51 protein-coding genes (2 of these 51 only partly in view) are annotated in these 57,671 nt (G+C 41.8%); 31 read left to right on the top strand and 20 right to left on the bottom strand.

Features of this window, described 5'->3' with window-relative positions; all coding sequences use genetic code 11:
• Together EES38_RS03600 and pepT are read right to left on the bottom strand one after the other, a co-directional pair.
• On the bottom strand, positions 1-381 hold the 5' portion of the coding sequence (locus EES38_RS03600) for a mechanosensitive ion channel family protein (RefSeq protein ID WP_124935788.1). Its footprint begins 459 nt before the window's first position; 381 of the gene's 840 nt are visible here — the first part of the coding sequence; it begins with the start codon at positions 379-381; its stop codon lies off the left edge, out of view.
• A 162-nt stretch (positions 382-543) separates the two neighbouring features.
• The gene (gene pepT / locus EES38_RS03595; protein ID WP_124935787.1) at positions 544-1,773 is read right to left on the bottom strand and encodes a peptidase T; all 1,230 of its coding nucleotides are present in this window, start codon (positions 1,771-1,773) and stop codon (positions 544-546) included.
• A gap of 371 nt (positions 1,774-2,144) precedes the next feature.
• On the opposite strand from pepT, the gene EES38_RS03590 reads away from it, so the two are divergent.
• On the top strand, positions 2,145-2,801 hold the full coding sequence (locus EES38_RS03590; protein WP_124935786.1) for a DsbA family protein: 657 nt from the start codon (positions 2,145-2,147) through the stop codon (positions 2,799-2,801).
• Positions 2,802-2,858: 57 nt separating this feature from the next.
• On the opposite strand, the gene EES38_RS03585 is transcribed toward EES38_RS03590, so the two are convergent.
• A complete protein-coding gene (locus EES38_RS03585) occupies positions 2,859-3,059 on the bottom strand; it encodes a restriction endonuclease subunit S (protein ID WP_124935785.1) in 201 nt (66 codons plus the stop codon).
• A 217-nt stretch (positions 3,060-3,276) separates the two neighbouring features.
• On the opposite strand from EES38_RS03585, the gene EES38_RS03580 reads away from it, so the two are divergent.
• From EES38_RS03580 to EES38_RS03550, 7 genes are all read left to right on the top strand, one after another.
• Positions 3,277-4,233, top strand: a complete 957-nt coding sequence (locus EES38_RS03580) for an AAA family ATPase (RefSeq protein WP_124935784.1) — start codon at positions 3,277-3,279, stop codon at positions 4,231-4,233.
• A 3-nt stretch (positions 4,234-4,236) separates the two neighbouring features.
• Positions 4,237-5,169 carry a DUF58 domain-containing protein gene (locus EES38_RS03575; protein ID WP_124935783.1) on the top strand — a complete coding sequence of 311 codons (933 nt, stop codon included), beginning with the start codon at positions 4,237-4,239 and terminating at the stop codon, positions 5,167-5,169.
• Positions 5,170-5,646, top strand: coding sequence for a DUF4381 domain-containing protein (locus tag EES38_RS03570; RefSeq protein WP_124935782.1), 477 nt, complete (start codon positions 5,170-5,172; stop codon positions 5,644-5,646).
• Between the two features lie 7 nt (positions 5,647-5,653).
• Positions 5,654-6,622, top strand: coding sequence for a vWA domain-containing protein (locus EES38_RS03565; RefSeq protein WP_124935781.1), 969 nt, complete (start codon positions 5,654-5,656; stop codon positions 6,620-6,622).
• Positions 6,615-8,465, top strand: a complete 1,851-nt coding sequence (locus EES38_RS03560) for a VWA domain-containing protein (RefSeq protein WP_124935780.1) — start codon at positions 6,615-6,617, stop codon at positions 8,463-8,465. Before EES38_RS03565 ends, EES38_RS03560 begins: the two co-directional genes overlap by 8 nt.
• A gap of 5 nt (positions 8,466-8,470) precedes the next feature.
• Complete coding sequence (locus EES38_RS03555) at positions 8,471-10,126, top strand: BatD family protein (protein WP_124935779.1); 1,656 nt, start codon at positions 8,471-8,473, stop codon at positions 10,124-10,126.
• Positions 10,127-10,194: 68 nt separating this feature from the next.
• Positions 10,195-10,647 carry a L,D-transpeptidase family protein gene (locus EES38_RS03550; RefSeq protein WP_124935856.1) on the top strand — a complete coding sequence of 151 codons (453 nt, stop codon included), beginning with the start codon at positions 10,195-10,197 and terminating at the stop codon, positions 10,645-10,647.
• Here the strand turns inward: EES38_RS03550 and EES38_RS03545 are convergent, their stop codons facing one another.
• The 3 genes from EES38_RS03545 to EES38_RS03535 form a co-directional block, all read right to left on the bottom strand.
• Positions 10,648-12,015: a diguanylate cyclase gene (locus EES38_RS03545; protein WP_124935778.1), complete on the bottom strand. Its 1,368-nt coding sequence runs from the start codon at positions 12,013-12,015 to the stop codon at positions 10,648-10,650.
• Between the two features lie 153 nt (positions 12,016-12,168).
• A complete protein-coding gene (locus EES38_RS03540; protein WP_124935777.1) occupies positions 12,169-12,387 on the bottom strand; it encodes a DUF3820 family protein in 219 nt (72 codons plus the stop codon).
• A 65-nt stretch (positions 12,388-12,452) separates the two neighbouring features.
• Positions 12,453-12,965, bottom strand: a complete 513-nt coding sequence (locus tag EES38_RS03535) for a DUF3299 domain-containing protein (protein ID WP_439333236.1) — start codon at positions 12,963-12,965, stop codon at positions 12,453-12,455.
• A gap of 211 nt (positions 12,966-13,176) precedes the next feature.
• Between EES38_RS03535 and EES38_RS03530 the strand changes: the two genes are divergently transcribed.
• Positions 13,177-14,661: an alkaline phosphatase family protein gene (locus EES38_RS03530; protein WP_243694140.1), complete on the top strand. Its 1,485-nt coding sequence runs from the start codon at positions 13,177-13,179 to the stop codon at positions 14,659-14,661.
• A 185-nt stretch (positions 14,662-14,846) separates the two neighbouring features.
• Positions 14,847-15,143 (top strand): putative quinol monooxygenase, encoded by a 297-nt coding sequence (locus EES38_RS03525; RefSeq protein WP_124935775.1) that lies wholly within the window; start codon positions 14,847-14,849, stop codon positions 15,141-15,143.
• A gap of 54 nt (positions 15,144-15,197) precedes the next feature.
• On the opposite strand, the gene EES38_RS03520 is transcribed toward EES38_RS03525, so the two are convergent.
• Positions 15,198-16,169 carry a DMT family transporter gene (locus EES38_RS03520; RefSeq protein ID WP_124935774.1) on the bottom strand — a complete coding sequence of 324 codons (972 nt, stop codon included), beginning with the start codon at positions 16,167-16,169 and terminating at the stop codon, positions 15,198-15,200.
• Positions 16,170-16,281: 112 nt separating this feature from the next.
• Here EES38_RS03520 and EES38_RS03515 point away from each other — a divergent pair, with 112 nt between their 5' ends.
• Entirely contained in the window at positions 16,282-17,247 is a 966-nt protein-coding gene (locus EES38_RS03515; RefSeq protein WP_124935773.1) for a LysR family transcriptional regulator, read from the top strand.
• A gap of 5 nt (positions 17,248-17,252) precedes the next feature.
• The gene (locus tag EES38_RS03510) at positions 17,253-18,059 is read left to right on the top strand and encodes a PhzF family phenazine biosynthesis protein (protein ID WP_124935772.1); all 807 of its coding nucleotides are present in this window, start codon (positions 17,253-17,255) and stop codon (positions 18,057-18,059) included.
• Here EES38_RS03510 and EES38_RS03505 read toward each other — a convergent pair.
• The gene (locus EES38_RS03505; RefSeq protein ID WP_124935771.1) at positions 18,048-18,764 is read right to left on the bottom strand and encodes an NUDIX hydrolase; all 717 of its coding nucleotides are present in this window, start codon (positions 18,762-18,764) and stop codon (positions 18,048-18,050) included. The genes EES38_RS03510 and EES38_RS03505 overlap by 12 nt on opposite strands.
• A 275-nt stretch (positions 18,765-19,039) precedes the next feature.
• Here EES38_RS03505 and pncB point away from each other — a divergent pair, with 275 nt between their 5' ends.
• Together pncB and cscK are read left to right on the top strand one after the other, a co-directional pair.
• Positions 19,040-20,347 carry a nicotinate phosphoribosyltransferase gene (gene pncB / locus EES38_RS03500; RefSeq protein WP_124935770.1) on the top strand — a complete coding sequence of 436 codons (1,308 nt, stop codon included), beginning with the start codon at positions 19,040-19,042 and terminating at the stop codon, positions 20,345-20,347.
• Positions 20,348-20,580: 233 nt separating this feature from the next.
• On the top strand, positions 20,581-21,504 hold the full coding sequence (gene cscK / locus EES38_RS03495) for a fructokinase (RefSeq protein ID WP_124935769.1): 924 nt from the start codon (positions 20,581-20,583) through the stop codon (positions 21,502-21,504).
• A 48-nt stretch (positions 21,505-21,552) separates the two neighbouring features.
• Here cscK and EES38_RS03490 read toward each other — a convergent pair whose 3' ends face one another.
• Positions 21,553-23,187 carry a glycoside hydrolase family 32 protein gene (locus EES38_RS03490; protein WP_124935768.1) on the bottom strand — a complete coding sequence of 545 codons (1,635 nt, stop codon included), beginning with the start codon at positions 23,185-23,187 and terminating at the stop codon, positions 21,553-21,555.
• 127 nt (positions 23,188-23,314) lie between these two features.
• Positions 23,315-24,301: a LacI family DNA-binding transcriptional regulator gene (locus EES38_RS03485; protein ID WP_124935767.1), complete on the bottom strand. Its 987-nt coding sequence runs from the start codon at positions 24,299-24,301 to the stop codon at positions 23,315-23,317.
• 347 nt (positions 24,302-24,648) lie between these two features.
• Between EES38_RS03485 and EES38_RS03480 the strand changes: the two genes are divergently transcribed.
• Both EES38_RS03480 and EES38_RS03475 read left to right on the top strand, forming a co-directional pair.
• Positions 24,649-26,022 carry a sucrose-specific PTS transporter subunit IIBC gene (locus EES38_RS03480; RefSeq protein WP_124935766.1) on the top strand — a complete coding sequence of 458 codons (1,374 nt, stop codon included), beginning with the start codon at positions 24,649-24,651 and terminating at the stop codon, positions 26,020-26,022.
• Between the two features lie 155 nt (positions 26,023-26,177).
• Positions 26,178-26,600: an Hsp20/alpha crystallin family protein gene (locus tag EES38_RS03475; RefSeq protein WP_124935765.1), complete on the top strand. Its 423-nt coding sequence runs from the start codon at positions 26,178-26,180 to the stop codon at positions 26,598-26,600.
• Positions 26,601-26,636: 36 nt separating this feature from the next.
• Here EES38_RS03475 and EES38_RS03470 read toward each other — a convergent pair whose 3' ends face one another.
• Positions 26,637-28,526, bottom strand: a complete 1,890-nt coding sequence (locus EES38_RS03470) for a methyl-accepting chemotaxis protein (RefSeq protein WP_124935764.1) — start codon at positions 28,524-28,526, stop codon at positions 26,637-26,639.
• Positions 28,527-28,943: 417 nt separating this feature from the next.
• On the opposite strand from EES38_RS03470, the gene EES38_RS03465 reads away from it, so the two are divergent.
• The 3 genes from EES38_RS03465 (at position 28,944) to EES38_RS03455 (ending at position 32,138) form a co-directional block, all read left to right on the top strand.
• Positions 28,944-29,807, top strand: coding sequence for an EamA family transporter (locus EES38_RS03465; protein ID WP_124935763.1), 864 nt, complete (start codon positions 28,944-28,946; stop codon positions 29,805-29,807).
• Between the two features lie 153 nt (positions 29,808-29,960).
• Positions 29,961-31,289, top strand: coding sequence for an anaerobic C4-dicarboxylate transporter (locus EES38_RS03460; RefSeq protein ID WP_124935762.1), 1,329 nt, complete (start codon positions 29,961-29,963; stop codon positions 31,287-31,289).
• 261 nt (positions 31,290-31,550) lie between these two features.
• The gene (locus EES38_RS03455) at positions 31,551-32,138 is read left to right on the top strand and encodes a copper resistance protein NlpE (protein ID WP_124935761.1); all 588 of its coding nucleotides are present in this window, start codon (positions 31,551-31,553) and stop codon (positions 32,136-32,138) included.
• Between the two features lie 68 nt (positions 32,139-32,206).
• Here EES38_RS03455 and EES38_RS03450 read toward each other — a convergent pair whose 3' ends face one another.
• Entirely contained in the window at positions 32,207-33,625 is a 1,419-nt protein-coding gene (locus tag EES38_RS03450; RefSeq protein WP_124935760.1) for an alanine/glycine:cation symporter family protein, read from the bottom strand.
• Between the two features lie 357 nt (positions 33,626-33,982).
• Between EES38_RS03450 and EES38_RS03445 the strand changes: the two genes are divergently transcribed.
• The 3 genes from EES38_RS03445 to EES38_RS03435 all read left to right on the top strand — a co-directional run bounded on the left by EES38_RS03445 (position 33,983) and on the right by EES38_RS03435 (position 37,516).
• On the top strand, positions 33,983-34,891 hold the full coding sequence (locus EES38_RS03445; protein ID WP_124935759.1) for an aldo/keto reductase: 909 nt from the start codon (positions 33,983-33,985) through the stop codon (positions 34,889-34,891).
• 139 nt (positions 34,892-35,030) lie between these two features.
• Positions 35,031-36,032 (top strand): NADP-dependent oxidoreductase, encoded by a 1,002-nt coding sequence (locus tag EES38_RS03440; protein ID WP_124935758.1) that lies wholly within the window; start codon positions 35,031-35,033, stop codon positions 36,030-36,032.
• A 98-nt stretch (positions 36,033-36,130) separates the two neighbouring features.
• Positions 36,131-37,516 (top strand): class II fumarate hydratase, encoded by a 1,386-nt coding sequence (locus EES38_RS03435; RefSeq protein ID WP_124935757.1) that lies wholly within the window; start codon positions 36,131-36,133, stop codon positions 37,514-37,516.
• Between the two features lie 34 nt (positions 37,517-37,550).
• Here the strand turns inward: EES38_RS03435 and EES38_RS03430 are convergent, their stop codons facing one another.
• A complete protein-coding gene (locus tag EES38_RS03430; RefSeq protein ID WP_124935756.1) occupies positions 37,551-38,471 on the bottom strand; it encodes a DMT family transporter in 921 nt (306 codons plus the stop codon).
• Positions 38,472-38,812: 341 nt separating this feature from the next.
• On the opposite strand from EES38_RS03430, the gene EES38_RS03425 reads away from it, so the two are divergent.
• The 3 genes from EES38_RS03425 (at position 38,813) to tpx (ending at position 42,263) form a co-directional block, all read left to right on the top strand.
• Positions 38,813-40,174 (top strand): TIR domain-containing protein, encoded by a 1,362-nt coding sequence (locus EES38_RS03425; protein ID WP_124935755.1) that lies wholly within the window; start codon positions 38,813-38,815, stop codon positions 40,172-40,174.
• 322 nt (positions 40,175-40,496) lie between these two features.
• The gene (locus tag EES38_RS03420; protein WP_124935754.1) at positions 40,497-41,558 is read left to right on the top strand and encodes a tartrate dehydrogenase; all 1,062 of its coding nucleotides are present in this window, start codon (positions 40,497-40,499) and stop codon (positions 41,556-41,558) included.
• Positions 41,559-41,765: 207 nt separating this feature from the next.
• Positions 41,766-42,263 (top strand): thiol peroxidase, encoded by a 498-nt coding sequence (gene tpx / locus EES38_RS03415; RefSeq protein WP_124935753.1) that lies wholly within the window; start codon positions 41,766-41,768, stop codon positions 42,261-42,263.
• Between the two features lie 41 nt (positions 42,264-42,304).
• Here tpx and EES38_RS03410 read toward each other — a convergent pair whose 3' ends face one another.
• Both EES38_RS03410 and EES38_RS03405 read right to left on the bottom strand, forming a co-directional pair.
• Positions 42,305-43,324 (bottom strand): hypothetical protein, encoded by a 1,020-nt coding sequence (locus tag EES38_RS03410; RefSeq protein WP_124935752.1) that lies wholly within the window; start codon positions 43,322-43,324, stop codon positions 42,305-42,307.
• 42 nt (positions 43,325-43,366) lie between these two features.
• Positions 43,367-43,924 carry a PadR family transcriptional regulator gene (locus EES38_RS03405; RefSeq protein ID WP_124935751.1) on the bottom strand — a complete coding sequence of 186 codons (558 nt, stop codon included), beginning with the start codon at positions 43,922-43,924 and terminating at the stop codon, positions 43,367-43,369.
• A gap of 206 nt (positions 43,925-44,130) precedes the next feature.
• Here EES38_RS03405 and EES38_RS03400 point away from each other — a divergent pair, with 206 nt between their 5' ends.
• From EES38_RS03400 to EES38_RS03390, 3 genes are all read left to right on the top strand, one after another.
• Positions 44,131-45,387 (top strand): L-lactate MFS transporter, encoded by a 1,257-nt coding sequence (locus tag EES38_RS03400; protein WP_124935750.1) that lies wholly within the window; start codon positions 44,131-44,133, stop codon positions 45,385-45,387.
• A gap of 18 nt (positions 45,388-45,405) precedes the next feature.
• Complete coding sequence (locus EES38_RS03395) at positions 45,406-47,355, top strand: oxidoreductase (RefSeq protein WP_124935749.1); 1,950 nt, start codon at positions 45,406-45,408, stop codon at positions 47,353-47,355.
• A 77-nt stretch (positions 47,356-47,432) separates the two neighbouring features.
• Positions 47,433-48,458 carry an alpha/beta hydrolase gene (locus tag EES38_RS03390; protein WP_124935748.1) on the top strand — a complete coding sequence of 342 codons (1,026 nt, stop codon included), beginning with the start codon at positions 47,433-47,435 and terminating at the stop codon, positions 48,456-48,458.
• Positions 48,459-48,524: 66 nt separating this feature from the next.
• On the opposite strand, the gene EES38_RS03385 is transcribed toward EES38_RS03390, so the two are convergent.
• Both EES38_RS03385 and EES38_RS03380 read right to left on the bottom strand, forming a co-directional pair.
• Positions 48,525-48,851 (bottom strand): hypothetical protein, encoded by a 327-nt coding sequence (locus EES38_RS03385; RefSeq protein WP_124935747.1) that lies wholly within the window; start codon positions 48,849-48,851, stop codon positions 48,525-48,527.
• A gap of 9 nt (positions 48,852-48,860) precedes the next feature.
• On the bottom strand, positions 48,861-49,235 hold the full coding sequence (locus tag EES38_RS03380; RefSeq protein ID WP_124935746.1) for a DUF4870 family protein: 375 nt from the start codon (positions 49,233-49,235) through the stop codon (positions 48,861-48,863).
• A 388-nt stretch (positions 49,236-49,623) separates the two neighbouring features.
• On the opposite strand from EES38_RS03380, the gene EES38_RS03375 reads away from it, so the two are divergent.
• A complete protein-coding gene (locus EES38_RS03375) occupies positions 49,624-51,375 on the top strand; it encodes a sensor domain-containing diguanylate cyclase (protein ID WP_124935745.1) in 1,752 nt (583 codons plus the stop codon).
• A gap of 8 nt (positions 51,376-51,383) precedes the next feature.
• Here EES38_RS03375 and EES38_RS03370 read toward each other — a convergent pair whose 3' ends face one another.
• Complete coding sequence (locus EES38_RS03370; protein ID WP_124935744.1) at positions 51,384-51,911, bottom strand: RNA methyltransferase; 528 nt, start codon at positions 51,909-51,911, stop codon at positions 51,384-51,386.
• Between the two features lie 233 nt (positions 51,912-52,144).
• On the opposite strand from EES38_RS03370, the gene EES38_RS03365 reads away from it, so the two are divergent.
• Positions 52,145-53,509 carry an 8-oxoguanine deaminase gene (locus tag EES38_RS03365; RefSeq protein ID WP_124935743.1) on the top strand — a complete coding sequence of 455 codons (1,365 nt, stop codon included), beginning with the start codon at positions 52,145-52,147 and terminating at the stop codon, positions 53,507-53,509.
• Between the two features lie 71 nt (positions 53,510-53,580).
• Here the strand turns inward: EES38_RS03365 and EES38_RS03360 are convergent, their stop codons facing one another.
• Positions 53,581-54,972, bottom strand: a complete 1,392-nt coding sequence (locus EES38_RS03360) for an NAD-dependent succinate-semialdehyde dehydrogenase (protein ID WP_124935742.1) — start codon at positions 54,970-54,972, stop codon at positions 53,581-53,583.
• 295 nt (positions 54,973-55,267) lie between these two features.
• Here EES38_RS03360 and EES38_RS03355 point away from each other — a divergent pair, with 295 nt between their 5' ends.
• Positions 55,268-56,488: a phosphoribosyltransferase family protein gene (locus EES38_RS03355; RefSeq protein ID WP_124935741.1), complete on the top strand. Its 1,221-nt coding sequence runs from the start codon at positions 55,268-55,270 to the stop codon at positions 56,486-56,488.
• A 454-nt stretch (positions 56,489-56,942) separates the two neighbouring features.
• On the opposite strand, the gene EES38_RS03350 is transcribed toward EES38_RS03355, so the two are convergent.
• Positions 56,943-57,671 carry the 3' portion of an SEL1-like repeat protein gene (locus EES38_RS03350; RefSeq protein ID WP_124935740.1) on the bottom strand. Its footprint extends 291 nt past the window's final position, so the window shows 729 of its 1,020 coding nt (coding positions 292-1,020); its start codon lies off the right edge, out of view; it ends in the stop codon at positions 56,943-56,945.

The raw sequence follows: 57,671 nt of genomic DNA, 5'->3' as shown, positions 1-57,671 counted from the left end.
GACTTCACCACTTATCGCCCCCACTTCAATCCAATCACCGATACGAAATGAACGAGAACTGGCACGTTGTATCGAACCGGTAAAACACAGAATAATTTCTTTTGATGCCACAACAATGGCAACCGCAATCGCGGTGACTGAGAGAGCAAATTCGTTAATTTCTTCTTTCCAAAGAAAGAACATCAGAAGTAAAAGTAACGCAAAGCTGCCATTTTTGGTCCGTGACATCCATTTACGTTGTTTCTCCGTGATAAAAGCGGCTTCGCCACGAATCTGAGAAAGAACAATTCTACGGACGATAAACAGCACAAGCAGAATAACTACCGTTAATAGTGGCTTACTTCCCCAAACATATGTCCCAAAAGCCTCTAACTGACTCATAGTGTCTCACTTACTTATTGTTATTTAAAAAGGCCGGTGTGGCATGAATAATTCCGACCCTTTGATTCTAAAGTAAGTTTTGCAGAAAATGCACCCTCATCACTAAAACATCATCATATTGTTATGCTTTATTGCGTTCTATCACGTAATTGAGTTCATTGACTACAGGTAACGTAACGATGTCTTCTCGATAATCTTGACGATGACACTGACAGCTTTTTCCATCGCCTCGACAGTAATAAATTCGTGAATACCATGAAAATTATAGCCACCAGTAAATAGATTGGGACAAGGCAATCCCATGTATGAAAGTGTTGCCCCATCTGTTCCACCACGAATTGGACAAAGTTTTGGCTCAATATCGAGTTCAATCATTGCTGCCTTTGCCAACTCTATAATTTCAGGATGCGGCTCTATCATCTCTTTCATATTGTGGTAAGAATCTTCGATATCGATTTCAACTCTTCCATGTTTTAGGCCACGATTCATCTCATCGGCTTTATCTTGAATAAACTTTTTGCGTAATTCGAGTCCACCTTTATCGAAATCTCTTAAGATGTAGTGCAGTTCTGAATGGGCGATAGACATAATCGCTGAAGATAAATGATAGAACCCCTGATAACCTTCAGTTTGTTCTGGCGTTTCATCTTCTGGCATCATCAATTGAAATTTAGCGGCTAAGTTCATCGAGTTAACCAGTTTGTTCTTTGCCGCCCCGGGATGAACCGACACACCAAAGAACGACACTTTAGCGCTGGCCGCATTAAAATTTTCCATTTCAAGTTCACCCACCGCACCACCATCGACGGTATAGGCCCACTGAGCGCCAAACTTATCAATATCAAATAAGTCTGCTCCACGTCCAATTTCTTCATCTGGAGTGAATGCAATGCATACATCACCGTGGGCAACTTCAGGATGGCTAAGTAAATAACTTATCGCAGTAATAATCTCTGCTATCCCAGCCTTATCATCTGCACCAAGCAAGGTGTTCCCACTTGCCGTGATAATATTCTGTCCGTGAAGTTGATGTAGTTCTGGATAACGAATAGGCGACAGCACCTCATCTCCATTTCCCAGAGCAATGTCGCCCCCTTGGTAATTTTCTACAATTTGCGGCACAACGTGACGTCCACAAGCATCCGAAGATGTGTCCATATGAGCAATAAACCCGATTGCGGGGACATCATACTCGACATTAGAGGATAACTTAGCATAGACATACGAATGGTCAGAAATTGAAACGTCCTCTAACCCCATAGCAACGAGCTCTTCATAAATATGCTTCGCAAATTTTTTCTGACCAGAGCTACTTGGGCATGTGGACTTATAAGGATTAGATTGTGTTCCGAACTGTACGTAAGTTAAAAATCTCTCTACTAAGGACTTCATTATTATTCTCTATCTACTCTATAGCCTGATAATCATTCAATAGTACGCTTGCTTCTCAATATCGATTTGTCCCAAGTCAGCTTTTATACGGTAAATGTTGCGCGAAAAAATATTGCTAAGACCCATCGTCACAAGGAATGCCATATCGGCTCTGATTTTCATAGGGCGAATTTTGCAAAAGAGTAAATACTCAACTATTTTTAAAGGGTCTCAAAGTTCCCTTCGATAGAAACAAAAACGCGCCATTAAGCCTCTCGTTAAGACCTATTTATCGAGAGGCTTTTTTTATTGCGTTGCATGTGGCACAGTAAAACTAGAGACGACAATAAATTTGCCGAATTGAAACTCGTTAGCTTTTGCTTGGAGACCGGATGAAAACGCTCAGAATTGACATCATCGCTGATATTGTGTGTCCATGGAGTGAAATAGGCTACCGCCGCCTTACCTCAGCGATTGCCTCCCTGAACGAAAAAGTAAACATAGATATAAACTGGCAACCCTACGAACTGAATCCAACCCTTCCAGATAAAGGCGCGAATCTTTATCAACATACGAAAAAACAATACCACCTATCGGATACCGAGTTAACTAGCGTGACAAACAAGGTTAAACAATGGGCCGAAGAAGTTGGATTCGATATCGCATTTGACCATAACTTCATGCTTTTTAACTCGCGTAAAGCGCACCAATTAATGATGTGGTCTACTTTGGCACGCAATACGGAAACACTCAGAACTAAACTGGTTGAAGCCTACTTTTCTGATAACCTCGATATCAACAACGATGATGTGCTTAAAAGTCTCTGTAGGTCGATGAATGTGAATGATGCAGTAGTGGATTGCATCGTATCTGATAAAACTTGGGAGCAAGCGGTAATTTTAACTGAAAAGCAATGGCTAGATGCCGGCATAAATAAAACGCCAACGGTAATATTAGAGCAAAATAAAGTCATTTCTGGTGTGAGAAGTGAGGAAGAATACCAAAAGATTCTTCAGGAATTACTTCCCGAGCTTAAGCATATTCATTAAACGTTATTCAATACAAAAAAGGCCACTTTAAATTGAAGTAGCCTTATGGAATCTGAATTAATGGACGGGTCTGTCATTTTCGTTAAAAAACTGACTAAAATGTTCCTCTAACACTTCATCTGTTAACTTGCCTTCTGCTTCAAGTTGCTTCAACTTAGCAACAATGGCGCGTTGCTCTTCCATCGTCGGAAGTTTCACTTCTTCTTCTGCAGAATCATCGTCGATCATTTGTTCCAGTTCTTTTTCAAAATCGCTCATATTATCACCCACAATCTAGTTTGCTTTGCCGAAGTGTAACCAAGTCGAGTTATAGATTCCAGATCTCACTCAAATTGCATAGTAACGCACAATGAATTTCGCCGGAATAATTGACCAGTAAACTGATTAGTAAAGTTCGCTAATTTTATGATAAAAAAGGGGAACTTTTTTTATTAAAAGACTACTAAAAGGTGAATTACCGAGGAGAAGGTAGCTTATGCCAGTCGAAGCATTTTCACAGCTGAGAAGTTATTTAAACAGTCAAGTTGTTGGTCAGGAAGAACTTATCAAGCAAATCTTGGTAGCACTACTTGCTGATGGACATATTTTAGTCGAAGGTCCTCCAGGACTCGCAAAAACACGCGCGATAAAAACGTTAACGGGTTGTATTGAAGGTACGTTTCACCGAGTTCAGTTCACACCCGATTTGTTGCCAGCGGATCTAACAGGCACAGATATTTACCGTCCGGAAACGGGTGAGTTTAAATTCCAGCCAGGACCCATATTTCATTCGCTATTGCTCGCTGATGAGATTAACCGAGCCCCAGCAAAGGTTCAGGCTGCAATGTTAGAGGCCATGGCCGAAAAGCAAATTACAGCGGGACGCAAAACATACGCTCTTCCAAAACTATTTTTGGTCATGGCAACACAGAACCCGATTGAACAAGAGGGTACGTACCCGTTGCCTGAAGCTCAACTTGATCGATTTTTGCTGCACTTAAATGTCGATTACCCTGATGAGCAGAGTGAACTTGAGATTCTGCGTCTGAATAGAGGCGAAGCGTCAGGTGTTACAGCAGTAAAACCAGAGAAGATCACTCAGGAAACGATTTTCGCAGCTCGGGATCAAGTTCTTAATATTCACATGGCAGAAGCCGTTGAAAAGTATATTGTCCGTCTGGTTATGGCAACCAGAAAACCCAAAGACTACGATAATCAGCTCGCTCAGTGGATTGATTTAGGTGTCAGTCCTCGCGCAACTATCGCACTAGATCGCTGTGCTAGAGCCCATGCATGGATGGATGGCAGAGACTACGTATCACCCGAAGACGTACAAGCGATGGCCTTTCCTGTGTTAAGGCACCGATTACTTCTGAGCTACCACGCTCAAGCAGAGAATATTCATCCTAATCAGGTGATTAGCCACCTACTTTCTCTGGTAGGGAGCGCGTAACTTATGGCTCCATTAGATCTGCCCCTCTACAGCAATGGCGTTGAGTTGACCCTTGAAGAGCTTTTGACCTACAAGCAGCAGAGCATTGCTTGGATGCCACCGGCCAAAAGCCTTTGGTCTGTGATGACAGGTCAGCACCAGAGTCGACGCCTAGGACGAGGTATGGACTTCGCTGAAGTAAGGCAGTATCAAAGTGGGGACGATATAAGAGCAATAGACTGGCGAGTTACTGCCAGAACCGGTAAGCCGCATACAAAACTGTTCACAGAGGAACAACAAAAGCCTGTCGTGCTTTTCATCGATCTTTCGAATAGCATGCAATTTGGCTCAACTCTGATGTTGAAATCGGTTCAGGCAGCTCATATAGCAAGCCTAATCGCCTGGTTATCACAAGCAAATAAAGATCGTATTGGTGCAGTCGTCCACTTAGGAGAAGACGAAAGAGTCCTAAAACCAAAAGGCAGTACGAAAGGCGTATTGAATCTACTGCAAAATTTGGTCGAGTTACAAACCTTGGCTCTTCGTAATAATCAAAGTCAACAATCGTCTATAGAACAGTGGAACGTCAGTTTATCGACGCTCGTAAAAACAGTAAATAAGGGCAGCGAAGTCATCATAATTAGTGACTTTACAAACTATTCTCCAGAACAGGATATCTATTTTAGACGTCTAAAACAGCATAATGTTTTGCGTTTTGTTCATATTTCGGACCCACTGGAGGAGGGAAATACATCATTTAGAGGAATAGAAACGGTCACAGATTATTTTCAAACCCGATGGTTAAACTTTTCAGCGGATGCTACGCGCAATGGCATAAAAAAATCCTTTGATTCTCATAAGGATAGACTATTATTATTGTGTAGAAAATTGGGTATTCCTTACACCAATTTGACAACAAACACTAGCTTGCTGAAACAACTAATCGGAACCTTATAAATGTCACAATCTTTATCAAAATTGTTAGAGCTGAATCCCATTCACCTTCCCGATGCTCCCTCTTGGTGGCCTTTAGCATGGGGATGGCTCAGCCTGATAGGTGTCGTTTTTTTGGCGACCCTTATTGTGATACTTGTTATTCGTTGGCGAATAAAACGACTCATTCCTAAAAAGGCAGCGCTGAAGATGCTGACTGCTAAACACGGTAGGATGACGCCCTCTGATGCAATCGAACTCGTTCGGCAAGCCGCTTTTTGCTATTACTCCAGACAAGATATAGCCCATCTTACGGGCAATGACTGGTATTCCTTTCTTGATACACAATACGGTAAACCGCTGTTTGTGCCAGATGCAAATCTTTGGCAAGCCGTATTATATCAACACAAGAAAGTAGATAGTGGTGATGAAAGCCAAATGATTGAAAACTGTGTAGCATGGGTTGAAGAGTCTTTACCGCCGAAAAAAAACAGGAGATAACGGCGTTTTGACAAACATCGAATTTGAGTGGTGGTGGATGTTATTTCTTCTACCACTACCTATTGTGTTTCGCTGGCTAACCAAACCAGTAAAACCTAAGGCAGCAGTACGTTTAACCTACTTACCTCCAGATGAAGGGGCGATACAGTCCAAATCATTGCCAGTCGTAATCATCACGTCTCTCGTATGGTTGTGTCTTATTCTTGCTGCAGCTCGACCAGTCTGGTTCGGCGACCCGATTTCTGCTCAGCCCAAACACCGGGATATGATGCTAGTTGTCGATTTGTCCTATTCTATGAGCCAGAAAGACATGCAAGACGGAGATGATTACATCGACCGACTTTCAGCAGTAAAAAACGTCCTGAACGACTTTATTGATAAACGTAAAGGTGACCGCTTAGGCTTAGTATTATTTGCTGACCATGCCTATTTGCAAACCCCACTAACGTTCGATCGCAATACTGTTAAGCAGCAACTTGATCAAACTGTGTTGAAGCTGATTGGTAATAATACTGCAATTGGAGAGGGTATCGGATTAGCCACTAAGACATTTATCGATGGTAATGCACCTCAACGTGTCATGATTTTACTCAGTGATGGCAGTAATACAGCTGGTGTATTAGATCCTATAAAAGCCGCTGAAATTGCAAAAAAATACCACACAAAAATCTACACGATCGGTGTCGGTGCTGGAGAAATGCTCGTCCAAGACTTCTTTATGACTCGCAAAATCAATACAGCCGCCGATCTCGATGAAAAAACACTGATGAAAATAGCGAAAATTACTGGCGGTCAATATTTCAGAGCTCGCAACAAGAAAGAACTTGAAACCATCTATGACACGATAAATAGCCTGCAACCAGTTCAGCAAGCTAAGCAAACATGGCGCCCTCAAGATGAATGGTTTCCTTATCCACTTGCGTTAGCCCTGTTCGGCTCTCTGATTTTATTGGTATTGAGGAGAAGTCATGTCTGATTTTCAATTTTTATATCCATATTGGTTACTGGCACTTCTGCCTATAGCTCTCATCATGGCTTGGTATACGTTTAAACCACAAAAACAGACCTTGATTGCACCACATCTAGCGAAAGCGTTGGGGGTAGAACGTACACAGGATATTTCGAAAAAGCTTCTCTTCATTGGTCTTAGCTTTTCAGTGGCTGTCATCGCTCTAGCTGGACCCAGCTTCGAAAAACAAGCGACGCCTACGTTCAGCAGTACAGCAGCGAGAGTCCTCATTATGGATATGTCTCGCTCAATGTATGCACGCGATAATAAGCCAAACAGGCTAACTCAAGCCCGTTACAAAGCGAAAGACCTTCTGGCTCGCTGGGAAGACGGTTACACGGGCTTGGTCGCTTATGCCGCTGATGCTTATACCGTATCACCATTAACGACGGATTCGGCCACTATTGAAAATCTGCTTCCTAGCCTTTCCCCTGAAATAATGCCCTACCCTGGCGCCAATGCAGCCAAAGGTGTAGCGCAGGCAATACAGTTGATGAAAGACAGTCAGGAAAGTCAGGGCTCTCTAATCCTGATAACCGACGACATTGATAAGCAAGAACTATCCGATATTGAATCTTTGCTCAAAGGCAGTCGTTGGAACCTTATCATCCTCGGTATGGGTTCAACATCCGGAGCTCCGATCCCAAGTTCTGACGGCTCGTTGATGAGGGATAATCAAGGCTCAACGATTATTGCAAAATCAAACTTCAGTACAATGAAGCAATTAGCCGACGCTGTTGGTGGTACTTTTGTACCACTAAGCGTGAGTAATCAAGACGTACAAACTATCGTTGAGAAAAGTAAAACGTTGCTTTCTACCGGAAAAAGACAGCAGCAGACCATCAGTGACCGCATCAATAATGGTTACTGGTTACTTCCCTTTCTTCTTATTCCAGCCCTTACTCTATTTCGTAAAGGACTGATTTTTTCACTGTTATTCATGCTTACATTGAGTGCACCGACAACCAAAGTCATGGCATCACCATGGCTCAATAGTGACCAAGCTGCAAAGCAATCATTTGATGCAAAAAACTATGATCAGGCGGCAGGCCAGTTCTCAGATCCTGCGTGGAAAGGGACCGCTTATTACAAAGCGGGGAAATATAAACAAGCCGCTGAAAGCTTTTCAGGTATAAAAAATCCGAGTGAAGACGTTCAGTACAATCTTGCAAATGCTTTAGCTAAATCGGGAGACTTACAGGCGGCCATAAAAGGCTATGAGAACATTCTCAGTAAAAACCCGAATAATGCTGATGCTAAACATAACTTAGAGGTTGTGAAAAAAGCATTACAACAGCAACAGCAACAGCAACAGCAACAGCAACAGCAACAGCAACAGCAACAGCAACAGCAACAGCAACAAAATTCTCAAGGTTCAGAGAATAAAAACAAGAAGAATTCCGATCGCTCACAATCAGATTCATCAAACAATAATTCTGCGGATAAAAAACAATCGCAGAATCCAGATAAACAATCTGAAAATAAAAAAAATGATAAGCCATCCTCATCTCAACAAGATAAGAGTAATCAACCAGAAAAGGCCAAAAGCTCCCAAGAGAATGAGAAAAAATCGGATTCTAAGTCAACTGACGATGGTGAGACTCAACCTAAACCAACCCAGTCCTCGGATAATCAACAAGCGTCGGCGACGAGAGACGAACAAATGGATAAAAATAAAGCGGCTGACCCAGAGCTCAGGAAACTCGAACAAGTGGAAAATGCCCGAGATCCTAGCCGCCTTTTAAGAGCACAGTTGCTGCTTCAAGCAAAACGAAAATCACCACCAGAAAATAACGGAAAAGAGTGGTAATACCTATGAGAACAGTACTTAATACACTCATATTAGCGTTAGCATTATTAACATCATGGACTGGGTACGCGCGTACAACGGCGACAGTCAGTCAGAATCAAGTAACGCAAAATGAAGTATTTCAACTTACTATTTCTACCGATCAGGACGTTGATAGAGATGCTGTGGATTTTAAACAATTAAAATCGCAGTTTATGGTCAGTCAACCTAGCTTTGGGCACTCAATCAGCATCATAAATGGTAGCCGGAGTAATAAGTCCGAATGGAGAGTGACTCTTGCAACAAATCAACTTGGTGTAGTCACTATTCCAAGCTTTCAAATCAAGGGAGAAAAGACACAACCTGTTGCTATTCAGGTGGTAAAGGACGTCTCATCTCCTAAGACAAAAGATCTGGTACAAATACAAACGCATATCGATAAATCCACTCTCTATCCTAACGAGAGTACATTGATGCACGTGAAACTCATCATCAAAGCCGATACTCGCGCGATGCAAGATCCAAAGATAACACCACCATCAGCCGACGGTGTTAGTTTGGAAGCGGCAAGCGAACCCGATCAGTCGCAAGAAGTGATCAATGGAATCAGTGCAACGGTGCTCACTCAGAGCTTTAGAATCACCGCGACGAACCCAGGGAAACACTCAGTAAAAGAGCCTCAGTTCCAAAGCTCTATGTATTACCGTGATGTTCGTGGCAATACAAAAATATTACCACTCGTAACTCAACCTAAAACGTTTACTATCAACGTAATGGCCAAGCCACAACAATACCAAGGAACCTGGTTACCAACGTCCTCATTAAGCCTGACGGACGACTGGCTTGGTGTACATAATAAACCCATCTCAGATAACCCGATAAAACTCGACGTCGGTGACTCTCTAACTCGAATCATTCACTTGGAAGTCAATGGCGTTGGCCAGGATAGAATTCCAGATATTGCATTAAACTATCCGAAAAGCCTGCGAGTTTATCCAGAAAAACCAAGTTATAAAACACAACCCAATGGCAATATAGAAATGACGTTAAAACAGGTCATCATTGCTAGTGCGCCAGGCAAATATACGCTCCCAGGAGTAACGTTGAATTGGTGGGATACCACAGCGCAGAAGCAGCGTAAATCGTTTCTGCAGGCCAAGGACATCGTTGTGACAGGAAGTCCTGTAACTCAACCGCAAAAGCCGGAGCTTACAAAAGAGGCTCCAGTCCAAGAAAGTGCTGCACCAAAGATCATAACTAAGACAGTCACAGACTCAGGCTACTGGCCATATTTAACCGGTCTATTCGCCATTTTATGGTTACTGACCTTACTTCTTTTTATTCTAAAACTGAAAAAACAAGCTACCGCTAAAGAGTCGACTCTAGAGGAAAAAAATAAAGGGGATTCGCAACAGACAACATTTGATGCTCTAAAAGCTGCTATCAATGATAAGGATGGTATTAACATCCAGCGTCTTTATACTCTTTGGAAGTCGGAACAAGGCTATGTTAGTGAAGATGCTAAGGAATTAGACAGCGCGATAGCCGATCTTCTCGCACAACTGTATTCCCGGGATTCTTCAGCATACCAACCGGATAAGGTTCTATCCTTACTAAAGCAGTTTGCGAAAATGAAAAAGCACAAACGAGAGAAGAAATCCTTTAAACTGCCCAAGATGTAAAACTCAAACGGAGAGCAAAGAGGGTGAGATTAGCTATCGTTACTTTTAAATTAGTTATCGCGGTGATCATGCTACTTTGCTCTTTTCACCTCTATGCAGGCATCGATTTGGTGAAAGTCGATAAATCCAAACGCCGTATGTATCTAATCGACAACGGTTCAGTTGTGCGCGAATACCGAATAGCGCTTGGGAAAAACCCCAAAGGCCACAAACAGCGTGAAGGTGACAAAAAAACGCCAGAGGGACTTTACCAACTGGACTACACTATTACGAACTCTCAGTTCTACAAGGCTTTTCATATCAATTACCCCAACCGTTTTGATATTTTAAGTGCACGTAAGAGAGGCGTCTCTCCAGGAGGTGCTATCAGCGTACATGGATTAAAAAATGGAACTGAGCAAGATCCGCGTTTTATTCAAAGCTTCGACTGGACAAACGGCTGTATAGCAATCACAAACAAGGAAATGGATGAGTTTATCCAGCTTGTGAAACCGGGCACACCTATTGATATTGAATGGTAATTATCGTCCTTTCATATCGGCCTTATCCGCATACATCTTTTTATCAGCCTTCGCCAATAACTCTTTTACCGAAGTATTACCGTTGTATATCGAGTAACCAATACTCATAGAGATAGCCAGAGTAAAACCATTCCAAACCAATTCAGAATCACTCATGGCATATTTAAGCTTATCAATGACAACCTGAATCTCCTCTTCCTTAGAGACTCGGTGTAATAAAACAATAAATTCATCACCACCGAAGCGAGATACAACATCCGAAGCCCTCAGTACTTCAGTCAGTTTCTTCGAGACATACCTTAAAACTTCATCGCCCGCCTCATGACCGTAGGTATCATTAATCAATTTAAAATCGTTTAAATCCACACTCAATACAGCGAATTTTGAAGGAGATGCATCATTTTGATCGGCCAACCGCTCCAAGGTGTCCAACATAAAGCGTCGGTTTGGCAAACGGGTCAGCTCATCTTGATAAGAGGCCTTATGGATATCAGCATATCGCCGTACGAACAGTAGAATCAGTAGGTAAACAGCAATAAAGCTGGTAAAGCCGAAAACTCTTACCACCAATTTGAGTTGATTATAGTGGGAGGAATGTGTCAGCGTATCTTTGTATTGAACATAAATATTCCAAAGGCGATTAGGTATGTGTATCGGGAATGATAAGTCCGCATTTTCGATGGTTTGAGTATCCCCCCAAATCACGGAATTATTATTGTCGTCATTGATAGAGTATGAACGAATCGCCAGGTTTGCATGTTCAATGCTACTTACGCCGCTGTAGAGCAGCAAACGGTCATAATCCAAAACAACACTGACCAACCCCCAATACTGATTGTTATGAGGGTAATCAGTAAAAATGGGATAGCGTGCGATGAGAGCTTTTCCTCCCTGAACCAAATCAACGGGGCCTACAATGTAGATACTTTGTAGTTTTTTGGCCTGAAGCACTGATTTGTATTGCTCTGGAAGTGTTTTAAAATTGAGTCCTAAGGCTTTTTCATTACCTTTCAACGGGTAAATTTTTTCGATGACATCATTAGGCGCGAGACCGACATTTCTCACGTATGAGGCTCTTGCAAGCAACGACGAAGCAATTGAGTCCCAATTTTCGGTTGCGAACGCAGTATCGATAGTCACCAAAGTGGCTAAACTCTCGACTAAGTACGAATCACGATAAATCGCCGCTTCTAGGCGTGCGCGAACTAAAGCAACCTGATACCGGATTTCTTCTTTTTCTGATTTAACCTCAGTATCAGCAACAATATTAGCGGCAGTTTCTATTAACAGAAACGCCCCCAGCCAATAAATCAGACTCAGAGCGATAACCCATAATGATTTGGGTTTAAACAGTCTTTTTAGAAACATCGCGTCAGAGATTCCCTCTCACCTAAACTTGCTCAACCCTTTTGGGGTCTATTAAGTAACTTATCTATATAGTTATTATATTTATCAATTAAATAAAGAATAAAAGTCCTTTAAATGCAAGCTCTCCTGGCTTTTTTATCGCAAATTATGGAGTTATTCTCTTTTTAAAGGTTTGAGAACAGAGTCGACGCCCTCTATTTTCAGTGCAAGACAAAGCTGCATCAGTTGCCCCAGTTCACCATCAGGAAATTGGCCTTTACGTTCAAACCAGAGTAAATATTCTTCAGGAAGATCAATAAGTAAACGACCTGCATATTTACCAAATGGCATTTTTATTCGAGTGAGTTTAAGAAGGTTTTCTTGGTTTAGCATATTCGTGGATTACAATGAGTTATGGTCGATTTGTACCACTTCCTATAAAAGAACGCCAGTGAGACTCACTCTTTATAAGGTTCAATTCTAATTCCATCGATGACATAAGCCGTTTCACCTAATTCACGATTGACGGTTTCTGTCTTCAAAACGCCAACGACATACACGGTCTGCCAAAGCTCCTTGATTGGCGCGCCTTCGACAAAACGAACATCAACAATTTGATTCGGCGGCGGAGGTGGTACATGAATACAGGCACCAAAGTAAGGCACCAAAAGAAATTCCGTCACCACATTATTGTCGCCCTCCAACGGAATAACGAATCCGGGCATTCTTACTTTTTTGCCGTCTAGATCCTGCCGTACCCCCCCCAGTTTTTGCTGCGGAGGTGTATCACTGTCGTGATTTATGGCACTAGGTCGCGGTGTTGGTACTCTATTTCTTTCCTGTAGTGGAATAAGGTCCTGCCACTCCAGTGTAATAATGCCCTCTTTGTCTACTGTTTCTGCGCGAGCATCAAGACTGGCGAATAAGGCGAAAAGAAATAGCAATAAATAGGCGTGAAATTTCCTGTATATCATTACAACAGCATTACCATGTCATTATTTTGGAACAGTATTCTTATCCAACAACATGACAACTTAATGACATCTGGTCGTTACTTCAGATTCTGTGGAGATTAAATAAAGCTTCATGCAACGGTAATAAAAACGTCACTCATTTGCTTCGAAATATTAGCCATACAGTGGTACGAAAAACTAAAACGAAGATTATAAGTCGGAGAACATAGTGAAAAATAATAAATTAATACTGGCCAGTTCTATCCTACTGGCATTGGCTGGTTGTGGTTCAAATACGAATCAAATGACATCTGTTGACGCTCCACAGAAAAATGATGAATGGTATAAAGCGGCTCAACAGAAGATTGAACAAGCAAAAGCAAATAAACCAATCGATAAACGCGCTAAAAACGTCATTTTATTTGTCGGCGATGGTATGAGTATCGGAACCATTACGGCCTCGCGTATTTTTGAAGGACAACGTAAGGGAATGACTGGCGAAGAATATAAACTCAATATGGAAACGCTTCCTTACGTCGCTCTATCAAAAACCTATAACACAGATGCACAAACACCCGATTCAGCTGGTACCGCCTCAGCAATGGTTTCTGGAGTAAAAACCAAGCAAGGTATCATTAGTATCGATGACAATGTCCACCGTGGCTTCTGTAACACAGCGAAAGGACACGAAGTAAAAACGGCTTGGGAAATGGCGGCCGAAAAAGGTATGTCTGTTGGTGTTGTATCGACAGCTCGAATCACTCATGCAACACCCGCGACCACTTATGCTCACAGCGCAGATCGTGACTGGGAAAACGATTCGACGATGCCCAATATCGCGAAGAATCAGGGATGTGTTGATATCGCGCAGCAGCTAGTGAGTTTTGATGAAGGAAACGGCTTACAGGTTGTTTTCGGCGGTGGCCGCCGCGAATTTCTACCCACAACGGTAACGGATCCTGAAGGTAAGACAGGGAAACGTAAAGACGGACGTAATTTAATTCAGGAATGGGAACAACGCTATCCTGAAGGTCAATATGTCTATGATAAAAAAGGATTTGATCAACTCAATAGCGATACCAAAAGAGCCTTTGGCCTTTTTGAAAGCAGTCATATGAAATACGAAGCGGACCGTGGAAACGATGAGCCTTCAATCGCTGAAATGACGTCTAAAGCGATTGATATATTAAGCAAAAACAAAGATGGCTATATCTTGATGGTTGAAGCTGGACGTATCGACCACGCACACCATGATACCAACGCTTATCGCGCTTTCGCTGATACCGTTGCGTTTGATGAAGCAATTAAAGCGGCTATGGATAAAACCAATCAAGAAGATACATTAATTATTGTGACGGCTGACCACGCACACACCATGATTATGAATGGCTATTCGGATAGAGGGAACCCGATTCTGGGTTTATCTAAGAAAAATGGTCAGTACAATAAAGATGAGTTTGGTAAACGCTATACAACAATCAGCTATGGTAACGGTGTAAATGCAGTTAACGGTGCCAGAGAAAATCCGACTCAGGAACAGGTTTTGAGTCCAGATTATCATCAGCAAGCGTTAGTAAAATTTGCTTCAGAAACTCACTCAGGTGAAGACGTAGCAATTTTTGCGCGAGGCCCTGAAGCGTACCTTTTCCAAGGTGCTGTTGAACAAAATTATATATTCCACGTTATCAACGAAGCACTTGATCTGACCAAGTAATATAAACACTAACAAACTACGTTGGCTAAAGACAAAAACTCAGGATTTTCCTGAGTTTTTCATTTTTTTCATATTCATAGTTGGGCAAGCAATTGTTGACTCAACTCTATGTAACGATTAGCGTATTAGAGTCATAAAACTTACACATTTAGAAATAATGTCATTTGGGCTCAAAGGTGGAAATCATGTCGAACGTATATTTACTCGCGGAAATTGAAGCAAAGCCAGGACTGTCAGAGTCGTTATACACTCTTCTCACGACGCTGGTTACTGAATCACGTAAAGAGGAAGGTTGTATTACATACGAACTTCTTCAAGATATTGAAAAAGAAGAATTGTTTATCATGCGTGAAGAATGGAAAAGTGAACAAGCTTTGACAGAGCACCAGCAAACTCCTCATTTTCAATATTTTGTGACGACTGCTCAGGAACTTAACCTGCTTGATAAACTGGATGTAAAATCGTTCAAAATAGTCGCTTAGCAACTCAAACTGCCCATGGGTAAATGAATCAACCCATGGAGCAGTTGTTAACATTTAAATCGCGGATTGAACCTCTATTCTCCGTTTTTCTCTTCGAATAACCATAACACTCACCACCTGAATTCCTATTGCTGACAAGATAACCAAAGCCATACCCATCAAACTGAGAGTGTCAGCATGAGAAGGTGTGATAATGTCGCTCCACCAGCCAAAGGCGACGCATAGTTCGGTTAAAATAAAGGCCATAACCGGGGTTAACGTGATAACAGCACTAACCTGCACCGTTTCCCAATAGCGAAGTGCTTGAGCAAATGATCCGTACGCAATGACCGTATTGAGGCAACAAAATAACGCAATCCAGACCTCCGTCATATTCATAGTCAACAGCTGAGAAGGATGAGTTGCAGGTAGCATGACAACAGTAGCAAAGAGATAAATTCCCAAGAGAATATTAGACGAGTCGAGTTTGGCGAAAAGCGACTTCTGAGCCAATGCATACGCACTCCAACAAATCGCTGATACCAAAATAATCATAAATCCTGTCATCAGCTGATCCAGATTGCCCTGGTAATCACGATTAAATACAGGGTGGAAAAACACCATCAGACCGACTAGAAGAAGCGTAAAACATACCCATTGTAGAGGTGCTATCTTCTCTCGCAGAAAAAACATACCTCCTAACGCAAGAAACAAAGGGGCGACTTGCATACCAAGTTGAGCCGCTTCAGGTCTTAAGTAGGTAACCCCCCAAGCAAAGCAGGTGTAATTAATAATTAAAAAAACGCCAGCTAAACCTAATCGAAACCATTCCTGTTTAGATAAGTGTCGAAATTCATGGAGTCGTCCATGCACTCTTTGCCATCCGAGAACAATTACACCTGAAACAGCAAAACGAAGCCAAGTTAAAGTAATGGGATCAGCAAATCCGCCGGAAACTTTAAGGGCAATAGGAATAAGCCCCCAGAATAAAACCGTAGTACAGCTAAAAGCCAACCCATAAATAAAAAAGCGCATCGAACCTGCCACTGGAGCCTCTAAATTAATTGCAACTTAGTGAATATATTCATCATCTCATTCAATTCAAATAACATCCAATGCATAATACTACTAAGTGTTATGTGTATTCTGGATATCAATCATGCTTATCAGAGAACTACAACAAATCGATTTAAAAACTTTGTTTGGTCTGCTTTGTCTGCTGGAAGAGAGAAGCGTAAGTTTAGCAGCGCGAAGGATGTTCTTGAGTCAGTCCGCTATGAGTCGCTTATTACAAAAGCTCCGAGATGCGTTCGGTGATCCACTTTTTGTCAGAACCTCACACGGTATTCAACCGACGCCTAAGGCACTTGCATTGGAAGCTCCTGTAAGACAAATGCTCGAACAGATCACCGAGATGACCTGCGACCGGGTGTTTGATCCCCTCACCAGCGAACGCTCATTCCGCCTTCAAACTACCCATTATCAAGCTCAGGCATACGTCCCAACCATAGCTGAGCGATTTTACACGTTGGCACCCAATGCCTCACTAGAAACCAGTACAGTGACGGAAACCAGTCTGATTCACTCATCTGAGCACAACGTAGATGCCGTACTAGGTAGTGACTATATTCAACTTCCAAATAGCTTTGAACGTCGTCTTCTGGGTAAGGAACGCTTTTGCTGTATCATGTCTAATCAACACCCTCTGGCTCATAAAGATGAGATCACTCTTGATGATTACCTCACCTACAACCATGCGTTAGTCAACCTCGGCAGTTCACCTAAAGTGTTCGGAGATGAATACTTAGGAGAGCGTGCGAACCAACGACGTTTTACTTTTAGAACGCCCCACTTTCTCGCTGCACTTGCGGTAGTTGGAAAAACTCATCTGCTCTTAAGTTCAAGCCGCCTGCTCGCTAACAAATTTCAGCAACAATTTAATATTACAATCAAGGATCTCCCTTTTGATATTCCGGATACGCGATATTATTTATGCTGGCCCAAAAGAATGAACGATGATATTGGTGGTAAATGGCTTCGACAGCTTTGCAGTGAAGTCGTTTCTGATTTGATTCCTTATCCGGCTGAAAATTCGCTTCAAACTAGACCCATGAATAAGGAGTAACCTAAGTGACGTTAGACATATACATTGTGGATGCTTTTACCTCAGCTCCATTAAAAGGGAATCAAGCTGCTGTTATTGCTCTGGATGATTGGTTCACTCATGAAACCATGTTGGCGATTGCCCAAGAAAATAACTTATCTGAAACAGCCTTTATAAAAGAATTGGCTCCCAACCAATACGCTATCCGCTGGTTCTCCCCACTTACCGAAATTGATTTTTGTGGTCATGCAACTCTAGCGTCTTCATTCGTACTATTCGAGCAGTTTGGTTTAAAAGGAACAATCGAATTTGTAACTATGTCCGTCGGCTCACTTTTTATCTCTCAAGAACACGATGGAAAGATCCAAATGTCGTTTCCAAATCGTAAACCGCAATACGTCGACATACCACCAGCACTTAAAGACGGACTGTCTATTCAACCTGATAAGATATTGCGTAATGAACAGGCCTATTTTGCCGTTTATACTAAGCGAGAAGACGTTGTTTCAGTGACATACGATGAAGAAAAACTCAAATCCCTGTATCCCTATGATGTTGTTGTAACATCAACAGATACGGACTATGACTTTGTTTCTCGTTATTTTTGGCCAGCGAATGGTGGTAGAGAAGATCCGGTTACAGGATCTGTCCACGCAGGACTGGCACCTTATTGGGCGGAAATATTGGGTAAAGACCATTTGGAGGCATTTCAGGCATCTAAGCGCGGTGGAGAGCTCACATGTCTAGTAGAAAATGACAGAGTGTATGTAAGTGGCTACGGATGTTTATACTTGGAAGGTAAAATCCATCTCCCAACGGAGCTAGCCTCTTAAACAGGTTTGAAAATAGGATACATCGCTGCAGGCTAAGCGATAGACTGTAGCGGGTTTTCCTCCCTTACCTCTGCTCGATGCTGCGATTTTATTAGCACTAACAATAACGCCAGAATCAATAAGGCGTCGTTTGATCGTCATCCGATTCACTTCAACCCCGAATTTCTCATAAGCTTCGATAATATCGGATACCAGAAACTCTTTATCGAGGAAAAACAAAACCACCGAAGTATACTCAACCGCGGCGCGTAATTTACTCCATGCATGCTGGACCTGGGCGACGTGGTCAAATGCTAATTCAACTTTCTCATCTAAAATGTTTTGTAAGTGTACCCACTTCTGTCGATCGGTATCCATACCAGCGTTTTCAATCTGATCGACGTTTTCGGAATTGAGTAGTGCATAATGAGAAATACTCACACTCCAACCATCAGGGTCGCGTTTAGGATTACCATCCACTAGCGGATCACTAATGAAGTTCGGATAGGTATGAATTTTCTGGCGACAAATTCTTTTTCTCGCTGATTCAAAGTCGATATCGGCGGGTTCTCCACCTTGCGCAGTCAGATCTTCATCAAATACAATCCCTCCTGGAATCGCCCACTTGCCGCAATCTGGCCGTTGAGGGTTCCGTCGTTTGATTAATAATGTTTCCACGCCTGAGCACGTAAGACGCAAACACATCATATCGATCGTGACTATCATAACTAGTATTATCTCCTTAAAAGATGCTCAGTATTCTAAATAAACTCATTTCATCACGTCAAGAATTAGTAACAGTTAGTTATTAACTAAAAATGTTGTTCCTCCATAATTTCCTTTCTAAACTGAAGTAAATTTTCAAATATCCAAGTCAAAAAACCGTTTTATATGTCATTTCTCTCAACATTGATTTGACAAAATTGCACAGCTCAATTATGTTTTTATCCAAGTTAGGAACATATTGTTATTAATTGGTCATAAGCCAAAAGGTACACGCTATGACATCGTCGTTATATTCAGACGTAATTGTAAAAAGCATGCTTGATCTTGATGCCTACAAAATCAACATGATGCAAGCGATACACAGTCTTTATCCGGATACTTTGGTCAGATATGAACTGATCGTTAGATCTGATGAAGATATTAGTGATCTACTGCCGGACATAAGCAGTGAAATCAATAAATTAGAATTTCTTAAATTTTCAGAAGACGATATTCAGTACTTACGCTCTAGTTCACCGCACTTAACGAACGCGTTTCTACACTCGCTCAGGTACTTTCGATTTTCGCCAAAGCAACAAGTCGAAATAGGGATTATAGAGCAAGATAATAAACGCCAACTGCGTATCGGCATAGAAGGTGCGTGGAAAGATACCATCTTGTACGAGACGATTATTATGTCGATTGTATCAGAAGTAAGAAATCGTCTTCGCTGGCCAGAAGTGAATCTCGATAATATCGTGAATGTGCTGGATAAGAAGATAAATCAGCTTAAGGCGACTTTAAAAGAACGTGACATTACCAATTTTCGTCTTACAGAGATGGGAACGAGAAGACGTTTTTCTGTAGCAGCTCAAGAGGCTGTTATTGGCTATCTAAACTCACAAATTCCTGAATTGATGGTTGGTACGAGTAATACTCACTTTGCACGCCAATTTAATATGACTCCGATTGGCACTATTGCGCATGAATGGTTTATGGGACATCAAGCATTAGTCAACCCTAGAGACTCACAAAAAGTCGCTTTGGAACAATGGCTTAAGGCATTTGGTGGTCAACTATCGATAGCACCAACAGATACCCTGACAATCGATGCTTTTCTACAAGATTTTAATATGCATCTTGCTAAAGCATATGATGGTGTTAGACATGATTCGGGTTGCCCTTTTACCTGGGGTGATAAACTCATCAATCACTATAAACAACTTGGTATCAATCCCCTGTCGAAGGTATTTGTTTTTTCAGATAGCCTGAATTTCGAGCAATCGTTGAAGATATGCGAATATTTTAAAGGCAGAGCGAATATATCCTTTGGTATCGGTACCTTCTTAACCAATGATCTCGGTGATTGGGAAAATGAAAAAGGAACACAATACCGACCGCTATCTATGGTGATCAAGCTGACGGAATGTAATGGAAGACCGGTAGCCAAAATAAGTGATGAGCCTTCGAAAGCAATGTGTGAAGATGCAATTTATCTTGCCAACTTAAAACGCCAGTTTGGTATTGAACTTGATATTGACCAATTCATCAATCAATTAAGTACCATGAAAAAAACCAAGCGTGTTTACATTGCCGCAGCTTAAATCCCTCGCAGATATTCCATACGGAATATCTGCTTAAAAACCACACACATTCTCACTCTCTTCGTTAAAATTGCATAAATACTAAGACATAAAGTACTAATAATTCTATTTACAAATCAATTATTAGATAAATACTATATAAATTTACATTTCCCTCTACTTATCCCCTTTATATATCGAGATATTAGCCATTTAAAGTTATAATTATCTTCGCAAATCAGAGGAGATAGAGTATGAATAAAGTATGGTTAACGGGGGATGCAGTCGTTGATCTCATCCCAGATGGGGAAAGTAGTTATTTAAAATGCCCGGGTGGTGCTCCAGCAAATGTTGCTGTCGCTATTTCTCGCCTGAATGGCGCAGCTCATTTCATGGGTAAAGCGGGTAATGATCCATTGGGCAGATTTCTAAAAGCAACACTCTGCGATGAAAAAGTCAACGTCGATTACTTCGTGTTAGATAACGATCAACGAACATCTACTGTAGTTGTCGATTTAGATGATGAAGGTGAAAGAAGTTTCACATTTATGGTTAAACCCAGCGCAGATCAGTTTTTTAATTTTGATAATATCGCTCCTCTTCAAGAGGGGGAGTGGCTACATTGTTGCTCAATTGCACTAGCCAATAACCCAAGCAGAAATGCTACTTTTTCTGCTATGAGAGAGATTCGTAAAAATGGTGGTTTCGTCAGTTTCGACCCCAATTTAAGAGAAGAAGTCTGGACCAATCCAGCCGAACTTACTCATGTTGTCATGGATGCCGTTAAACTTGCGGATGTTGTTAAGTTTTCAGAAGAAGAACTTACACTATTAACCTCAACAGCAACGATTGAAGAAGGTATCGAGAAGTTACAAACACTCAATATTCCACTAATTTTAGTTACCCTTGGAGCCGAAGGTACTTTGGTCACGTTTAATGGCGAATCGTTTACCGTGGCTGCAAAAAAGGTATCTCCTATTGATACAACAGGAGCTGGCGATGCATTTGTTGGTGGTGTACTTGCAAGATTGTCTCAAGATAACGACTGGAAAAATGACAGTACGATTCGAGAAGCCGTTCTTTGGGGTAATACTTGCGGCGGTTTGGCAACAACAAAGAAAGGCGCGATGACGGCGCTTCCTTCTAGATCTGAGTTAATTGAACTACTAAAAGATTAAGAAGTAATGCAAGGTGAAGATATCACTTCACCTTGCTAGACGGACGTATTACTGATTTGCAAATGGAAGCTGACTATCAGAAAGATAGTAGCCCGATACATCTATCACCTGGTTGTCCAGGATGAGCCGTGTGGCAGTTGCTGGAGTGAAAACTCGGCCTGTCATCACGGCTTCACCATCGTTAATAAAAATCTCTAAAGAAGAGTTATCCGCCAAAATACGTAATTCAACCCAATCACCGGCAGCGGGTGCTTCACGCGTAGTATCACTCTCTCTCAATTCTGTATTAGCACGTTCCCATACTAGGCGGTGTTCATCAGGCTCATAACGCAACGTTGTGTGGAACGTATCGTCTGCAAAGAGCTGAATTTCACCACCAGCTTTAAGCTTTAACGAGAGGTCAAACTGCTTTGTTTTTAGTTCATGAGTTCCAGCAATACACGGAAAATCAATTTTCTCACCACGTAGACGTTCTAACTCTACACACGGTTGTTGTTTCAATATCCCATTTTCCATGCAAAGAACACGCGGTAACGAAAACTGATGAATCCATCCATCATCACAGCTTGGCTGATTTACTTCATCGGGTAATCCCATCCAACCAATCATTACTCTGCGACTATCCGATGTTTCGGTACTCTGAAATGCATAGAAATCGAAACCATAATCCAAAGTCACAGGCTGACCGATAGTGATGCCACCTTTATTGGTAAATTCTATAGGCGCAATTCGATTCTGATGAGGTAACGTATTATAAGAACTATCTGGCTCGATCCCTTGAGGAGAAAAGGCCAAGTAATACTGTCCATCGAGTTTGAAAACATCAGGACATTCCCACATGTAACCATAATCACCGAGTTCTTGACCGAATAAGCCTTTGTAATCCCACTCTAGCAAGTCAGACGATGTATAAATGGCTAAACGCCCTTTGAGGTCAGTGGTTTGTGCACCAAGGAACATCCACCATTTATCCTCATGGAAAATTACTTTTGGATCTCGAATATGCTCTGTCACGCCAAGTGGAATTTGGGGAATCAGCGGACCTAATTTATCGTAATGTTTACCATCTTTGGTTATTGCAGCACACTGGGTTGTTTGACGAATGCGGTCATCCCCAATACGTGTATTACCCGTATAAAAAACCATGATTCCGTCTTCACGAGAAACTGCATGACCAGAATAGACACCATGACTGTCGAACCAGTCTGACGGCGTCAAAGCAATAGACTCCCTATTCCAGTTAATTAGGTCATCACTCGACATCTGCACCCAGTACTTGTCCTTGTGAATGCACTCAAACGGGTACCATTGAAAACACAAATAATATTTTCCCTGATGGAAAATAAAACCATTCGGATCGTTTAAAAGCCCTTGTGGCGGTGAAACGTGCCAACCCGGGCGATATGCTGATGCCTTCTGTTTAAAACAAAGAGATGCTTTTTCTCTTAAATTCGTATCGATTTCCTTACCGAGATTCAGTAGGTCAACAGGAGTTGGCTCAACCGAGCCAGATGAAACCAAATGAGTTTCATCCAAAACTTTCTCAAGTGTTACTCCCAATGGAAGGTCGTTACTTACCAGAGTCACGTCGTTAATGCATAATGCGACTTGATTGTGGGGAAGGAGCACACGCAGAACGTTTTTGACACCTCCGGCAAGACGAATAAATTCATGAAAAAGCATCTACTTTTAATCCTAGCTAATTTTTTGGGAACGTTTGCAAAACTAATCAAATTTAAGCAGAACCGCAAGAGTAATTCACAATTGAACTATGTTAGACAAAAAGAATGTGAGCCAATGCACACTATGATCAGCATGTTTGTCTATCGATATTCTTAAATGTCAGAACTAATTTGCTCATCTCATGTCCTCTACCTTCGATACGTTCGAGTAACATTGATGCAGCATTTTCTCCCGCTTTTTCAAAGGCATAAGAGAACGTTGATAACTGAGGGTGACTGATTAAAGATAATTCATCATTCCCCACACCAAGTAACTTTACGTCGACACCCACGTTAATATTCAGTTCTCGTAACGCATTGATAGCACCGACACCAAGTCGGTCCGTTGCACAAAATATCCCGTCAGTATCAGGATAATCCGCTAAGTATTGTTTGGTGAGTCGATACCCGGATTCAATCGAGAAATCACTGTGAGCGTGAAACTCTAAAGAAAGATTTTGCGAGGTAAGTGCACGTACTAAGCCTGATGAGCGCTGCTCATCAACAGCGATATCGTCTTGTTGCACACCAAGGAACCCTATTCGCTTGCAACCGGCTTTGATCAATCTTTGTCCCGCTTCAAAGCCAACTCTAAAATCGTCATGAATGACACTCGGGATATCAAATAGTGATCCGTCCTGACCCACTAAAACAACCGGGACACTGGAATGAGCGATAGCAGTGACTAACATCTGATCGAGGTGAGTGGCATAGAATATAATGCCTTCCACTCTTTTTTGATTAAAAATCTGAATATACTCAACTTCTTTATCATGATTTTGATGGCTGTTAGCCAATAAAACATGTTTTCCTGCTAACTCGAGTGCACGAGTCAGTCCATCAACCCCCTGCGCTGTTGCATGAGATGACATCCTGGGAACAACGACACCAACTAAATTAGTCCGTTGACTTTTCAGATCTTTTGCAACCTGGTTAACAACATAACCACATTGCTTAACTGCTTCTAATACCTTGATTTTAGTAGCTTCTTTAACACCATACTCATCATTAACAACTCGAGAGACGGTCGATTTTGAAACTCCCGCTAATTTTGCGACATCGTGCAAACTTGCCATTCACTTACCTTTGGATCATTAGCTTTCGGAATCGATACCGATTTATTACTTCACTAGCGTGATTCTAACGTTATTTTTGATTCACAACTTTGATAGTTAGGAGATCTAACTCACAAATTCTAGTCAATCATTTTGACCAATACTGATTTTTTAACAAGAATCCTTTTCTGCAAACGTTCCCAAAATATTTTGGAATCTAAATTAGGCCAAAATGAATACGTAAAAAAATGGAAATTGGGTTCGTTACGAAAATTCGCTTTGCAAGCTTATGAGCTGGTAATTCATTAAAAATTCAATAGTCGCGATCAGGACTATCACAAAAGATGGTAGTTTAGAGGTAAAGAAAGATGTCCGAAAAGAAAACGGCCCAACAAATACTGAAATTTATTGGAGGAGCAGAGAACGTCGCAAGTGCGGCACATTGTGCAACACGCTTACGTTTAGTGCTCCACGACACTGCAGCTGCAGATTCCAAAGCGATTGAAGAACTCGACCTAGTTAAAGGTGTATTCACCAACAGCGGCCAATACCAGGTCATTATCGGCACCGGTATTGTGAACCGAGTATTTGCTGAATTTATCAAAGAAGCAGGTATCAACGAAGCATCAACTGCCGACGTAGCAACAATCGGGGCGAAAAGTAACCCTTTACAATCCGTAGCCAGAACACTGTCTAACATCTTTGTTCCTATTATCCCCGCAATTGTAGCCAGCGGACTATGCATGGGTATTTTGGGTTATCTAAAAACCAACGGTGTCATCGATACGAATAACTTCTGGTATCACCTTCTTGATATGGTATCGAGCTCAGCCTTTATTATTTTGCCTATATTAATCGGTTTTGTTGGCGCTAAGGTCTTTGGTGGGACACCGATACTCGGGGCTACTTTGGGCGGAATACTAACGCACCCCGCCTTAATGAATGCATGGTCTATTGGACATGGCTACCCAACAACAGAAGTCTTCGGATTTGAAGTTGGCCTGGTTGGTTATCAGGGTACCGTATTCCCAATGCTTATTGCCGTATGGTTTATGTGTAAAGTTGAGAAAGCGACACGTAAAATTGTGCCTAATGCATTAGATATTATTCTAAGCCCATTTATCGTTCTGATTGTGACTGGATTTGTTTCAATCGTAGCTATCGGTCCATTTGGTCGTCTATTGGGTGATGGTATTTCTCATGGCTTAATGTACCTCTACACGTATGCTGGTCCACTAGCGGGTCTTGTGTTCGGTGGTACATATTCAATGATTGTCATTACCGGTATCCATCAAAGTTTCCATGCGATTGAGTTAGGCTTATTGGGCAACCCTGATATTGCAGTTAACTTCCTACTGCCAATTTGGTCAATGGCAAATATCGCTCAAGGCGGTGCGTGCATGGCGGTGATGTTTAAGAAAAAAGATAAAAAGGTCACAGCATTGGCACTTCCTTCGGCTGTATCCGCTATGCTGGGTATTACCGAGCCAGCAATATTCGGTGTGAACCTTCGCTATATGAAGCCATTTATCGGCGGTCTGATTGGTGGTGCAATCGGTGGTGCTTATGTTGTATGGACAAAAGTGGGCATGACGTCGGTAGGTTTAACGGGCATTCCGGGTCTGGCTATTGTTCGTAATGAATCAATTATGAACTATATCATTGGTTTAGCGATTGCCTTCGCTATTGGCTTCATCGCTTCTTACCTTCTTACTCCTAAAAATGCCAAACCTGCGGCATAGTAGAAAAAAAATATCGTTCAAAGGCCAATCAGTATGATTGGCCTTTTCTGTATTTTATTCTGAGAACCATCAACTTTTGCTCATAATCCCAAGGAAATTCTGCCCATACGACCTACACTAAAAATGCACGTTAGACAGTGAAAAAGGAGGATATTATGAGCTTAGTACCACGTGAATCATGGTCTGATCTTTACCGACTATTTGATCAAGCGCTCCCCTCAATTCGCACTGGCTTTGAACACGATTCCTTTTCTCCTCGTGTGGATGTCGTAGAGAAAGAAACCGCATTTCAAATCATTGCGGATCTACCTGGTGTGGCAAAAGAGGACATTTCGGTAAGTTGTAATAATGGGGTTCTGACAATAGAGGCGATTACAGCCAAAAGTGTCGAGCATAAAAAAGACGATAAGATTATTCATCAGGAAAGATTTCAGGGGAAAATGGTCCGTAGCTTTACCCTGAGTGACAATGTGGATCTCGGTGAGATTTACGCTGAGTTTCAAGACGGAGTTTTAGAAGTTATCGTCCCCAAACTAAAAAATCAGCCCAGCAAACCGACTCATATCGAGATAAACTAAACCAAAGGGCTCTAGATGAGCCCTTTGAAGTTAGTTTTACAGTTTAAAGCGAGATATTTCTTTTTCCAGACGACTGACTAAGTCCCTCAACTCATGCGCCTGTTCAACCCCTTGGATTGCCTCATTAGCTAACCCATCACTGAGTTCTCTGACTGACTCGGTATTACCGTTGATATCAGCCGTTACCAAAGATTGCTCTTCGGCGGCGGCGGCAATCTGAGTAGCCATATCACTAATCAGAGAAATCGCTTGGCTCATTTCCTGTAGACGAGCACTCGTCTCAGTAAAGTCACTCACGCTTGAATTTACGAGTCCATGACTTTCCGTCATTGTGCTCACAGCGCTTCCAGTCACTTTTTGCAGACCTTCAATCTTAGAATGAATCTCTTCTGTAGACTGGTGAGTTCTCTGTGAAAGAACACGAACCTCATCAGCAACAACCGCAAAGCCTCTACCCTGCTCACCAGCTCGAGCGGCTTCGATTGCGGCGTTGAGAGCCAAAAGGTTGGTTTGCTCAGCTATCGCCGTAATCGTAGATAGGATGGTCGAAATCTCATTGGTGTGAGACTCTAGATCTTTGATAATTTGAGCAGAGCTTTCCAGTTTAGACGCTAGCTGGTTAATGGAACCCATACTTTTCTGCATCTGTTCGTAACCTTGATTTCCCAGAGCCACAGACTGATTGGCGCTTTTAGCCGTATTTTCGGCGTTGTTTGCAATCTCAGCAGTAGCAGAAGCCATCTCAGTAACAGCAGTCGCCACCATAGTGATCTCATCCTGTTGCTGCCTCACTCTATCGCTACGTTGAGTAGCAGCATTTGCAGATTGATCGGCTTTACTGTTAATCGATGTTGTTACATCTTTAACTTTCGAAATCATTGTGTGCAAACTTCCGACGAACTCATTAAATTTCGCCGCTAGAATGCCTACCTCATCTTTACTTGATACGTCAATTCTCTGAGTTAAATCACCATCACCGTCCGCAATATCAGTTAACGCCTGGGTAATCTGGGTTAATCCTTTGAGCTGTTTCGATACAACGATTGACCCAAGGAATGCCATCACTGCCAAGATAACTAAAGCCAGAGATAGCTGCTTTATCAACATCGCGTTGATAGGTGCTTGCAGCGTCGCTTTGTCCAATACCATCACCAGCATCCAGTCGGTATGTGCTATGGCTTTTGCGACTAAAATCTTATCTTTGCCATCGATATAGGATTCAACAGGAGTCTTGTTTTTAGACGATGAAATAAGGTCATTAAGAGAAAGATTAGGATCCGCTTCACTAAGTGGTTTCAACACATAATCTTTGTTCGGGTGAGCGACGATACTGCCTTTTTCGTTCACTAAAAATGCGTAACCTTTCCCTGGAACCTGAATCGATAGAACGTCTTTAGTCAACTTATCCAAAGCAAGGTTTGAGCCGACGACACCCACAATTTTTCCGTCAACTTTGACTGGATCGGCGAGGGTTACAACTAAAACTTGCATTGTCGCACTCACATAGGGATCTGTTGTGACGGCTTTGCCTTCTTGCATTGCAAGCTTATACCATCCACGTACTCGAGGGTCGTATCCCGCTTTATTTAACGATGGATCCTGACGGAACATTTCACCTTGTTCATTACCATAATAACTCAGTCCAAAACCACCCGATTTCATCAACTGCCTTAAATGAGGAACCATATCGATGTCACGACTTTTCTCCAGCTCATCTTTTACCCCCTCGAGAGCAAGCTGCTTGTCGTGGAACCAGTCACTGATCCCAGAAACGTGAGCATCCAGTGAGTTCTCAGTCTCACTATAAATCGCTCTCCAGCTATCCTTTTCAAACGATTGGTAGCTGACCAGAACCAGTGTTAGCGCGGTAACAATGATAGCGACCACCATTGATAACACGACTTTAAATTTAAGTGTTAAGCGCATATTGCTATCCTATTTTCGTATCAAGAAAAATGTTGTAATTGTTTTTGTTAAATTTTTATTTTTATGGACGTAACCGAAGTAAGTATAGATAACCGGTTGTAAGACGTAAAAATTAATAACAGTTTTATCAGAAAGTTATATAGCAATATATATCGGCCCCAAAATTGATTGCTTTACTTCTAATTAGGTAGCTCTGTGTTTATCGGTAACGAAACTGTGATTGAAACCCTTTCCATTTTGGTATGAATACAGAGAAAAGTTATAAATTCAGCATATAATCTCCTCAAAATACACTTTCCAATCAAATAAAAAATGAAATAAATGTTTTAAAATCTATTTTCATCATCACGGGTCGTCAAGGATGTCACCGAGCTTTCGACCTTTTAACACAACATTTAGAACGTTTAGGTCACCGAAATGATAGGAATCATCGCAAGTCTTGTTGGCGCTTTTTTTCAGGCGCTCAATTACTTCGTAACTCAAATATCCCAGCGTGGACACCAATACAATTCGAAACAAATTATCATTGCGACTCACCTTGCGATGGGCATTATTTTGCTCATTCCACTGCTCGCTTTTGACTACTGGAAGTATTTTCAGATAGAAGACATTTGGCTATTAGTACAAGCGAACGTGCCTTATATTATCGGTCAACTCCTACTGATTGTCGCTATACGAGTCAGCGATACTTCTGTCGCCTCACCACTTCTTGTATTAAAAGTTCCTACACTAGCGATCGTGAGTCTCATATTGTTTGATAAGCACTTATCAATCCAGCAGTGGGCATCCATGGGTCTGATTGTTTATCTGGCATACAGCATGTCGACCATGTCTGGCAAACTGGACGTGAAACCAGCCTTACTGATTATCGGTGCCAGCATTTGTTATGGCTTTTCAGACTTGGGGATTACGGCATATACACTTCAACTTGAGGGCGTTTCTGGTTTAGAACGAACTATTGTGAGTGTTACCCTAAATTATCTGTTCTGTGCGGTGTGCTTACTTCCTTTTGTTCCTGTATTTAAGGTGCCTTTAAGTGGTGTTTACAATATGAAGTGGGCGGCTATTACATGGATAATAGCGGCAGTATTACTCGTGACAGGGTTTGCTATGAGTGGTGTTGTTGAAGCTAACGTCGCTCAATCCACTCGCGGAGTATGGGGTGTGTTTTTAAGTTATATGGCACTGAAACTCAGCGCCAACAGTGATAAGAAAATTTGGTATAAAAAGATAAAAATATCCTGCTTCTCAGTGGTTGCAGTAGCGTTATTTTATATCTAGTACCAACCATCTAATGTAGTGCACTAGATAGTTTGATCGATTCGACTATTTTGGTGCATTACTCAACGCAATTTCAGTAAATATGACCACACTAACTTTATTGATATAGTCAATGTGTCACCCTCGATTCAAACAATATGCGAGGGTAACAATATGTTATATCTTGAATTTATCTTCCTACTAATCATGCTCTATATGGGCTCCCGTTACGGGGGTATCGGACTAGGCGTGGTGTCAGGCATCGGCTTGGTTATCGAAGTCTTTATTTTCAGAATGCCGCCCACGTCACCACCGATTACGGTCATGCTTATTATTTTGGCAGTTGTCACCTGTGCTTCTGTACTAGAAGCTGCAGGAGGTCTGAAGTACATGCTCCAGGTGGCTGAGCGAATTTTAAGAAAAAATCCTAAGAATGTTACGTTGATTGCACCGTTTGTTACGTTCACCATGACGTTCATGCTCGGTACCGGACATGCGGTATACTCCATTATGCCTATCATTGGTGACGTAGCGTTAAAGAATGGTATTAGACCCGAAAGACCGATGGCAGCCTCTTCCGTTGCTTCACAGTTGGCGATCACAGCCTCTCCAATATCAGCAGCAGTTGTTTATTATCTTGCTCAATTATCCAATATCCAAGCGGATATCAATTTGGTATCGATTCTCCTAGTGACAATTCCTTCTACCCTATTTGGGACTCTACTGATGGCACTCTATAGCCTTCGGAGAGGGAAAGAGCTCGAGGATGATCCTGAGTATCAACGTCGGTTACAAGATCCCGTCTGGAAAGAAAAAATCTTATCTACCACGGCTACATCGCTTGATGAACAGCTCCCTTCTTCAGCCAAAAACGCCGTTCTTATTTTCCTTCTGGCATTGTTAACCATCGTTGTTGTCGCAATGTTACCCGAGATTCGAACTATTCCCGTGGGTGAAAAACCCATTGCGATGTCAGTCATTATTCAGATGATGATGCTGGCGTTTGGCGGCTTGATTCTGCTTGCCACAAAAACAGAGCCGAGAAAAGTTCCAGAAGGCGTTGTCTTCAAGTCAGGGATGGTCGCAGCTATTGCCATATTTGGTATCGCATGGATGTCCGATACCTATTTTAAATACGCCTTACCCGAGTTTCGTTCCGGCATAATTGGCATGGTGACCGAGTATCCATGGACCTTTGCTCTGGCCCTATTTATTGTTTCTGTCGTGGTAAATTCTCAGGCAGCAACCGCTCGAATGATGTTACCTGTAGGTTTAGGGTTGGGTTTAGATCCAGCACTTTTGATAGGAATTATGCCAGCAGTGTATGGTTATTTCTTTATACCAAATTACCCCTCAGACATCGCGACTGTAAACTTTGATACGTCAGGTACAACTAAAATTGGTAAGTGGTACTTTAACCATTCATTTATGTCAGTTGGCCTGATTGGTGTTATTGGTGCTTGCTGCATAGGTTATCTACTGGGCCAAATGTTTATCGCATAGAACTTCTTCACTTAACCAGGGTGTCATTCGACACCCTTTAATTCATTGTTTTATATTGATATTTTTTGTTTTATCAATATCGCGTAAAAATTTACATTGTAAATAAGGCGATTATTAAATTTTCTAACCAAAAGCTTACAGTCCTCTTACCGCATCTAATTGAATAATGACATCTATATGACTCTCCTGACAATCACTCACACGATAATTATTCACATCGAAAATCAATAGAATCCACTCGGATACAGAGAAGGACTTAACATGAAAAAAACTATCTTTACTCTTAGTGCCCTAACCCTGGCTCTTGCTCTTACTGGCTGTGACAACTCAGATAAAACAGCAGCACAGAATGACGCGCCAGCTCAACCATCAGCAGACGTTGCAGGTGAAGCGCCAACAGCGGCCGATGCTATGAACGGTGATGTAACTGAAGGTATCTCACAAGTTCCAGCCACATCTGAAGATACTCCAGTTGCTCCTGAAACAGACGCAACAGCGAAAGCGATTCCAGCGGCAAAAGACAATATAGAATGGCAAGGTACCTACAAAGGAACTCTACCATGTGCAGACTGTGACGGTATTGAGACTACCCTTACATTAAATTCTGATGAGACTTATACTCTGGAAGAAAATTACTTGGGCAAAAAAGACGGTCAGATCGACTCTAAAGGATCGTTTACTTGGGATAAAAGTGGCACAATCGTGACACTGCAAAATGATAAAGGTGACACACCTGTCGAGTATTCTGTTAGCGAGAATCAAATTACAAAACTCGATAATAATGGTGAACCAATCAAAGGTGATTTAGCTCAGCTATATAACTTAAATAAAGAAGTTAAAACCAATTAAAGAATCGGAAAAAGAAAAAGCCAGCATTGATGCTGGCTTTTTTCATTCCGACAAATAGTAAAAACAACTTACTTCTTAGTCCAAGCTGTTCTATCAATATCCAAATCTTTAAATTTATCTGGATCAAACACAGGCTCGTCAACACCCTGTTTCAACTGTTTGCGGTAATCCCTTAGCAATCTCATTGCTGTAGGGAAAAGCATGATCAACGCAAGCAAGTTAACAATTGCCAAGATACCCATCAATGGATCAGAGAAGAAGAAAACAGAGGTAGCACCTGGAGCTGCTGCACCAGCAAACACGATAAGAACAACAGCGATACGCAGAGCGTGAACTGCCGATTTGCTTGAAGTCATAAAGGTAAGTGCATTTTCACCAAGGTAGTAGTTGTAAACAACTGAACTAAATGAGAACAATAAAATGGCTGCAGTTAGGTAATATTGAGACCACTCACCAAGGTGGGAAACCAACGATTGTTGAGTCAATACAACGCCATCAATACCTTCAGCTCCAGGTACATATACCTTACCAAGTAAGATAACGAACGCTGTACAGCTACAAACCACCATAGTATCAATAAATACTGATAGTGACTGAGTGATACCTTGAGTTACTGGATGTGGTACGTCAGCCGTTGCAGCTACGTTTGGCGCAGAACCTAAACCCGCTTCATTTGAGAATAAACCACGACGTAAGCCTTGAGCTAACGCAGCACCCATGCCACCACTAACCGCCTCTTCAAAACCAAAGGCATTCTTAAAGATACTTGTGATAACAGCTGGGATATCGCCAATATTCATAACGATGATCACTAGCGCAATTGCAACATAACCAACGGCCATAACAGGAACAACAATATCCGCTGTTTTGGCAATACGTTTAATACCACCGTAGATGATAAAACCTACGATCACGGCAAGAAAAACGCCTGTATAAATACGATCAATGCCAAGACTATCTTGTGCTGCACCTGCTACAGTATTACCTTGGAAGGCGTTAAAGCCTAAGGCGAACGAAGCAATTAAGCAAACCGCATAAAGAGAAGCTAGCCAGCGATAATCTTCACCTAGTCCGTGAATAATAGAGCGAGCAGCACCGCCACGGAACGTTTCACCATCTTTACGCTTAAATAGCTGGGCAAGAGAACATTCCACAAGACTGGTCGCCATACCGACAAGAGCGATAGCCCACATCCAGAATACAGCACCAGGACCACCTAAAGTGATCGCAACAGCAACACCAGCGATATTACCACCGCCTACTCGACCACCAACAGAAAGCAATAGCGCTTCTCTACCTGAGATTGAGTCTTTATCACCTGTCTGATTTTTTTGAAATAAAACGCTGAACATGCGTTTAAAGAATCTAAATTGAACGAAATCCGTTACAATCGTGAAGAATAGTCCGAATATAACTAGGAATGGAACGAGTGCCCAACCCCAAGTCAGATCTCCTATCACTCCAAAAAAGGACTCTAAAAACTCCATTTGGTCTCCTTAAAATATAGAATCGTTAACTATCTGATTAGTTAAAAGTATTTGTCGTAATTTGAATGTTATTGTTGTGTTGCAAAATATCTTAAAATTAAGATTATGCAGAAATTTCATCCATCATTAGTTCAGATAGGCGGCGGATTATACTGAATAAGCACCATCAATTAAATATTTAGTTTGTTTTACTTCATAACAATGCATATAAACACATAAAACTGAATAATAGCTGGTTTCGTATTCATAACGAAAAGAAAGCAACGCTCCTAGAGTGTCAAATTTATTAATATGAGTTACTGATTCCGCTATACTTAACTTCATAAATTCAACAGCATTGTTCGTAGAGGTAATCCCGTGGTTGATAAAGTTTTAATGGCTCAGCAAGGTATGGAGTTCTCTGAAATTGTTCAGGGTTACTGGAGACTCGATGGGTGGAATATGTCAGCACAGGAGAGGCTCACTTTTCTAAAGCAGCATATCGAGTTAGGCATAACGACAGTCGATCATGCCGATATATACGGTGATTATCGTAGTGAAAAGTTATTTGGGGAAGCACTTGCTATTGACCCCTCGTTACGCTCACAAATTCAGATAGTGACTAAATGCGATATCAAACTTGTCAGCCCTCAACGTCCCGAGCACAAGATAAAGTACTACGATACTAGCGCTTCTCACATCTATCAGTCCGTACATAACTCACTTGAAGCATTGGGAGTAGAAGAAATCGATCTTCTACTTATACACCGCCCCGATCCATTAATGGATGCAGACGAAGTCGCTGAAGCCTTTAAACAACTTCATAAAGTGGGAAAAGTGAAACACTTTGGCGTATCGAATTTTACTCCTCGTCAGTTTGATCTTTTACAGTCGAGATTACATAAGCCTTTACTTACCAATCAGGTTGAGATTAATCCTCTGAATATGACTACATTGGAAGATGGTACGCTCGATCAAATGCAGCAAATCCAGATTAGACCCATGGCTTGGTCTTGCCTTGCAGGTGGAAGACTGTCATCAGAATCATCTCCTCAGGCTTCAGCTGTTCGCAAGGAATTAAAGGCAATTCAAAAAGAAATTGGGACTAAGTCCATTGAACAAGTGATTTATGCGTGGCTTCGAACACTTCCTTCTCAACCCTTGCCAATTTTAGGCAGTGGGAAAATAGAACGGACCAAAGAAGCTGTCGATGCTTTGACTCATAGCCTCACCCGCGAACAGTGGTTTCGTATTTGGACGGCGTCCAAAGGCCATGAAGTTGCTTAATCAATCCGAATTGATCAGGACTCATTTAAGGATGAGTTCTGCTTCAGCATAAACAATAATTTTTTAATTCTATAACACGCTCTAATGCATTTTTTGTCATAGTTAACATCTCTCTAAATCAATGATACTGGAATCACTTATGGCTTCCCCAAAAGAAATCCTACTCGTAAAACGTCCAGAAAATTCTCGCGATATTGGTTCGCATCTCTTTCATGTCCAACAGTTCTCGCCCGCCCCACTTCAGGAAGGTGAATTTGCCGTTAAACCCACCCACCTGTCATTAGACCCTGCAATGTTGGGCTGGATGATGCCTGATGAAAATAGCTATATTCCACCAGTACCGTTAAATAGTCGTATGCGCGGACTTTCTATTGCGACTGTTACAGAATCAAAACATAGCGATTTCCAATCTGGTGACTGCGTCATGGGTATGTTTGGTTGGACTGAATACGCAACCAGTGATGGACAAGGTGTGACAAAACTGCCACCTCAGACTGACCGAGAAATGGCATTATCTATATTTGCATTGCCAGGATTAACAGCCACACAAGGTCTATTTAATGTCGGTCACCCTAAGTCAGGAGAAACACTCATTGTCACAGGAGCCGCTGGCTCAGTGGGCTCACTGGTCGGTCAGTTAGCCAAAGCGGACGGCTTAAAAGTAATCGGAGTTGTTGGGAGCGAAGAGAAAGCACAATGGATCACCAATGAGCTAGGGTTTGACGCTGCAATCAACTATCACTCAACAACGCTGAAATCCGATCTTGAAAAAGCCTCACCAAATGGAATTGATCTCTTTTTTGAAAATACTGGCGGGCCTATTCAGAATTTAATCATAGATAGAATGAATGCTCATGGTCGCGTTGTTGTTTGCGGCATGATCGCAGATTATCAGGCCGAATCACCACGACCAGGTCCCAACTGGATTCCTGTAATTAAAAAGCGATTGTCTATCCAAGGGTTTACGATGCCAGATCACTTTGGCGAAATAGAGGCGCTTTTAGCCAAACTGACGCCTTATGTCATGAGCGGTAAAATAAAGTATCGAGCTCATAAACTTCAAGGTCTCGAGTCGGCGATTACAGGTCTCAACCTATTCTTTACCGGAGAAAATAAAGGGAAGCTGATGGTCTGCCTCTAGATATTGCAGACAGAGATGTTATACATAGTCGACTGGATCACAAAATAAGTTAATGATAATAATTATCATTAACTTATTTAACTCGATAGGTGAATATCATGAAAAACACGTTCCGAATCGAAAGAGACAGCATGGGTGAGGTGCAAGTCCCAGAAAGTGCTCTATATCAGGCACAAACCCAAAGAGCAGTAAATAATTTCTCAATCAGTAAACATAAGATGCCAGAAGCTCTTATCCATGCCTTAGCCCAAATCAAACATGCTGCCGCGATAACCAATTCCAACCTTGGTTTACTTGAAGGTGATATTGCAGATGCGATATGCCAAGCTGCTCAAGAAATTATTGATGGTAAACATTTAGCACAATTTCCTATCGATGTGTTTCAAACTGGTTCAGGCACTAGCAGCAATATGAACGCAAACGAAGTGATTGCGACGCTTGCCTCTCAAGTTCTGGGAAGTCCGGTTAGCCCAAATGACCACGTCAATATGGGACAAAGCAGTAACGATGTCATTCCCACTGCGATTCAGGTCAGCTGTGCTTATGAAGTTGAAAAACGCCTACTTCCTGCACTCAAATATCTGAGTAAGGGCCTGCATGAAAAACAAAAACAACTCACAAAAGTGGTAAAAACCGGACGTACACATCTAATGGATGCAATGCCGATCACCATGGCTCAAGAGCTCAGTGGCTGGCAGGCACAAATAGACAATGCTCTCAACAATATTCAACACAGCATTGAGCCGGTCAAAGCCCTCGCCCAAGGTGGTACCGCTGTCGGGACAGGAATCAACGCAGACCCACGTTTTTCTGCGGCGTTTGCGGATACGCTTTCTCAGGAAACACATCTGACATTCACTTCAAGTGATAATTTTTTCTTTAGTCTAAGCAGTCAGGACACGATTGTGTCACTCTCTGGCCAACTCAAGACAGCGGCCGTTGCTCTGATGAAAATCGCCAATGATCTACGATGGATGAACTCAGGTCCTCTTGCAGGACTAGGCGAGATTGAACTTCAGGCTCTCCAGCCAGGCTCCTCAATTATGCCAGGTAAAGTTAATCCGGTGATTCCCGAAGCCGTTGCCATGGCAAGTGCACAAGTCATAGGGAATGATGCAACGATAACCGTTGCAGGTCAGGCGGGCAATTTCCAGTTAAACGTCATGTTACCCGTCATTGCCCACAACGTATTGGAAAGTATCGAATTACTTACCAATAGTGCAACGTCATTAGCCGATAAAGCCATTGCGACCTTCACTGTGCGTGAAGATAACCTTAACGAGGCTCTCGCTAAAAACCCGATACTCGTAACGGCATTAAATCCGGTTATCGGATATCTAAAAGCCGCCGAAATAGCCAAGAAAGCATATAAAGAACAAAGAGCAATTATTGATGTTGCCGAAGAAGAAACGGACCTATCACGTTCAGAGCTAGAAAAATTGCTCAACCCTGAACAGCTAACTCAAGGCGGTATCGCCGGATAAAATAAATGGAAGCATCACGCTTCCATTTTTAGTTCTAGCGTTTTTTTCTTTTCAAGCGAACAACGGACCAAATAACGAGTGACATTCCAATGAAGTGATACACTGTAAACTGCTCATTTAAAATAATAATGGCAAACAGCGTGGTGGTAACAGGACCAATATTACCCGAGAGTCCCATAATTGATGGCGATAATCTCGCCATCGCTGCCGCCATAAAATAGGACGGTAAAACAGTACAAAATATACCGGTCGCAATACCAATCCAAATGAGCTTGGAAGACATTTGATCAAATGGTATTCCGTGAAAATAATACTGCACCATAATCACCACTGCTGCACTGCTCATGCCGATACTGGTGAAAAGATCACTCCCCATTTTGGTAATTATCGATTTACTTAAAATTAGATAGGTCGCAAACACAAATGCTGAAAGTAGGGCTAATCCAGCGCCAAGCCAAACTTTATCGCCTTGCAATTGAATATCGTGAGCCATAATAAGTGAAACTCCCACGTAGCCGATAACGATTGAGCTCAAAATGACTCTTGTTGGCCGCTCTTTAAGAAAAATCCAACTTAGAAATACGACAAACGTTGGGTATAGAAAAATAAGCAGGCGCTCCAACTGAGCGGATATATAGTGTAATGCCGAGATATCGAATGCCGTCGCAAAGTAATATCCTAAAATACCAACTAAAATGGCCTGCCAGCTATAACAACGCACTTTGACTCTGACTTCAGACTTACGAGCAAGCCACAGAAAAATCAATACATAAAATGGGAGTGAACTGATCGCTCGCAAACTCATAATCGCAGTAGCATCACCGCCAGCTGCATAAGCCAATTTGATCAATACCGATTTAATAGAAAACAACGCTGTGCCGATCAAAGCGTATAAAATGCCCGTCTGATATTGTCGTGTTGAGTGTGAAGGCTGTGAGATGTCAATATCACTCATGATTACTAATCCTTTCGTTGAGAAGAAAGGCTACGAGGGAAATGACGTTAGACGATTACGGCTGCTTTCACTCGCAGCCGGACACAATGAACTCTACCGACCGCAGGGCATAAGAAGGAGCCAGAGGAGAGCAGAATAAAATTGCATGAAATACGTTTCCTTTAAATAACGTTTTCAAGCTATCAGAGTTAGGCATATGAAACAAGAAAATATTATGCTTAAAGTAATCGAATCAGGTTTCACAGAACTTTAACTTGTGATCACACAATTGATGATGAGCCTAAGTTATTCTCTACTATCATTAATTTATTCTGTTTTCTCCCACGGATCTCGATACATCAATGAAAATTTTTATTAGCCATAGTCAACAAGATCGACAATATGCTGGACTGATTAATGATGCGCTAGTCTCGGCAGGTCATGATGTTCAATACGATACGTGGACTATGAGAACTGGAGAAAATTACCTAAAACGAATTGAAGAAAATACCAAAACAGCCGATGTGCTCATTCTACTGGTCAGTCGAAACTCAGCCAGTTCAAAGACATCAATTCATGAATTTTCCGCTATTGCTCTAAATGACTTGTCAAAGCAGGAACAACGAATCATTCCGGTGATTATCGATAAAGGTCCGATACCAACGTATCTATCGCAATACATGTATGTGGATATTTCTCAGGACATCACTGGCGGTATTCGTCGCCTGACCGAGCTTTTAGAACCAGATAAGCTTATCGAAACAACGGTTCTATCTGACGCCTTAAGGGAAGAGCAGAGAGAAGAAGCCCGCGATAAAAAAATAAAGGATCTGGCGAAGGCTCTCCATGAAGGCAGAATGACCCTCGTATGTGGCGCTGGTATCTCTGTCGGAGCTGGCGTTCCGGCTTGGAATGATCTTCTTATCCATATGCTCAGAGCAATGATCACAAGAATGTCTGCCGACCATGGACTCGAAATAGACAGTGGTGATGCGGATCGTTTCCACACAAAGTACTCCCCTTCAGCACTCGTCGTTGGAAAATATCTTAAAAATAATCTTGGTAAGGATTTCTTAAAAGAGTTGCGGCATTCACTCTATATTTCCAATCCCGAAACCTGCGAAGTGCTGGAAGCAATTGTTGACCTAGCTAGACCTCAACGCGATGGTAATCCCCTGGACTCTATTATTACGTTCAATTTTGATGCGCTTCTCGAAGAAAATCTTGATTTACAGAATATAAAATACCGCGCAATTTACGGGGAAGGCGTACGAAACTCACCTAACGAACTGCCTATTTATCACGTACATGGTTATCTACCGAGAAAAGGAAAGATTCCACCGAATATGGATGTCATATTCAGTGAGGATGCTTACCACAGTCATTTCATTGAACCGTTTAGCTGGTCGAATCTCATCCAGCTCAATAAACTGAGCCAGAATACGTGCCTATTTATCGGCTTAAGCCTCACCGACCCAAACTTACGCCGTTTACTCGATGTCGCTAACCGTAAAAATACCGATAAACATCTCAACCACTATTTTATCAAGAAAACCCCCTCGGTAAGTAAAACCAGAGACACGATGGACAAGCTCGCGTTACTTCTAGAGGAACAAGATGCGAATGAACTCGGACTCAGTATGATCTGGGTAGAACATTACTCAGAGGTTCCCTCAATTCTGAGGCAAATAGCATTAGCAAGTGCGATGAGAGGCAGACAATAATTGCTCACTCCGCGGCCCTAGGATATTAGAACATTTGTCGACTTGAATCACTGTTCACTTACTCTGTTCCCGGTAAAGTACCTGAAATCATTGGTTTGCATTTTCAGTGAATCTGTTGTGGAAGTCCCAAAGCATGTTATGTGGAAAAACCCTCATACTTTGGCAGAATTAGCTCAATCATTGGTTAATTCTTAAGGGATTCGCCTTGTAAATCAGCGTTAAGATCATTCATTCTAGGTAGCCTGAATACTCATTCGTCTTTTCGGCTACCTTCAAATCACATCATGGCAATTTTAAAGCCTGTATTTGGGAAGGATAAACTATGACAACAGTAAAAATCGCTGTCATTCCAGGTGATGGAATTGGCAAGGAAGTCATCCCTGAGGGGATGAGGGTGATTAACAAGGTAGCCAAAAAACATCGGGTGAATATCGAATGGACTCACTTTGACTGGTCTTGCGAAACGTATCATCGAACAGGCCGAATGATGCCGGAAGATGGTCTGGACACTCTACAACAGTTCGATGCGATTTATCTCGGAGCCGTTGGATACCCAGGCGTACCCGATCATATTTCTCTTTGGGGCTTGCTTCTTCCCATTCGCCGTTCATTTGAACAATATGTCAATCTCAGACCCGTTCGTCTTTTTGACGGTATTCCATGCCCTCTCGCTAACAAAAAACCAGGCGATATCGATTTCTACGTAGTGAGGGAAAACGTCGAAGGAGAATATTCGTCTATTGGCGGCATTCAGTACGAAGGCAGTGCCGACGAAATCGTATCGCAGCAAAGCATCTTTACCCGCAAAGGAACAGACAGAATACTGAAGTACGCCTTTGAGTTTGCATCTCGTCGCGCTGCTAAAAAAGTCACATCCGCAACAAAATCTAATGGCCTCTATCACTCAATGCCATATTGGGACAGTCGCTTTGCTGCCATGGGTAAACATTTTCCAGAAATCGAAACCGAACAGTTTCACATTGATATTCTTACTGCCAATTTTGTACGCATGCCGGAGCATTTTGATGTCGTCGTCGGCTCAAACCTGTTTGGTGATATTCTCTCTGACCTTGGTCCAGCATGCACTGGAACCATAGCAATCGCACCATCCGCTAATATCAACCCAGAAAAGAACTTCCCTTCTATGTTCGAGCCAGTACATGGTTCTGCTCCGGATATTGCAGGAAAAAATATCGCAAACCCGATCGGGTCAATTTGGGCAGGCGCAATGATGATGCAGCATCTAGGCTATGACGAAATTCATGACGATATTTTAGTGGCAATCGAACAGGTTCTAAAACAAAAAGAAGTACTGACCAAAGATATGGGCGGTTCAAGCTCAACTGAAGAGTTTACCGACAGTCTTCTTGCCCTGTTAGATTAAGTAATGACAGAAATAAGCGGCACACACAGTGCCTGCTTATCTTTTCACGATAACTTTGACGTCCGGTTCTTTCAAAAAATTGCATTAAGAGATGACTTCATAACCATTCATAACAGCTTCACCAAAATTTGACTTGGCAAATCCGACATAGTGATTCAAGCTATCAAAGTGATACATTACTTATAAACAAACAAAAGAGAAAAAGTCATGAGTCAAGTAACCTTTAAAGGAAACCCTGTAAGCCTAAACGGTTCGTTCCCAGCAACTGGAACGAAAGCACCTGAATTTACACTGTGCGGTGCTGATCTATCTGATATCAAACTTAGCGAGCTAGCTGGTAAAAACGTAGTACTTAATATTTTCCCAAGTATTGATACGTCCGTTTGTGCAGCAAGCGTTCGTGCATTTAATGAAAAAGCAGCGTCTTTAGAAAACACGGTTGTTTTATGTATTTCTGCAGATCTTCCTTTTGCAGCAGGTCGTTTCTGTGAAGCGGAAGGTATTGAAGGCGTAAAAACAGCGTCATTCTTCCGTGCGCCAGAGTTTGTGAAAGACTACGGTGTTGAGTTGGCTGAAGGCCCTCTTCGCGCTCTATCTGCAAGAGCTGTCGTTATCGTAAACGCACAGGGCGAAGTAAGCTATACAGAGCTTGTACCAGAAATTGCACAAGAACCTGACTACGAAGCCGCACTCGCAGCACTTTAATATATTTAGTATAGAAAAGGCTGGATGACCCAGCCTTTTTCTTATTTCTGCTTAGCTAACCGCTGTTGAGATTCTAGTTGTTTAATATCGACATCAATTATTGGAGCAGGAAGCTTTTCCGTTGTAATATAAACGTGCTCGCCTGAACCATCAAAACCTATCGCTTCTCCCTGCTTAAGTTCTGGAAGAGGAATGGTTACTTGAGGCGTCTCTTTTAAAATATCTATCCAAGAATGTTCTGGTGATTTCTTATAAATAAATGCATTTCCGTAAGTCATTATTGCCAACTGTTGGCCATCTGATGAGATATCCATTCCTGTCGGAATCGAGGTTAACCCTAAGATATCAATAATACGGAAATGAAGATCTTTTGGTTTCGGAAGCGTCTTAATCTCTCCTAATCTCTCAGCAATAACGTTCTTACCTTCATGCAAAGGGAGTTGATACAGCTCAGGTGGGAAATCTCTTTTCGATAAAAGAAGAATTTTATTGTCAGAAGGGTCGACAGCTACAGATTCAACATCATGAGCGCCATCCGGATAAGTGAAAGAGAGTGACCAAGACGGTTTGATATTAAAGACTTGTCTCTTCGAATGAGACTTTTTTAATACCGGTTCTTCAATGGCGTAGATAAACGACTTTTTCCTATTTTCATCATTATCACCTGCATCTGCGACTAGAATGTAGCTTTTCCCATTCTGCTCGAAATACGCCAAGTCTTCCCAATCAATATTTTCCTTACCTAAGACCCTGATTTCAGCTCGCACTTTTCCCGACGTATCAACAGCATAAACAGACGATTTATTAAAGCTATCGTTATTCATCCATAAAATATCAGGATTTATACGCGATACGACTATACCACTAGCTTCTGCGACATCATGCGACTTGATTTTGCCCACAGTTTTAACACCCGTGGCGTTTACCACCGCACTCTCTGTCCGAGAGTGAGTGCAAGAAGAAATGACAACAAATGTTGCGGTGACTAGCACTGCTTTTAAGAAAATAGAGCGCATATGAACTAAGTGGTATTTTGAAGTTACTGTTACTCTAGCAAACAATTTAACTCATCAATGTCAAATAAAAACAAAAACTCGTTATTCCTACGCGCCTTTTTCTTTCATCTCACTTTGGCAATAGCCAATGCACTTCTCTAACCATTTGATGATGTGTTGCTCTCTCATAATAGCACCTTCGAGAATAATGAAATCACCAAAGCGATCACTATCAACAGGCGGCACATCGGGATACTGCTCTGACGTTTTCATTAACGTATTCATACGCTTAGTATGTTGCATTTTCTGACTTTCAAGCAGTTTAATTCGAGATTCAACATCAAGAAAATTACTGAAATACATTCTAACCCGAAAGACATCTTTCGCAGTCTTGCCAATTAGCTCATCCTTATGCAACCAGCGAATTAAGTCGTCACGACCTTCATCGGTAATCGAATACTGTTTCTTTTCAAGAATATCACCACTAATTTCGATATCGAATGTAACTAACCCTTCTTCATGAAGCTTCTTTAACTCCGTGTAGATCTGGCTGTGCTTAGCATGCCAAAACTCCGCTAACTCATAATTAAACTCTTTATTGATGTCATACCCAGTCATTGGATGACGGTTCAATAATCCAAGAATTGCATACTTAAGAACTCTCATTTTTGTTCCTTAAACACGATAAGCCGAAAAGATCATAACAAACACCCCAATTTCCAACAACAAACATGATTTATGACAATGATCGAGTCAACACAAACATGTCAATATTTACATGTTCAAAATTTAATAATTAATTTTATATCTATAGGGTGAAGAAATGTTTGTACGTGAGCAAATAAAACAACGAAAACTTGGGGGACGATAATATGGATTACTCAAAAAAAAGATGGTCAATACTTATCGCAGCATGTTTTATCAACCTATGTGTTGGGTCAATGTATGCATGGAGCGTCTTTGCAGCGCCAATGGCCGCTCATCTCAGCTCAATTAATCATATTAGCTTAACGCCAGCTGACCTCGCGATTGTCTTTATCGTAGCTAACTCAGTCGGACCAATAACGATGATTACTGGCGGCAAAATAAATGACACATTGGGACCAAGAGTCGTTATTTTTGTTGGCGGATTGATGTTCGGTGGAGGCATGTTCTTATCTGGGCTTGCAACTCATATTAATCACCTCATTTTAAGCTATGGACTACTACTCGGCTTAGGCTTGGGGATGGTATATGGTTCAACAATCAGCACCTGTATTAAGTTCTTCCCAGACAAACGTGGCTTAGTCGGTGGATTAACAACAGCCCTATTTGGTATCAGCTCAGTTATCATTCCGCCGATTGCCGCGTCCATTACAGCAGACGCAGGCGTCGTGTCGGCATTCAAAATCATCGGTGCAGCCTTCACAATCATTGTTTGCGGCAGCGCATTCTTTATTCATAAATGTCCTGTTGGATTTACTCCTTCAGGGTGGAAACCCAACAAAGCTCAAGCATCGATGCAATCGAATGATAAAACGTGGAAAGAGATGCTATCAACACCAACATTTTACGTGATGATTCTTCTGCTAACTTGCGGTGCCGTAGCTGGATTGATGTGTATCGTACTCGCTTCACCGTTAGCACAAAAAATGATTGGCATGTCAACTGCTGCCGCAACAGGCGCTGTATCCACATTAGCTCTTTTCAATGTTTTAGGCCGCATTATGGCTGGCTGGTTATCAGACAAAATCGGCCGTATTAATACGCTCACTTTCGCATGCGCTCTAACAATTATAGGCCTGTATTTCCTTTATGTAGCCAATACCGGTGATGTCACTGAATTCTATATTGGCATCTCTATCGTCGGGGTTTGTTTTGGCGCATTTATGGGCGTGTTCCCAGGTTTCACTGCCGATCAATTTGGTGTGAAAAATAACAGCGTCAACTTCGGAATTATGTTTACTGGCTTCGCTATCGCTGGCTTTACTGGCCCAACAATTATGAAGCATGTCGTGATGACAACTCATAGCTTCAAAGATGCCTTTTTAATCGGAATCGGCTTTTGTATCGCCGGACTGATCCTAAGTTATCTATTCAGAATTATTACCAAAAAATTAAGTGCAGCATCTCTTGCTGCTGCGAACTAAGCTTCGGGGGAATGAGCAATGGAAAGAAAATATCCAAATCTAAGTAAACCAATCAAAATTGGTAACGTATATTTTAGAAACCGTATGTTTGGTGCGCCAATGGGCGGTACTGATATCACTAAAGATTGTACAGTTGGTCCTAAAACAACCGCATTCTATGAAAACCGTGCGAAAGGTGGTGTTGCAACCGTCACCGTCAGTGAATTGGTAGTGCACCCAAAAACTGAAGGTTCACACATGTACCATTTGGATCTTCAGACTGTCGATTCATTAGCCAGTTTCACCTATACCGCTGATGCTATACGCCGCCACGGTGCCATAGCCAGCGTCGAACTATCCCATAGTGGTCAGTACGCAGGGACTTACCTTGTAGATAAAGATAAAAAAGCGGGCCTAAACCAATGGGGTCCGAGCGACGGTACTCGTCCAGATGGTCGTGAGGTAAAAGCCCTGACCCAGGAGCTGATTGACGAGATTGTAACTGCTTATGGTGAAAAGGCGGCCCTCGCTAAGAAAGCCGGCTTTGAAATGGTGATGGTGCACGGTGGCCACGGCTGGCTGGTAAACCAGTTCCTGTCTCCGTACTTCAATAAACGTACTGACAAATACGGCGGTTCTCTAGAAAACCGTGTTCGTTTTGCCCAAGAAGTACTAGACAGCGTACGTAAAGCTGTTGGCCCGGGTTTCCCTATCGAATTTCGTATGAGTGGTTCTGAACTGTTCGACGGCGGTTACACTCTGGAGGATGGCGTTGAGATTGCCAAACTTTTGGAAAGCCGTATTGACCTGCTTCACGTGTCAGCAGGGACTTACCAACGTGGTTTTGGTGTAACTCACCCATCCATGTTCCTTCCTCATGGCAGCAACGTATACTTAGCAGCAGAAATCAAAAAGCACGTCAGTATTCCTGTCGCCACAATCGGCGGTCTTAACGATCCAGCACAAATGGAAGAGATTATCGCATCAGGTCAAGCGGACATTGTTGAAATGGCCCGAGCTCTGCTGGCAGACCCTCAGTTACCAATTAAAGTAATTACTAATCAGGATGATCGTATTGTTCGCTGCCTTCGTTGTTATGTTTGTATGGCAGAACGAGCTGAAACTGGTACCCGCCGCTGTGCAGTGAATCCAATGATTGGTCGTGAAATCGACGGTTTGGAAATTCTACCTGCTCGGGTTAAGAAAAAAGTACTGGTTGTGGGTGGAGGTCCTAGTGGCCTTCAAGCAGCGCTCACTGCAGCAAGACGCGGTCACGAGGTTATCCTTTGTGAAATGGGTGACGAAGTTGGCGGCATCCTCATAGGCGAACAGGCTCTGCCTTTTAAATATGAGATGTACCAGCTTGGCGTTTCTTTGGGTAAATTATGTGAAGACGAAGGCGTTGACATTCGTCTGAATACAAAAGTAGACAAAGCGTATGCTGATGACGTGAATGCTGATGTTATGATCATTGCGACCGGGTCAAAAGCCTTTGTACCACCAATCCCGGGAATTGATGGCACGAATGTCGTGACTATTAACGATTACCATCACCATATCGATGTTATTACTAACGACGTTATTGTCCTTGGTGGTGGTCTAGCTGGTTGTGAAGCCGCAATTCACTTTGCCCACGAAGGCAAAAACGTCAAATTAGTTGAGATGAACTCTGAACTGTCGCCAGATGCCAACATTCGCCATCGTCCAATCCTACTGGGTGAAATCGAGAAATGTGGTATTGAGGTCTACAAAAACCATAAAGCGATGGAAATCAGTGATAACTGTGTTGTGTGTGAAACTCAAGATGGTGAGACAGTTAAACTAGAAGGCACGAGTGTACTATGTGCTCTCGGTCAGCGATCTCGCCGTGAGTTGGTAGACGAGCTTTGGGATTGTGCCCCAATCGTCCACCAGATCGGTGACTGTGTAAAAGTCTCTACGATTACAACAGCCGTTTACCAAGGCCATCACGCCGCAATGGACGTTTAATTTCGTTATTCGATCAAAAGCCAGTAGCAACCGTTACTGGCTTTCTTTATTTGACACCAAAAAACGAGTGAAATACGATGAAAATTAAAACATTATCATTAAGCCTCGCACTCCTTATGAACTTATCTTCCTTTAGCGCATTATCACAGGACATGACCGATATTCGTGATGGTGCTGACATTATGAAAGTCGACATAACAAGAGCTCAATATGATGCTCTACCTAATCTAGTTTATTCACAGATCCATTCGTCACAGGAAGTTCGCGAACTTCATATGTCCTTATTAGTTCCGAGAACAAACGACTTAAAACCTGCCATCCTATATTTTCCTGGCGGCGGTTTTATTACGGCAAAATATAACAAATACATAGAAATGCGTAGCGCTCTCGCCGAAGCAGGGTTTGTTGTCGCTGCGGTTGAGTATCGAGTAGTTCCAAATGTTTATCCAGCACCAGTAATTGATGCAAAGTCAGCGGTGCGTTATCTGCGTTCCCATGCCAAAGAATACGGTATCAACCCAAACAGAATTGGTGTGGTGGGCGATTCAGCCGGAGGTTGGCTGTCACAAATGATGGGAACCACTAATGGAGAACAGGGTTTGGACGTTGGTGAAAACTTAAATTACTCGTCAGATGTACAGGCCGCTGCGACAATTTACGGCATATCAAATCTGCTCAATATTGGCGAAGGTTTTGGCGCTGAAATAGATAAAGTCCACGAGTCGTTATCCTCAACGGAATCTCTACTTGTTTATGGCCCTGCGTTTAGAACGTTCGCAGGTGCATCTATTATGGCTGATAAAGAAAAAGCGCTAAACGCCAGTCCGATGGGACATATTCATGGTAAGAAGCCACCTTTTTTAATCATGCATGGTGACAAAGATACATTGGTTTCACCGATTCAAAGTTATCAGTTATTCAAGGCGCTGAAAGCAGAAAATAACCAAGTGGATTATGTTGTTTTAGAAGGTGCTGAGCACGGCGATATTCACTGGTTCCAAAAACCTGTGATCCAAAAAGTAGTGCAGTGGTTTGAGAAAAACCTGGGTAAACCGACAAAAAATGATTCACTACAAGCTAAGGACAAAAATTCAAACTTGTAGTGTGTAAGGAGCACCTGACGAGCTTCTTTTTCTCTCTCGTCAGGTGTTCGACCTAAAGTTCGAGATTTAGTTTACGGCAGTAGAGGTCGGTGTTGTGTCATTACCACCAATAAGAAGACAAAGAATGGTTACAATTCCAATCACTGTTCCAGCAGGCCATCCGGCTAATAATAGAATAGCAAAGGCAAATTGACCTGGTCGGCTGTTTTTACTAATTGCCCAAAAGCCTAAAGCAGCACAGACTAATAAAATCAACGGTAAAACTGAAATCAACGATGCCAACTCAGGACCGAAGAAAGATGCAAAGGTACCAGTTAAAAACAGAGATAATATGCCAAGTCCAGCCTGAAGCGTCGCAACGATACCAATCAAAATTTTCGCTACTGTATTCATAATAACCTCTTATGCGAAGGAATCGTTGAACGGTTTACGATCCAAAACTCGAATCAGACCTTTTACCATTCGATAAATTACCCAAATCGCAGTGATTAATATGATAAAACCACCAATAAAAAAGAACCAGGTGAGTGCGCCAACAATACTTAAAATAAGGCTAACCCAAAATACTGTAATAACATTTGATAAATGCTGATCTGCAATCGGATCTCCTGTATTTCCTCTCTTAATATAAGCCCAAACCACTGCGATAATACTGGTAAAACCTAATAAGCATGCAAGTAGCATAAGTGAATAACAAATGATTGCGTGAGTTCTACCGTCATCGCTCATTACTAGTTTATTGTTTACCACTGCTTCCGACGTTGTTGTATCTGTCATTATTAATTTCCACTATTGTATGGAGAGCATGATAGGTGAACTATCGCTCTCATTGATTAAATACGATCCATATTTATATGGGGCGGGCATACTCTAGTCGGGATAGCAATGAGAATAAACTTATGCCTTATGCAATTTATGAGACGTTCTAATATGTTGGACTGATAAGCTCAATTTAGACAAATAGATATCTCGTAAACACTGTGCTAGAAAATAAATGCATTTATTTTCTAGCTGACAACTCTACTTATAATAATTAAGTTTTACTTATTGCAGAAAGTTGGTAGTGTTTCTCTATCTGTATATTCTAGTATGCAATTATAAAAATTTTATAAGAATGTCTTTCAATGTCGTCACATACGCTAGTAAAAAATAGGGAATAACAGCGATGAAGAAAAAGCGCCTTACTTTTTTTGTTTTCTTCAATGTTATCACCGTTGGTTCACTTGCCCTTTTGATAACTTCTCTACTATGGGTTAATAGTATTTTTGATAAATACGATAGGGATTCGGCCCGTATTCAGGAGTATCATACTAATCGCGTTCGTGATGAACTTAAAAACCGTGTCGATACCATCGTCAGTTTTATTAACTACAGAAAAGAAACCACTGAAACACTACTAAAAGACGAACTACGTAATCGAATTCTAGAGATTAATCATCTTATTAATCACTTATACAACGAAAATAAAGATGAACTCACTCGTCCCCAACTCACCAGTCTTATTCGCGAGACCATTCGAGGTCTAAGATACAATAATGGTCGTGGTTACTACTTTATAGATACGCTCGATGGCGACGTCATCCTCTATCCTATTGCTCCAAAGACAGAGGGCACGAATCAGCTAGACTTACAGGATGTACGGGGTAACTATGTTTTACGGGATGAAATTGCCCTAGTTCAAAAACAAGGCGCTGGATTTGTCGAAGGTTACTGGATAAAACCAGGCAAGAGTAAAAAAGAATATAAAAAGATTGCCTACGTACACGAATTCAAACCACTAGGTTGGTACTTCGGCACGGGTGAATATGTTGATGTAGTGAGAAATCAAATACAAACTGAAATCAAATCCTATGTTAACCAACTCACCTATGGCAAAAATAATGATCAATATGTATTTATTCATGATTTTGCCGGTACCGAACTTGCCAATGGTCGCTTCCCCTCATTAATTGATAAAAATAATATTAATTTGCAAGATGAAAATGGTGAGTACGTTTATAAAAATCAAATCGATTTAGTAAAAAAAGAACCCCATTACGGTTTTCTAACTCATCATTGGCCCGCAAGCGATACAGACCGAACTGTACAACGTGAAAAACTTACCTATGTCGTATCCATTCCCGAGTGGAACTGGGTGATTGGCTCGGGCGCTGATATGACCTCATTGCGACAAGCAATACAAAGGAACCAACAGGAATTAAACGAACAACTAAGCAATAGTATTAAAAATATTATTTTGGTTACTGTTGGCATCTTCGCCATCAGTCTTATAATCGCGAAAATTGTGGCAACACATATTAATCGTAGTATTCGTTTTTTCACCAGAAACTTAGAATTAAGCTCAGATAACCTCAATCCAATTAATAAAGATCGCGTCGTTTATAGAGAATTCGAAGTATTAGCTGAAGTTTCTAACAAAACGACACAAAGAATTAACTCCCTGCTCTATCACGATGGCTTAACGAATTTATATAATCGCCGTTATATCGATACAATTTTAATTCCTTATATTACCAATCGGCTAACCTCAAAAACGCCCGTTTCAGTAATTATGTTCGATATAGATTATTTCAAGCGCGTAAACGATGTCTATGGGCACCATATTGGTGACGTAGTGCTATCAAAAGTCGCGCATACTATTCAATCTGAAATTCGCGATCAGGACTTTGCTGCACGATTTGGTGGAGAAGAAATCTTAGTGGTTCTTCCAGATACAACTGAAGTTGAAGCTTTTGAGATAGCGGAAATCATTCGAATAAAAGTATCTCAACTCACGTTCGAAGAAATTCATTTTCCGATTACGATAAGTGGCGGTGTGTTTTGCCAAAATCACTCGCAATGTGAAGAGCTAATCAAACGTGCTGACGCAAAGCTCTACCAAGCCAAGCACAATGGTAGAGATCAGATTGTTGCGTAAATGTCTTTCTATGCTTCAGGGCAATTATTTTTTATCGTCAATCGATTTCGATTATCTCTACTGGCTAATACTCGTTCCTCATCATCGATGATCGAATTTGATTTTGCTAAGCGGTCATATAAAACAACGTTAACGGTAGCAGCAAGATTCATACATCCCACCGTCGGAACATACACCACATGATCAGCCCGATTAACGAGTTCCTGCGGTAAAGAGTTATCTTCTGGACCGAACAAATAAATCGCTTTTTCCGGATGAATAAAATCAGGCAGAGAAGTTGCACCAACAACAAGTTCGACACAAACAATCTTCACACCTTCGTCTAGATCTGCGGTTAGGTCGTCCATGGATACCAAGTCTATTTTGTCCAGACTATTCTTAGTATCTGTCTGAAAACGTACAGCTCGGTCATAGCGAGTACCATTATATCTTACTTGATCCGCCTGGTAGCAACCTGCGGCGCGCATTACAGCCCCAACATTAGTGGGACTTTTAGGGTTACACAGACCGATAATAACAATTGAGTTTTTAGACATAATGATTTGATTTTAGATAGTTTGCGCAGAATTATATGCCCGCCAGACGGCGAGCTCAAGTCGCCTTCTCAAGTCACTCAATATTTAGCTTCTATCCGTCAAGCAATACCTTCCTGGCTGATAGCAAAGTCACCATTTCTCCTTTATTATGCTTGTCGCACCTCTTTTTCAATAAACAATAAAGCAAAGACCCTCTCCCCTGAAATGGTTGAGATGGCTAAGGAAAATTATGAATGGAAACAATTTGGATTAAGAATCCACTTGGCGTATTTACCGCTAACCAAGATGATGCAAGAGGCGGACTGGTTGTCCAAGGCAATCAGATCATCGAATTGGTTGGACTTAACAAGCTTCCCCGCAATAAGATAGACACGACCATTGATGCTTCTCAACACGTTGTCACTCCTGGGCTAATTAATAGCCATCATCACTTTTACCAAACGCTTACCCGAGCCTATCCGGGAGCCCTCAATAAAGAGCTATTTCATTGGCTCGTTAGCCTTTACCCTGTTTGGGCTCAGCTTGATGAAGAGATGATGCGTGCAGCAACGGATCTTGCGCTGGTTGAATTACTCCTTTCGGGTTGCACAACTGCATCAGATCATCATTATCTTATTCCTCAAGGTTTAGAGCACGCTATCGATATACAGGTCGAATCTGCGCGCGAATTAGGTATCCGAGCAATATTGACCAGAGGTTCAATGAGCTTAGGAGAAGATCACGGAGGATTACCACCCCAACATACAATACAAAGTGAACAGACAATTCTTGATGATAGCTTGCGACTGATAAAAGATTATCACCAGAGTGGTGAGGGAGCGATGACACAAATAGCACTCGCGCCCTGCTCGCCATTTTCCGTCACAACCGATCTAATGAAAGCAACCGCACAACTTGCCCAAGCGCATGAGGTGATGTTACACACCCATCTATGTGAAACGATTGACGAAGAAAATTTCTGCCTCAAAAAATTTGGTTTACGTCCGGTTGATTACCTGGAAGAGGTAGGCTGGCTGCACTCCCGAACCTGGCTGGCCCATGGCATTCATTTTAATTCAGAGGAAATCATCAGGCTAGGTAAGGCTCAGATCGGCGTAGCTCATTGCCCAACCTCAAATATGATGCTCGCCTCCGGTATATGCAAGAACCTCGAATTAGAATCAGCAGGCGTAAAAGTTGGACTGGGCGTTGATGGCTCAGCGTCGAACGATGGTTCAAATCTAATTGCAGAAGTCAGAATGGCCATGTACCTCCAGCGACTAAAATATGGCTCAGCCAAGGTTTCTCATACAGATGCATTACGTTGGGCAACGAAGGGTTCAGCCCTAACCATGGGTAGGAGTGATATTGGTGAGATTGCTGTAGGAAAACAAGCAGATATTGCTATGTTCAGATTGGATGATATTCGATTTTCGGGCAGTCACGACCCCTTAGCCGCCCTGATTTTATGTGGCGCACAACAAGCAGATCGGGTAATGGTGAGCGGGCAATGGCGCGTTGCAAATGGTGAAGTGATTGGACTTGATTTAGAGGCTTTAATTCACCGTCATAGCAAAGCAGCGAAGAGGCTTGCGCAAAAAGCCCAAAGTTATGCTTAGCCGAATTTCCATGAAATGTTTACCAAAGAGGCAGCTAAGCTACCTCTTTTTATATACCTTCTAATATCTAATTAGAAACTACCGTCAATATCAGTCACTGCGACTAATTTGTGGTTTACAAATTCTTTCAAACCCAGATCGATAAGTTCTCGGCCGTAACCCGAGTGTTTTATACCACCGAACGGTAAGTCAGCTTTAACAGCTGTCGGATGGTTAACAAATACCATACCGGTAGAAATCCTATGAGCAACGCGCTCTGCATTCGCTTCATCCTGACCAAATACTGAACCACCAAGGCCGAATGGTGAGTCATTTGCGATTCTAACCGCATCATCTTCATCTTTCGCACGGAATATCATCGAAACAGGACCAAAGAACTCCCAGTAATAAGCGGGATTATCGGGTGTTAACCCAGTAAGAATCGTTGGTTGCACAAAAGCACCTTGTTTTGGAACCTCGGGACCGACTTGCATAGCAGTTGCGCCATATTCAACCGCTTTTGCGATTTTCTCTTTTACTTCATCCGCTGCCGCTTGTGAGGAAAGAGGAGCCAATGTTGTATCTGGAGACATGGGATCACCAGCAACCAATTTTGCTACGCTTTGCTGATAACGTTCAACAAATTCATCATATATTGCATCTTCAATAATCAGACGTTTAGAAGACACACAAACCTGACCAGCATTCCAGTGACGACCAAACACCGCCCACTTAACCGTTTTTTCTAGCTCCGCATCTTTCAGCACAACAAATGCGTCCGCTCCACCTAATTCAAGGGTAGATTTTTTCATTGCTTTACCAGCCTGACTGGCAACAATAGCACCGGCACCTTCAGACCCTGTCAATGCAACCCCATGAACTCGCTTATCATTGATGATCATCTCAACTTGATCACGAGTCGCATACAGATTTCTAAACGCCCCTTTCGGCAGACCTGCGTCATACATCAATTGTTCAAATGCCGCTGCACATTGAGGAACGTTTGATGCGTGTTTAAGAAGCAACGTATTACCAGCTGACAGCTGAGGCGCAAGTATTCGTGCTATCTGATAGAAAGGGAAATTCCAAGGCTCAATGGCCAGTAAAACACCCAACGGTTCATCAACAATCATTGCTTTTTTAACAGAAGGGTCTTGAGATTCCATAACTCTTGGTGCCAATAGACTTTCTGCGTTATTAACATAGTATTCAAGTATTTGTGCTGAAAGCTCAACTTCCGCTTCTGCCTCGGAGACCAGTTTACCCATTTCAAGAGTCAGCAGTTCCGCATATTGTCGCTGATTTTCACGCAATAAGTTGGCAGCATTTTGTAAAACAGTCGCGCGCTGCGCAAAACCAGTATCACGCCAATCAAGAAAGGCATCATGAGCCTGAGCGATTGCTTGTTCTACTTCTTCATTTGTTGCGTTAGGAAAGGTTTTAATTACTTCACCAGTGAATGGGTTCGTAGTTGAATAGGCCATCATTCTCTCCTCTTGAGTTGTTAGTCTTAATCATTTTTATAAAGTTGCCTTATAATCGTTTTGTTATTGGCAACGCTGACTAGTTTCGACCCAATCCTTTTTAACTCTATATTGATTAGGTCTCATACCACTATATTCCTTATAAAATTTAAGGACTAGTGTTAAGACATTGAGATAACCTATTAGTGCAATTGGTTAAACCTATTGATGTAACTAGGGCGCAACTCTATGAGGATTTTCTTTGACGAGAAGTGTAAAATACTCGCAAACGTCACTCTCCTCGTAAGGACCATCCATGACTTTGTCGACCAGTCAGTCACCCAACGTCGTCGTTGTTAGTAACTCTTCTGATAATCCGTTTGCTATTGATATCGCTTATGCCATGGGCCAGCATGAAGACATTGCTGATATCATTAGCATGAAGCAATTTATGAACTCTGAGTTTTGCCCACGCTTCATCTCGGACGAAACTGATTTCGAAAACATTGGCCGTAAGCTCAAAGGTAAAGCGGTGATAATCGTCAGTACGACGAGCCGTATTCAAAGCCGTCAAGAATTGGCCATGACTAACTTCATTATTGCTCGTGCTGCAAAAGAGAATGGCGCAGATCGCGTTGTATTGGTTGAACCCGATTTATTTTACAGCGCACAGGATCGTGGCGCGCACAAAGAATTAGGTGCAACCAGCTTTGAACGTGACGTCAAAGATATCAAGAAATTTGATGGTCAACCGTTTACCGCTAAGCTTTACGCGCAAATGTTGAAGCTGTCGGGCGTAGACACTGTCATAACAATCCATAACCACTCAGACTCTGTGCAGAAGATCTTCACCGAAGTCTTTGAAGGCCACTTCCACAACCTGATTCCTTACGAAATATACGCACATTACTTACTAAATTCCGATATCCTCAACTATGGAGATGACGGAGAAGGCCTTGTACTGTGTGCACCAGACAAAGGTGCGCGTGACTTCGTGAAACAAATGTACAAAACACTGGGTTTAAACAAAGCTAAGTTCATCATGTTGGACAAAGAGCGTACCGCTGAGCGTAAAGTTGAAATCACGCTTCATAAAGAAAGTGAACATACGTTTGAAGGTTTGGATAACGCCAGCATCGTACTGTTTGATGACATGGTTCGCACCGGCTCTACTATCATTAAATCGTGCAAATTCTTACAGCAAATCAATCCTGAGCGCATGGTGTTTGCGGTGTCGCACTTCTATGCCAGCAATGAAGGCCGTGATCGTATGGCCCATCCTGCATTAGGAGAGATTTTAACACTGAACACGTTACCAACCATTTTGAACCGTGACGAACAAGGTCGTCTGCGTAAGAAAATGGTCGTGCTAAAAGTGGAGAAATGGCTAACACAAGAGCTTTGCAACATTTTGGATTTACCGCAAACCAAAGAATCAAACCCTTACAAGATCGATATGTCGTCTAAAAACCCACGCTTTAGACGCAAAATTTGGTCAAGTGAAGAACTGCAAGACCTGAAGAAAAGCCGCCATTAAAGTCTGTTAATGGACATGAGTATTGAGAGTGCCCCGATAAAGCTGAATTAGCTTAATCGGAGCACTCACCTTCCAACCACAAAATTCGTTATACCTGACTCAACATGCCTTTCACTGAAAAGCATGACTATTACCGGATATCCTCGAACATCTTTCATTGGGACAGCAGGAATGTATAAAACTCTATGGGTTGGTTCAACCAATCATTGAGCTAATGCCAAATAGAAATTGAACCGGAAGTTTGAAGTTCATATCTCTTAATCAACCTCCGACAAGAAAGCTTTATCGAATGAACATCAATGCATCAATCTTACCGTAAGAATTTAAGTCCAATTTCAACTCAAAGTTCCATTTTAAAGTTATCTAGACGCCCCCTATTTTGAGGCGTCTCGAGAGTTTTTGGTGGGAGAGAATAAGTAATGTGATGAATAAAAAACAAATACTAAAATTGATATTAATTTGCGACATACCCACCAACGGTTGAATCATCATTAAAATCATTTATTTTAATAACGCTTAGAAACCGTTCAACTTTCTTAGAGATATTATTCATTTCCTTATTACTAAGAACATTTAGATAAACACTATCACCATTTTTTTTTGAAACCCAGTATTTAATAGTCATTTCAGCATGTTCTTTTCCAAAGTACTTAGCAATTAGAGCATAAAAATAAGCATCTTTAAATAAGAGTTTATCTTTATCACTAATATTTACTACATCATCTACCGTACTTATTTCTGGCAATTTATCGTTAGCAGAATAGTATAAAGAAAAAGCGCCACCACTATAACCTAGTTTTAACGCTCGCATCAATAATGATTCAGAAGCATTCACCTCAAAATTATTTTCTTTAGCAATAAGGTATAAGTCTACCATTGCAGGAGCGTATCCTTTATCGATTTCATACTGCAATAGCTCTAATTGCTCTTCAATATTATGCATTCCGCGGAATTGATTGTAACTAGCAGCTTTAAATCCGCCAGCATAAACAGCTTTTTTAATCAATTTAAAGCGATTTTTTTCGTCATCTGATAATAAAGAAATATTACTCCACCAAGATTTTTTCCTATAGCGCAATAGGGCATAAATCGCTTTCCCATCACCTTTTTCTGCTAGTTTTTCCCAACTACTAATGGCTTTATCCATCCAAGCTTCATCACAATCCCAACCTAAATAATCACA

Source organism: Vibrio viridaestus (genome assembly GCF_003856525.1).
Lineage (GTDB): Bacteria > Pseudomonadota > Gammaproteobacteria > Enterobacterales > Vibrionaceae > Vibrio > Vibrio viridaestus.
Note: the sequence above shows the minus strand (reverse complement) of the source record. Positions and strands in the feature narration are given on the sequence as shown.

Bases quoted from the DNA above. Each gene is read 5' to 3' on its own strand.
- cscK (WP_124935769.1), top strand. From the start codon at position 20,581: ATGAATAAAGTATGGTTAACGGGGGATGCAGTCGTTGATCTCATCCCA.
- EES38_RS03435 (WP_124935757.1), top strand. From the start codon at position 36,131: ATGAAAAACACGTTCCGAATCGAAAGAGACAGCATGGGTGAGGTGCAA.
- EES38_RS03355 (WP_124935741.1), top strand. From the start codon at position 55,268: ATGACTTTGTCGACCAGTCAGTCACCCAACGTCGTCGTTGTTAGTAAC.
- EES38_RS03555 (WP_124935779.1), top strand. From the start codon at position 8,471: ATGAGAACAGTACTTAATACACTCATATTAGCGTTAGCATTATTAACA.
- EES38_RS03485 (WP_124935767.1), bottom strand. From the start codon at position 24,301: ATGGCAAGTTTGCACGATGTCGCAAAATTAGCGGGAGTTTCAAAATCG.
- EES38_RS03460 (WP_124935762.1), top strand. From the start codon at position 29,961: ATGTTATATCTTGAATTTATCTTCCTACTAATCATGCTCTATATGGGC.
- EES38_RS03400 (WP_124935750.1), top strand. From the start codon at position 44,131: ATGGATTACTCAAAAAAAAGATGGTCAATACTTATCGCAGCATGTTTT.
- EES38_RS03440 (WP_124935758.1), top strand. From the start codon at position 35,031: ATGGCTTCCCCAAAAGAAATCCTACTCGTAAAACGTCCAGAAAATTCT.
- EES38_RS03455 (WP_124935761.1), top strand. From the start codon at position 31,551: ATGAAAAAAACTATCTTTACTCTTAGTGCCCTAACCCTGGCTCTTGCT.
- EES38_RS03405 (WP_124935751.1), bottom strand. From the start codon at position 43,924: ATGAGAGTTCTTAAGTATGCAATTCTTGGATTATTGAACCGTCATCCA.
- EES38_RS03395 (WP_124935749.1), top strand. From the start codon at position 45,406: ATGGAAAGAAAATATCCAAATCTAAGTAAACCAATCAAAATTGGTAAC.
- EES38_RS03570 (WP_124935782.1), top strand. From the start codon at position 5,170: ATGTCACAATCTTTATCAAAATTGTTAGAGCTGAATCCCATTCACCTT.
- EES38_RS03550 (WP_124935856.1), top strand. From the start codon at position 10,195: ATGCTACTTTGCTCTTTTCACCTCTATGCAGGCATCGATTTGGTGAAA.
- EES38_RS03590 (WP_124935786.1), top strand. From the start codon at position 2,145: ATGAAAACGCTCAGAATTGACATCATCGCTGATATTGTGTGTCCATGG.
- EES38_RS03515 (WP_124935773.1), top strand. From the start codon at position 16,282: ATGCTTATCAGAGAACTACAACAAATCGATTTAAAAACTTTGTTTGGT.
- EES38_RS03380 (WP_124935746.1), bottom strand. From the start codon at position 49,235: ATGACAGATACAACAACGTCGGAAGCAGTGGTAAACAATAAACTAGTA.
- EES38_RS03475 (WP_124935765.1), top strand. From the start codon at position 26,178: ATGAGCTTAGTACCACGTGAATCATGGTCTGATCTTTACCGACTATTT.
- EES38_RS03365 (WP_124935743.1), top strand. From the start codon at position 52,145: ATGGAAACAATTTGGATTAAGAATCCACTTGGCGTATTTACCGCTAAC.
- EES38_RS03505 (WP_124935771.1), bottom strand. From the start codon at position 18,764: ATGATAGTCACGATCGATATGATGTGTTTGCGTCTTACGTGCTCAGGC.
- EES38_RS03425 (WP_124935755.1), top strand. From the start codon at position 38,813: ATGAAAATTTTTATTAGCCATAGTCAACAAGATCGACAATATGCTGGA.
- pepT (WP_124935787.1), bottom strand. From the start codon at position 1,773: ATGAAGTCCTTAGTAGAGAGATTTTTAACTTACGTACAGTTCGGAACA.
- EES38_RS03430 (WP_124935756.1), bottom strand. From the start codon at position 38,471: ATGAGTGATATTGACATCTCACAGCCTTCACACTCAACACGACAATAT.
- EES38_RS03585 (WP_124935785.1), bottom strand. From the start codon at position 3,059: ATGAGCGATTTTGAAAAAGAACTGGAACAAATGATCGACGATGATTCT.
- EES38_RS03465 (WP_124935763.1), top strand. From the start codon at position 28,944: ATGATAGGAATCATCGCAAGTCTTGTTGGCGCTTTTTTTCAGGCGCTC.
- EES38_RS03480 (WP_124935766.1), top strand. From the start codon at position 24,649: ATGTCCGAAAAGAAAACGGCCCAACAAATACTGAAATTTATTGGAGGA.
- EES38_RS03540 (WP_124935777.1), bottom strand. From the start codon at position 12,387: ATGCTAAACCAAGAAAACCTTCTTAAACTCACTCGAATAAAAATGCCA.
- EES38_RS03370 (WP_124935744.1), bottom strand. From the start codon at position 51,911: ATGTCTAAAAACTCAATTGTTATTATCGGTCTGTGTAACCCTAAAAGT.
- tpx (WP_124935753.1), top strand. From the start codon at position 41,766: ATGAGTCAAGTAACCTTTAAAGGAAACCCTGTAAGCCTAAACGGTTCG.
- EES38_RS03385 (WP_124935747.1), bottom strand. From the start codon at position 48,851: ATGAATACAGTAGCGAAAATTTTGATTGGTATCGTTGCGACGCTTCAG.
- EES38_RS03490 (WP_124935768.1), bottom strand. From the start codon at position 23,187: ATGCTTTTTCATGAATTTATTCGTCTTGCCGGAGGTGTCAAAAACGTT.
- EES38_RS03580 (WP_124935784.1), top strand. From the start codon at position 3,277: ATGCCAGTCGAAGCATTTTCACAGCTGAGAAGTTATTTAAACAGTCAA.
- EES38_RS03450 (WP_124935760.1), bottom strand. From the start codon at position 33,625: ATGGAGTTTTTAGAGTCCTTTTTTGGAGTGATAGGAGATCTGACTTGG.
- EES38_RS03560 (WP_124935780.1), top strand. From the start codon at position 6,615: ATGTCTGATTTTCAATTTTTATATCCATATTGGTTACTGGCACTTCTG.
- EES38_RS03545 (WP_124935778.1), bottom strand. From the start codon at position 12,015: ATGTTTCTAAAAAGACTGTTTAAACCCAAATCATTATGGGTTATCGCT.
- EES38_RS03390 (WP_124935748.1), top strand. From the start codon at position 47,433: ATGAAAATTAAAACATTATCATTAAGCCTCGCACTCCTTATGAACTTA.
- EES38_RS03525 (WP_124935775.1), top strand. From the start codon at position 14,847: ATGTCGAACGTATATTTACTCGCGGAAATTGAAGCAAAGCCAGGACTG.
- EES38_RS03360 (WP_124935742.1), bottom strand. From the start codon at position 54,972: ATGGCCTATTCAACTACGAACCCATTCACTGGTGAAGTAATTAAAACC.
- EES38_RS03375 (WP_124935745.1), top strand. From the start codon at position 49,624: ATGAAGAAAAAGCGCCTTACTTTTTTTGTTTTCTTCAATGTTATCACC.
- EES38_RS03420 (WP_124935754.1), top strand. From the start codon at position 40,497: ATGACAACAGTAAAAATCGCTGTCATTCCAGGTGATGGAATTGGCAAG.
- EES38_RS03470 (WP_124935764.1), bottom strand. From the start codon at position 28,526: ATGCGCTTAACACTTAAATTTAAAGTCGTGTTATCAATGGTGGTCGCT.
- EES38_RS03575 (WP_124935783.1), top strand. From the start codon at position 4,237: ATGGCTCCATTAGATCTGCCCCTCTACAGCAATGGCGTTGAGTTGACC.
- pncB (WP_124935770.1), top strand. From the start codon at position 19,040: ATGACATCGTCGTTATATTCAGACGTAATTGTAAAAAGCATGCTTGAT.